The sequence below is a fragment of the Agrobacterium sp. Ap1 genome, assembly GCF_017313375.1.
Classification (GTDB): Bacteria; Pseudomonadota; Alphaproteobacteria; order Rhizobiales; family Rhizobiaceae; genus Neorhizobium; species Neorhizobium cellulosilyticum.
Map to the genome: position 1 here is coordinate 1 of NZ_JAFLMY010000027.1, position 54,171 is coordinate 54,171.

Consider the following 54,171-nt stretch of genomic DNA (forward strand, 5'->3'; position numbering starts at 1 on the left):
AACCCGCCGACCACGTTTCTCTTTCTTCTCATATTCAATTGTCAAATAACCGACGATCCAAAACCCGAAAGCCTAAATCGTCACAAAAAACAGAGCCAAACCGTAACCCGGCCCTAATCAGTATTTGCTGATTATTGGATGTTTCCAAAGCGACAATCAGCTTGCTTGCCGATGCCCCGCTTCAGTGGTGCGGCTTATAAGGGCGAGGCCGCGGCGCCGTCAATGGGGAAAAGTGCGAATGTTGAGAATAAATTTATAAGAGATTGATTTGAAAAGATAATGTCCGTTCCGCCGTGTGAGGGTGATAATTTCGGCCATTTGCAAGCGCCATTCCAGGCACTTGGTCTATGCGAATGCAGTCGAAACTTTTGTATGAAAGGAAGCCCGTTTTCAGTCTTCCCTAAGCCGCGTTGAATTCGCATGAATGTCGACCACGCGATGGCTGGAATGGCAGGGCTCGAACCTGCGACCGGGCGATTAACAGTCGCCTGCTCTACCAACTGAGCTACATTCCAATGCACTTTCCTGACGCAAATGCTCGTGCCTCAGTGTTGGGACGCGCTGTCTACATGCACATCGTTTGACAATCAAGCGTCGATTTTCCCCTCGGCGTGTAGGTGTGACCATATGGGTGGAGTTGGAGGTAACGTCTGAGTTCGGGGAGAAGCACACTAGCCTGAGGCTTCGCGACGACGCGATCCCTCTCAATTGCGCAGGCAGCCGGCCAACAGTTAAAAACTCAGCGGAAGGTTCATATGAGATGCTGTCCCTCATCACATGCTGCAGCGCACGATCCAGTCTGGACAAACCCCTAGGTCCATTCTATAGGGCCATCTGTCACCACTTAGATGGTGACGCGGGTGATTAGCTCAGTTGGTAGAGCAGCTGACTCTTAATCAGCGGGTCGTAGGTTCGAGCCCTACATCACCCACCAGTCTTATTCTTTTCATCGACGTTTCAATGTTTCACGTTCTGACCGCCACGGAAACTCCAGTTCCCTGCGAACCAACCTTTGGGATCAGAGCACGAAGAGCAAAGACCTTGCGAAAGCCCGGGGGGACACTTGGGTCTCGGGTCACTTGTTACGCTCTTGATGGGACTAGAACCTCCAGCCCTCTAAAACTACATGGACATTACACCTCGTAGGACGAAAGAATACGCTTCAAGGCCGTAACGGCGCCTGGCTGGCCGTCGTCCGAATAAACGCCCAACAACACAACATCCCGGATGCCGCGTCGGACTATATCCTCCAGCACCGCAAGAAATGCAGCATGGCTCTCGTTGAACACCCGCGTGGATGCTATCGTGTCTTCGAAGGTGCGAAGGGCAATGTCGCCACTACCCTCCTCTATCCATCCATAGCCGCCGTAGAGATCATGGAGATGAACATCGGCAACGACTCCAATCTGCATCAGGCGGCAACTCCATTCATGTCACCGCGGGCAGCATCGAACAGGTCGGGACGGTCGAGATTGATGTAATCGACGCCGGCGGAAGCGATCTCGCGGTGAACAGCAATGTCATCGCCCCCGTAATAGACCATGATGTCCAGACCGGCCTTGCGGCTTGCCTCGATGATGGCAGGGCGGCGCATTTGCTCGGGTGTGATCTCGATGATCAATGCATGATGCGCTGCACCGACCAGAGAGGGAGACTTGGCGATGTTGAGCGTCATAATCTTTATTAATTCCGGTGCAATGATTTGCAGGTCGCGGCGCATTTCCTCGGAGAAGGAGAAATAGAATGTGTCGCGCACCATGCCGAGATCGCGCACCAGTGCCACGACCTGGCCGGGTCGCAATATTTCAGTTCGATATAGACACCGGCGCCACCGCGCAGATGCTCGAGATAGACATCGAGCCGCGGAAGTTGGCACCCTTGAATTGGTCATCAAACCAGCTGCCTGCATCGAGCGTGTCGATTTCGCCTGATAGATATGGCCGACCGGACTTTTGGCGTTGGTGGTGCGGTCCAGCGCTTCGTCATAGATGACATAGAGGACACCATCGGCGCTTTCGCGCACGTCGAGTTCAATATAATCGGCCCCTTGCTCCAACGCGAGATTGGCCGCAGCAAAGGTGTTTTCAGGCGCAAACTTATTTGCGCCTCGATGCGATACGATTTTGCTCACTGAAGATTCCTCTCAGTTTGCGGGTTCGAGCACGCGGGCGCGACCTGCGGCATGGTGTAAAAAATCGGCATTGAGATCGGCGATGCGATTGCCGGACGCATCGAACACGAGCGTCAGTTCGGACTTGGCTGTAATGCCCACCTTGGTGTCCGGCGCATGCCGAACCGCTTCACCATATTCAAGCGCGTGGATAATGCCTGCTGGCGTGTCGATCGTGTAAAAGACTTCACTGCCCATCGGCTCGACAGTGACTATCTCTCCATGAAATAGCGCTATCTCAGCCGACGTTAGCGTGATGTCTTCCGGGCGAAGACCGAAGGTTACGGCGCCGGAGCATTGCGCGTTGAGATCAAACGAGGCATTGACGACCTGAAGGCGACGGCCATCAGCATTGCCCTTCAGGAGGTTCATCGGCGGTGTGCCGATAAAGCCTGGCACGAACAGGTTGTTGGAACGGCGATACAGATCGTCCGGCGTGCCGATTTGGGCATTCTCGCCATTGTTCATGCAGATGATCCGATCCGCCATGGTGATCGCCTCGATCTGGTCGTGGGTAACGATCAGCGTGGTGAAACCGAGGCGTCTGGATGCTTTTCAACTCCGCCCACATGGTGATGCGCAGCGTGGCATCGAGGTTAGAGAGCGGTTCATCGAGCAGAAGAATGTTCGGCTCCTTCACCAGCGCGCGGGCAAGAGCTACGCGCTGCTGCTGGCCGCCGGAAAGACGCCGGCAAGCATAAAAAAATTTCCCACAGTGGTTGCTGACAGTATGCGCGCTTTTAAGCCCGGCGGCAGTCTTCGCTTCAGGGGCCTACGCCATGAATTTGGCAGTCCCATCACTACTCCCGATCTGGTATTTCCAGGAAAGTTAAACCGACGGCAACGAGATACGCAAACCCAGAGCGGAAGCGAACGTGAGCGCGGCATGCGCGAGCACCTTGCTCACAGCATCAAGCTGCTGGTTGCTATGGGAAACTCTCAGAAACAGTATGCCATCCTGCAGAGATCTGCCCGAAATTAGGTGCGTCGCATGGGCCAAATATGGTGTGAAAGGTGTCTTCACCAAACAAACAAGAAAACATAGCGAGCCTCACCGAGATCCGTGCGCTACTGACTTTCCGATGGTAAGGACATGACCCCGTGTATAACGGCTCCGAATTCAAGCATAAGAAATTCTGCCCTACCGGCGCCAGATCGCAAACCGGCAGGAGGACCTCCGCAACCTCGACTATCGAACTCTTGCTCCCGCCCAAATTGCCACCCCTTGAGCCATACGGCAAACCCGTGCCGTATGGCGTTCCGTCAACGGGTACATCCTGCAGGCAAGAGTCAGGCCGGGAGCGCTCCGGATTTTTTCGCCACCCATGTCGCGACATAATCCATCAGGCCGGGCGAAAGGCAGTCATAGGGCTCTAGTCCCAGCTCCTTGAGCCGGGCCCTGACACCGTCCATACGCTCCGGATTGACTCCGGATTCGATGATCGATGATACGAAAGCAGCAAAACCCGGAGGTGCCCAACCGTTTTCCTGGAACCGCTCCGGATGGATGAAATCCAGTCCCTTGAATGCGTGGTCCCGCTCGACCGGACCATACATATGAACACCGCATTGTTTGCAGGCATGTCTCTGGATGAGCGCGCTGGGATCAACCACCGCGAGCTTGTCGCCGTTTTCAAGCACCGTCACCTTATTGTGAGGCACAACGGCGACGATCGAAAAGTCGGCGCCCTTCGGCTTCCAGCATTTGGTGCAACCGCACGCGTGGTTATGTGCCACCTGCCCTTCGATCTTCACCTTCACCGGTCTGTCGGTGCACTCGCACACCAATGTGCCGCCGGAAAAGCCGGCGCCGGCGGGTTTCACGCCGCCATCCACCGCGGGATGGATGCGAACTTGAACTGCACTGTCCATTGCAAGTCTCCTCCTCTGTTTAAAATCCTGTGCCGGTTACCGGCGTCTGCCCGAAGTCTCTTCGTCTTGTGGCAAAGAACCGCTCAATAGATGACCACGCCGCGGATGCTTTCGCCCTTATGCATCAGCTCGAAGCCCTTGTTGATGTCTTCGAGCGGCATTGTGTGAGTGATCATCGGGTCGATCTGAATCTTTCCCTCCATGTACCAGTCGACGATCTTCGGCACGTCGGTGCGGCCGCGTGCGCCGCCGAAGGCAGTACCCATCCAGTTGCGGCCGGTGACCAGCTGGAACGGGCGCGTCGAGATCTCCTGGCCGGCGCCGGCAACGCCGATGATCACCGACTTGCCCCAGCCGCGATGCGACGATTCCAGCGCCTGGCGCATCACCTTCGTGTTGCCGGTGCAGTCGAACGTGTAGTCGGCACCGCCGATCAGGTCGCCATGACGCTTGGTCATGTTGACCAGATAAGGAACGATATCCTCACCGACTTCCTTCGGATTGACGAAGTGGGTCATGCCGAACTTCTCGCCCCATTCCTTGCGGTCGGGGTTGATGTCGACGCCGATGATCATGTCGGCGCCGGCAAGGCGCAGGCCCTGCAATACGTTCAGGCCAATGCCGCCGAGGCCGAAGACGATCGCGGTGGAGCCGATCTCGACCTTTGCCGTGTTGATGACGGCACCAATGCCGGTGGTCACGCCGCAGCCGATATAGCAGACCTTGTCGAAACGTGCGTCGGGATTGATCTTGGCAAGCGCGATCTCCGGCAGAACGGTGAAGTTCGCGAAGGTCGAGCAGCCCATATAGTGGTGGATCTTGTCCTTGCCGATCGAGAAGCGCGAGGTGCCGTCCGGCATCACGCCCTGGCCCTGGGTGGAGCGGATCGAGGTGCAGAGATTGGTCTTGCGCGAGGTGCAGGAATAGCACTCGCGGCATTCCGGCGTGTAGAGCGGAATGACGTGATCGCCCTTCTTCAACGAAGTGACGCCGGGGCCGACATCGACGACGATGCCGGCGCCTTCATGGCCGAGAATGGCCGGAAACAGGCCTTCCGGGTCCGCGCCCGAGAGGGTGAAATCGTCGGTGTGGCAGATCCCGGTGGCCTTGATCTCGACCAGCACTTCGCCGGCCTTCGGGCCGTCGAGCTGAACCGTCATCACTTCCAGCGGTTTACCTGCCTGAACGGCAACAGCGGCGCGGACATCCATCTTTCCCTCACTCCCCTTTGACTGTCCCTGGAACAGGCCGTTTTTCCCGGCCTCAAGCCTGCTCATGGCTTCACTGGGTAATCCTCTGATCCCGTTCGTCGAGCAGCGGCACGCCATAATCCAGCAGCAGCTTGTCGATTTTTGCCTGGTTTTCCTTGATGAACGTATTGAGTGTGCGCTTCCAGCTCTGGTCGGAGGGGCGAACTCCCATGGTGATCCGGTAGATCATGCGCTGGCCGCCCTTTTCATGGATAAGCGGCACGAGTGTCATCTGGGCACCGGATCGAGAGGCATAATAACCGGCCATCGGCCCCCAAAGGACTGCGGCGTCGATTGCCCCTGACTGCATGTCACGCATCGCCAGCTCTGCCATGGAGGGCATGGCACGCGTATCGACCATCAGCGGATAGACCTTTGCCTTCCCCATCAGCTTAGCCTTGGCCATGTTAGCCGTCGGCGGCGTACCCTCGACAACCCCGATTCGCTTGTCTTTAAGCTTCGGGTCGGCGAGCGTTTCGACCCCCGACAGATCGCCGCCCTTCCGATAGACCAGCACATAGGACGAGCGGTAATAGGCATTGGTGTTCTGCACCAACTCATCACCCTGTGCGTATCCCATGATGACATCGCAACGGTTGGCCCCGAGCGTGTTGCGTACGAAACCATTGATCGAGGGAAACCACGTATACGCGACCGATTTTCGTCCCGTCCCCTCTGCAACAATCTGTGCCAACTTGTCCTCGAAACCCTCGCCGCTTTGATCGGAAAAGGGCATGTTGGACGGATCGGCACAGACGCGCAGAACATCCGGATCGACAAGTTCTCCCGCCGCGCCAAGACCAGCCCCTTGAGCAAGAACCTGATGTGTCATGACACTCATCACTGCTGCGAAAATCGCCATCATCCATCCGCCGTGAGCGAGATTCCGCACTACCGGAAAGATGCCGGGCAGGACACCATGCTTCATCTCAGCCTCCCATACAGGAGGTTTCGTAGTCTTTCGCCCCTTGTGGTTTATCGGCCTTTTTCGGCGGACGACCGCGGGGGGCTGCACCGACCGCACGCGCCCGCAGATAGACGTAGATGTCGTCGAGATAACAGTAGACATTCTTGTTATCGCCAAAAGCCGGCATGACGTTCTCCTTGCCGCCACCGACATTTTTGCGCCCTTCCGCCACGATCGACAGGAAACTCGCATAATCCAGCCGCTTTAAGCTGTCTGCCAAGGCCGGAGCATAACTGGACCCGACGCCGTCTGGCCCATGACAGACATGACAGTCGGAATGATATCGGCGGTAGCCGCTGAACGTATACCAATCGACCGTACCGTCCGCCTGAATCTTGAAGGTTGGATTTCCGTCCTTGTCGAGAAACTTGCCATCCTCCTCGGTCACCGCCGCCGCCTTTTCCTTGTCATCATCGGCGAAGGCCATTCCGGGTGTTAGAAACGACAATGTCACGATGCCAAATGCGATAGCTGCATTGCAAAAAGCCATTGATGAACCTCACATGTGAAACATTTCGGGAGCGATGAAAAAGCCCCGCCTTAAAGCTTCCAACCAAATGAAGAAGCCTGCCCGCACAGTCATTTCGGATAATCATTCGATGCCCAGAGGGAACCTTGAGGGCCGCGCCACGCGAGCGCGACCCTTCGACGGAGGATTATTTCCGTGGTCAGTTGTCCGGGAGGCCGAATACTGTCAGCTGGCCGCCAAGCGTGGTGTAGTCGGCAAGCGCCGCATAACCGCCGACAGCACCGAGACCCGCCGTTCCGACGACGGCAGCCTCATCCTGTCCGCCGCGCCCCTGATCCACTGCACCATGCCATGCCGCAGCGTTTTCAGGAGACAGAAGACCACCGGCAAGACCGATGCCGGCCCAGCCGCCAACGCCCGAAAGCACGGCGATATACTGTTTTCCGCCATGTTCGAACGTGTTGATATTGCCGATAATGCCGGAAGGCGTCTTGAACCTGTAAAGTTCCTTGCCCTTCAGATCGACAGCCTTGATATAGCCTTCCAGCGTGCCGTAGAAGACCACGTCTCCGGCGGTTGCCAGCGCCCCGGACCAGACGGAGAACTGTTCGGGTATAGACCAGACGATCTCACCCTTGGCGGCATCCCAGGCAATGAAATTGCCCATGCCGCCATGGCTTTCCGGCGCCGGATACATCGATACGGTCGCTCCGACATAAGGCTGGCCGGCCGTATAGCTCACCTTGTAAGGCTCGTAATCCATGCAGACATGGTTGGTCGGCACGTAGAACAGCCCTGTTTTCGGTGAATAGGTCGCCGGCTGCTGATCTTTCGACCCGAGTGCTGCGGGACAAATGCCGGTAGCGTTGACGTCCTCACCATTCTGCTGCGTCGAATATTTCGCGACCACCTGTGGCCGGCCATATTGCTCGCTCTTCGGATCCATCACGACTTCCGTCGCCCAGTTGACCTTCGGATCGTATTTCTTGGCCACCAGCAACTCGCCGCTCACCCGATCCAGCGTATAGCCGAAGCCGTTTCGGTCGAGATGCACCAGAACGTCATGTTTCTTGCCCTTGACCTCCATGCCGTCGACGAGAATGTTCTCGTTGACGCCGTCATAATCCCACTCGTCATGCGGGGTCATCTGATAGAGCCATTTGGCTTTGCCCGTATCGGCATCGCGCGCCATCAAGGTCATCGACCAGCGATTGTCGCCAGGCCTTTGAACCGGGTTCCAGGTCGAGGGATTGCCGGTGCCGTAATAGATGAGGTTGGACTTCGCATCGTAGGAGAACCAGCCCCAGGTCGTACCGCCGCCGGTCTTCCACTGATCGCCTTCCCAGGTATTGATGCCGGAATCCTTACCGACCGGCTTGCCCAGATGGGTCGTTTTTTCCGGGTCGATCAGCGTTTCGGCATCAGGCCCGGTCGAATAGGCTTTCCACGCGAGCGAACCGTCCTTCAGGTTATAGGCCGCAGTCCAGCCGCGAACGCCGAATTCGGCGCCGGAAATGCCGATCAGCACCTTGTCCTTGACCACAAGCGGCGCAGCCGTGCCGGATTCGCCCTTGCCGCCATCGATCTGATCGCCATTCTTCACCGACCACACGACCTTGCCGGTCTTGGCATCGAGCGCCACAACCGTCGTATCGGCCTGGTTCAGAATGATCTTGCCGTCACCATAGGCGACCCCGCGGTTGACGGTGTCGCAGCACATGATGCCGATGACGTTCGGGTCCTGCTTGGGTTCGTATTTCCAGAGGATCTTGCCGTCATTCTTCAGGTCCAGCGCATAGACGATATTCGGGAATGGCGTGTGAATATACATCACGTCGCCGATGACCAGCGGTCCACCCTCATGGCCTCTGAGGACGCCGGTGGAAAAGGTCCATTTCACCTGTAGGTTCTTGACGTTGCCCGCAGTGATCTCCTTGAGTTCCGAATAACGATGGTTGCCATAGTTGCCGGTCGGCATCGCCCAGTTTTTCGGGTCTTTGGCAAGCTTGGTCAGGTCGTCGTTGGCGAAAGCCGCCCCGGAAAACCCCGTGGCCAGAACGCCCGCGGTCGCCAGTGGTAGAAATAGATTTCGTGCAATGTTGGAATTGACAGGTATCCGCATGTGAAATCCTCCCGATGCTTATTATCCACGCACGGTTCGTCGTCGCGAACCGTCGCATGCTCCAGCGCAGCCAAGTGATTTTCTCAATGTGCGGGAAACGTTTCCGTCAGCGTGTCACGGCAAAAGGATGGGCCAAGGGCACCTTTACTGCCCACCCGATAGGCCTGCGGATCTTGCCTCTCCCAAAAACAAGACCTTGAAGCCGGAAACCGTTTAAAAGATAGGGTATTACATTAATCGCGGCAAGTGTATTATTTGCACTGACTTGATCTATAATTGAATTTGCTGCTCTGCGACATATTTTACTGCAAATGCTCAGGAGTATTACTTAGATAAAACAAATGATAATTTGAAGATGATTGCGGAATTATCTTTGAGCATTGGGAGTACAACGCCATGAACAAGGAAGGTTTTTGATGTTTATCAGAATTTTTCAGCTCTCAATCTTCTTCGTTGCACTCTGCTTCACCACAATCTCCCTGGCGCGGGACGATTACCCGACGGTTGCAATAGTCGATTATGTCCACGGTTGCATGAAAGCGAACGGCGAAACGCGAAACGCACTCCAAAGTTGTTCTTGCTCAATCGATGTCATCTCGTCGATCGTACCCTATGAGCGTTACGAGGCGGCCGAGACTTTTATGAGCCTGGGCCTGCAGACGGGCGAGCGAGGTGTACTTTTCCGACAGGGAGCTGTGGCGAAATCGGCCGTTTCCGAGCTGCGACGCGCTCAGGCGGAGGCGGACGTTCGCTGTTTCTGACCGTGTTGACAATTCGCTAGCGGCTGGAAAATCAGACCTTGCGACCCTTATCCGGAAAGGCGCATTTCCAGCGTACAATTCTTACCGCAGGGTGCTGTCCCGACCATTTCGCGATTTCCGCCGGCGCCAGGATCATGCATTGGAACAGCGAACCGCGGCTCTCGAAAAGCAGATGCTCATTGCGGCAATCGCTGAGATTGGCCAACAGACACACCGTCAGGACAAGATCGACTATGTTCATCGCAAGCCCCTCTCCTGCATCATGTGGACCGCGATTTTGTCGGCCTGCAGGGGCCGTCAGCAGGCTACAGAATACGCTTACCCGAAAAAGCCGTCAATCAGACATGCCGAACGTACGAAATCTCTAATGCAACCTTATTTTGCATACGACCTGATTTCGGGATGTTGACTTAGCGTTATGACTAACTACCCTTGCGTGTGCAGGCGTGGTGTCGAACCAAGTTACCCGTCACCGCTCATGCTTTTGGGAGGATCTCTATGCGTGCCATCTGTTATATTGGCGCCATCGGCCTTGTGTTGCCGATGGCGGGCTATGCCTTTGGCCAGGATGCGGCTGCGGGTGAAAAGGTATTTGCGAAATGCAAGGCCTGTCATGTCTCCGATACCGATCAGAACAAGATAGGCCCTTCTCTGAAAGGGCTGCTCGGACGAACGGCAGGATCCCATGAGGGCTTCAAATATTCGGCGGCCATGAGCGATGCCGGCAAGGGCGGCATGGTGTGGGATGAAGCGACACTCACCACCTATCTTCATGACCCTAAAGGCGTCGTCAAAGGCACCAAGATGGCGTTCGTCGGGCTGAAGGCGGACAAGGACGTGGCCGATGTCATCGCATATCTGAAGCAATTTTCGCCGTGACATCTGGTGTTGGCGGCCCGACCCGCTTCACTGAGCGAGCGAGGCCTCGGCAAGCGTTTTGACCAGCGCATACAGCCGCTGCTCTATCAACGTCGGCACCTCGCAGACATAAGTGAGCGACTGGACGCGTTCCTGGAAGATGCGCGTCTGGAACATCAACTGGTCGCTGCGCAGCGTCACCTGGTTCTGGTCCACATCCGGCTTTGCCCGCATGGCATCAAGCGCAGAGCCTTCCCGACGAAGGCTGGCCGCCAAATCACGCTGGCGTTGCGCATAACGGGCGATGCCGGAGATGACATGGCTGCGCTCGCCATTCATCTTGTCGAACAGCCCCTGTATCAGCATGGCAATATGTTGTGGCCGCTCGTCTGTCGGCAGCATGTTGCGATAGGCTTTGATCTTCTCCTGCGCTTCCGGCAGCGGAAGGCGCCGTGCAGCGAGATCATCCACCAGTTCCGACACCACCTCGTCCTTCGACCAGTCTGCGGCCTGTGGCGGCAGCTCTGGGCCGGTCCAGATCTGGCCGATTGACAGTTCGGGCACCTTGCGCTGGATGCAGGGCCAGTCCGGATCGTCTCCTTGAGCGGAGAAAGCCGGCGATGACAATGCTGCATACCCCAAGGTCACAGCAGCGATCGGAACACGTATGATCGGCAGCATCAGCCATTACCTCCTGTATCCCTTTTGCGGCTCAACAGTCCTTTGGCAGGATCATAGGCGAGGATGGCGCCGCCGAGAAAAAGCACCGTGAAACCGCAGACGACCGCGAGCGACGTCCAGTCGATCCGGCCGTAAAGCGCGAAGCGGATCAGTTCCACCGCATAGGTAAAAGGGTTCGCCTGGCAGATATGGAAGAGAGGTGGGCTGGATTCCTGAATTCGCCAGAGCGGATAGAGCGCCGAGGATGCAAAATACATCGGAAAGATCACGAAATTCATGATGCCCGCAAAGTTCTCCAGCTGGCGGATCATCGAGGATAGCAGCATGCCGAGCGAACACAGCATCATACCGGCCAGAACCAATGCCGGCAGAACCAGCAGGTAACCGATCACCGGCGGCTTGACGCTCCAGAACCAGGCGATGGCGAGAAACACATAGACCTGCAACACCGAGACGGCGACACCAGCGAGAAGTTTCGAGACCAGCAGAAACCAGCGCGGAAACGGGCTGACGAGCAGGGTGCGCATGTTGCCCATCTCGCGATCATAGACCATGGAAAGCGACGACTGCATGCCGGAAAACAACAGGATCATGCCGCAGAGCCCCGGCGTGATATAGACCTCATAGAGAACATAGGTTTTGTAAGGCGGGATGATCGATACCCCCAGAACCTGGCGAAAGCCGGCGGCAAAGACGAACAGCCACAGAAGCGGCCGCACCAGCGAGGAGACGAAACGTTCGCGCTGATTGAGGAAACGCAGGCCCTCGCGAAGCATGATGCCGGTGAGGCAGGCGGCGTATTGAGCGAAGCCAAAGCCGCGTGATGAGCCGCCGGAAAAGGTGTCGGTTTGGGCCGGAATGCTCATCGCACCACTCCGACCAACGGAGCCATCGCTTCAACCTCGCCGTTTGCGGCAAGGTCGCTCTTCCCCTCAATCGCCGCTGCGGTAACCACGCTCAACCCGGAACGCGAAGCTCCACTCGTCAAACCCGCGAAAGCACCGCCGATATCCCTCGCCCCCGACTGACGCACCACATCCGCAACCGCCCCCGCCACCAGCACGCGTCCCTTGTCGAGGATCACCACATCGTCGGCCCGATCAACCTCGTCGATCAGATGCGTTGCCCAAAATACGCTCAAACCGGTCTGCTTCACCAGCACCCGGATTGCCGCCAGGATGTCGGAGCGCGATCGGATATCCAGGCCAACCGTCGCCTCGTCAAGCAGGAGCAGGGATGGCCGATGCAACAGCGCACGCACGATTTCCACACGCCGCATCTGTCCGCCGGAAAGGTTGCGTGCTTTGTCATGCAGCCGGTCAGCCATGTCGACCTGCGCCAGAAGCTCCCTGATCCGCACCATTGCATCCCGCCTGCCGATGCCATGCAGCGCCGCGTGATAGGCGAGGTTCTGGCCGACGGAGAGGTCGAGATCGAGCGTGCGCGCCTGAAAGACGATGCCAAGCCGGCGCAGGGCTTCGCCCGGTTCGCGCCTGATATCCCGGCCAAATACGCGGATCGATCCGTGACGGGTGTCGTAAAGGTGGCTGACCAGCGAAAACAACGTTGTCTTGCCGGCACCATTCAGACCCAGCAGAACGGTAAAGCTACCTGCGGGAAGGGAGAAGGAGACGGCATCGAGCGCTTTCTTCTGCCCATAGGAATGGCTGACCATGGCAACCTCCAGCGCCATGGCTTGTGCTAGGCCGCCCTCGTCTTTGACACCGTGCATCATGTTTCCTCCCACGCTCGCTGCTGCGCCGGCCTGACGCCACACAAACTCATTTTCCTATTTGATAGTAATCGTCCCCTTCATTCCCTTGTCGGCGAGATCCGGCACTGACCATGTGTAACTGCCGGGACGAACAGCGGTGAATTGCACCTGCATCGTGCCTTCGCTGTCGAATTCGAGCCACGCCGGCGCGCCGTTCATATGGACCTCTAGATCGTTGATGACGATCTGGTTCATCCAGACATTGCGGAACAGGTCGGTGACGAATTTGTACTCAAGGCCCGCCGCAGAAGTGATCTTCCAGCGATAGCCCTGCCCCGCCACCAGCTCGAAATCCTTGCGGTTGACGGCAAAACTGTCCTTTGCCGAGCCGAGGATCAGTTCCGGAACATCCTTGCTCGCCCGCGTCACCTTTTCCGTCGAAGCCGCCTTGGCAGTCGTCTTGGCAGTCGTCTTGTCGTCGTCATCATCATCCTTGTCCTGCGCAAAGCCGACGCCCACAGACAGAAACACAGCCGCCAAGGCGACCAACCCCAATGTCCGATAATCCAGCATACTTTCCTCCTCCCGTTATCCCGATTTCCTAATTTGGCGAAACCACCACGCCCCACGGCATCGCTCCCACCGTCACCGATTGCACCGGTTCGTCGCTCGCCACGTCGATGAAAGTAATGTCGTTGGAAACGCCATTGGTGCTGATGATCGTCTTCTGGTCCGGTGTGAAAGCGAGCTGCCACACGCGCTGGCCGACCAGCACATATTTCTTCACCTTGTAGGTGGCCGTATCGACCACCGCGACGCGGTTGGCCGGTCCCAGCGCCACATAGGCTTTCTTGCCATCGGCGGTGATGCGCACGCCGACCGGCTGGATCGCTTCGGAGCGCAGGCCGGCGATCTCGAAAGTGATCTTCTGCTTCACTTCCCGGCTGGCATTGTCGATGACCGAAACCGTACCGCCGATCTCCGCACTCACCCACACTTCCGATCCGTCCGGTTTGAATTCGGCGAAACGCGGCCGCGCATCCACCAGCACGTTATGGGTGATCTCATGGCTGTCGGTATCGATGAAATGCGCCATGTTCGTCGTCTCCGACGTGTTGACCATGGTCTTGCCGTCGGGACTGATGCCCATGCCCTCCGGCTCCACGCCGACGGGGATTTCCGCCAGCACATTGCGGCTTTCGATGTCGATGACGGTGACCAGATTGTCGTCCTCGTTAGCGACATAAAGCGTTTTGCCATCCGGCGAGAGAACGAACAGTTCCGGGTCCGGCCCGGAGGGAAGCGTGTCGACGATCTGGAGCGTCTCGGTATCGATCACCTCGATCGTGTCGTCATCGCTGGCGCAGAGATAGATGAACCTGCCGTCGTGCGAGATGGTGATGCCGCGCGGCCGCTGCCCGACGGGAAGTGTTTTCACCACAGTCCCGGTTGCCGTGTCGACAACGGTCACCGTATTGTCCTTCTCGTTCGACACATAGGCCATGAAGGCTTCGGCCGGCTGTGCGCCCATCAGTCCGCCGCATAGCAGCGAAGCAAACGTAATGGCGACTGAAGTCGGTCTTTTCTGCATATCAGCCCCTCCCAAGGCTCCTCTGTTGTCACCTCATTTCAGCACGCACCTCGTCTCCGGCTTATCGACGCCCAATGTATCGAGTTCGGAGAACTGATGCAGAAATCCCTCCTGCGGTGAGGTCGACACCACCGATCGTCCATCGCCGAGGAAGATTGGCTGCCTCAACTGCCAATTCCAGCGCCGAAAGGTCAGCTTCTGCCCCTTGAAGGCTGCAATGGAGAATTCGTCGGAACGGATAAAACCGACGATCTCGGCCGGATCGGCACTGCGCGTACGCGTTGCCGCCTCGCCGACGATGCGTGCTGCCGTCCAAGCAGACATATCCTTCGATAGCATCCGCCGTCCCGTGGCCTTGAGAAAACGATTCTGGATTTGTGTGCCGCCCCATTGCTCGCTGGCCGGATGCCAGGCGGAAGGCATCAGCCCTGCGGTGCCGGCCACCGGTCGTGGCTGCCAGGTGCGAAACGGCACATAGGTGCCGAAAACCTCGCTTTCATCGGCGACCAGCAGAACATCATGCTCGGCCAGCCCCTGCGTAAACACCGGCATTTGCCGCTGGATCTGCACCACGCCGCTATCGGTTCGTCGCGCCGTACCGGTATCGGCAAATTCTTTTTCCGCGACAATCTCCGCGCCGAACCGCTCGGCCGCCCGGCGCAAAGCGTCGACAAACAGCCGGTCACCTTCATGCGAACCATAAATCAGCGCCCAGCGCCGCCATTGTTTCCAGATCAGGTATTGCGCCAGTCCGTCTGCCAGCATGCTGCGCGTCGGTGCCGTATGAAAGACGTTTGCGCGGCAATCCTCTTCCCGCAACCGGTCGTCCGTGGCGCCGACATTGAAGACGATTATTCCTTTGGCCTGGGCTGCATCCGCCAGCGCCAGAAGCTGCCCTGCGGAAAGATCTGCAAGAATTGTCGAGATCCCCTTGCCCACCATCGCGTCGAAAACGGCAAGCACGTCTGAATCCGGCTTCACCTCGACCACATCGAGCGAGAATTTCTGTCCCAGAAAACGACCTGTCGTGTTGTTGTCGGATATGGCGACGCTCGCGCCCGCCACCCCTTCGTCGCGCGGTGGTACATCGAGAACTGACAGCGCCAGTTGCGGCGCATAGGCGCGAATGTAGCCGAGCCTGACTTTGTATACCTCAGGTTCAGGCAGCACCTGACCTGCTGTTCCGGGTTTGGATGAAGCTTGTGCGCGAACCTCTGCGAGAGGCAAAACCGCAAGAAAAATTGAAATGAGTAAAAAGACGAAAACAGCCACCACACATCCTATATGCTCGCAAAAGAACACACATCTCCGATACTGTTCGGATCTGCCATGGATTATCGGTGCCTTGGTCAGATTAGCGCAGACGCATCGGATTACAACCTGTAAATGTGAAGCTGTCTCTAAACTTCGCATTCATCTACAGTTGTACATCGCAGGATTGCGCGTATGATGATCTTGGCCGAAGAGGCCCTTTATGAGGAGGAGAAACTTATGAAGAAGATCTGGAAGAAACCGACGATGTGCACCGTCCCCGTCGGAATGGAAATGTCACGATACTTTCCCGCACAACTTCCGTCGAAAAAATAAGCAGTTAAAGCAGCCTCATCCGGAGCCCGGATGGGGCGTCTTTCAGATATGATATTGAGCCGTGGCGAGATTTCGTCAGGGGAAGGGTTTCATGTACCTGAAGGTTGTGGGGTCCGCCGCCGGAGGTGGCTTCCCCCAGTGGAACTGTAATTTTCATTTGAGCCGCGATGCCCGAAAAGGCGTGGAAAACATCCGCCCCAGAACCCAATCGAGTCTTGCCGCTAGCGCCGACGAAGCGCGGTGGGTGCTGTTCAACGCGTCGCCGGATATCCGACAGCAGATTGCAGCGACGCCGGAACTGCAGCCGGCCGAAAACGCCCCACCGCGTTCCACCCCAATCTCCGCCGTGGTGCTGACGAATGCGGATGTCGATCATATTGCCGGTCTGCTCAACCTGCGGGAGCGGGAGCGGTTCGTCATCTATGCCACGGCACGCGTTCTTGCGGTGCTGGAGCAGAATGCGATCTTCAACGTGGTCGATCCGGCCTTGGTCGAGCGTCGTGAACTGAAGTTGCATGAAATCTCTCCCATTCTGGACTGGCAGAACAGGCCAACCGGCATTTCGGTGGAAGCATTCGCGGTGCCCGGCAAGATTGCCCTTTTTCTGGAAGATCAGGCCAAGGCCGAACAAGGTTTCGGGACCGAAGAGGGCGATACGATCGGCCTGAAGATCACGTCTGGAAACGCCGTGTCGGCCGTCTTTTACATTCCTAGCTGCGCCCGTATCGACGGCGACCTCAGACAGCGCCTGGATCAGGCCTCATGCCTTCTCTTCGATGGAACAGTTTACACCGATGACGAGATGCTGACCTCCGGGGTCGGCTCGAAAACCGGACAACGCATGGGCCACCTGCATATTTCCGGCGATGACGGCTCGATGCATGCTCTGTCCGATCTTGCGATCGGACGGCGGATCTATGTGCATATCAACAACACCAATCCCATCCTGGACAATCGTTCGCCCGAAGCGGCGGCAGTGCACAAAGGCGGCTGGGAAATTGGATACGACGGAATGGAGATCCGCCTGTGAACGAGTTCGCCGATGCCGCACACAATGGACTGACAGCGGATGAACTTGAGGGCATCCTGCGCGAAATCGGCCTTTCCCGTTATCACAACCGCCACCCGCTGCATCACATGATGACCTCGGGCCAGCTTTCGAAGGGGCAGTTACGGGCCTGGGCGCTAAACCGCTATTGTTATCAGGCTGTTATCCCCCGCAAGGACGCGATGATCCTGTCGCATGCGGAAGATCCCGCGTTTCGGGCCGAATGGCGAAAGCGGATAGAGGATCACGACGGCAGTGACGGCTGGAATGGCGGCATTGCCCGATGGCTCAAACTTGCAACTGGGCTCGGACTTGATCGGGATTTTGTGGCGAGCCAGCAGGGCGCACTGCCGGCCACCCGCTTCGCCGTCGGCGCATATCTGTCCTTCTGTACCGATAAAAGCCTACTGGAGGCGGTGGCGTCTTCCCTGACCGAGCTTTTTTCACCCGTCATCATCGGCGAGCGGGTTCCCGCCATGCTCGCGAAGTATGATTACGTCACCGAGGATATTCTCGAATATTTCAAGCCGAGGCCGGTGCAGGCTTCGCGTGATGCCGATTATGCGCTCGCCTATGTGCGACAACATGCTCATACGCCCGAAAAACAGCAGGCGGTGATCAATGCGCTCGTCTTCAAATGCGATCTACTCTGGGCCATGCTCGACGCATTGGAACAGGCTTACGGCGATCACGGCCACATTCCGCCGGGCGCCTTTGATCCGAAACAGCCATGATGAGACCGCAAAGGCAGCGCATCGTACTTTCTTCCGGGTCGACACCGACGCTGAAGCCGCATGTGCGGCTGCAATATGACACGGTACGGCAGGCTTGGGCTTTGCTGTCGCCGGAAAAGGTGTTCTGGCCGGATGAGGTGAGCCTCGATATTCTCAACCTCTGTGACGGCACGCATTCGGTGACCCAGATCCTGGAGGAACTGTCGATGCAATATGACGCATCCATCGAAGACATAACTTCCGACGTCCAAACCTTTCTGCAGGACTGGTCGGACCGTTCGCTGGTGACGTTATGACCGAAGCGGTTCTTCCCCCGATCGGCATGCTGGCCGAGTTGACGCATCGATGTCCGCTTCAATGCGCCTATTGTTCGAACCCGCTCGAACTTCTGAAGGCAAACCGTGAAATGGCAACGGAAGACTGGCTGTCCCTGTTCGACCAGGCTACCGATCTCGGCGTGCTCCAGATCCATCTGTCAGGAGGTGAACCGACCCTACGGCCGGATCTCGAAACTCTGGTCCGCCGCCTGAGCGATCGCGGCGTCTATACAAACCTGATCACCGCCGGCGTCGGTATTCGTGAAGGACGGATCGACGATCTGGCGAAAGCCGGGCTGGATCATGTCCAGATCAGTTTTCAAGGCGCTGTCGCCGCCACCACCGAAAAGATCGGCAATTATCGCGATGCGCATGTCAAGAAGATCGGGACAGCCGAACAGGTGCGTGCAGCTGGCCTGCCCTTGACGATCAATGCTCCTATCCACCGCCACAATATCGATGAGATCCCGGCCTTCATCGAACTGGCGCTCGAACTTGACGCCGAGAGGCTGGAGATCGCCAATGTTCAATATGCCGGCTGGGCGCTTCTCAACCGCAATACCCTGATGCCGGACCGTGCCGCCGTGGAACACCAGGTGAATGTCGTGCAGGAAGCGCAGGAACGGCTTCACGGCATTCTCGCTATCGATTTCGTCACACCCGATTATTTTGCGGTTTACCCCAAGCCCTGCATGGGCGGCTGGGCACACGACGCCTTCATGGTGGCGCCGGACGGCACTGTTCTTCCGTGTCATGCGGCTGGCACCATACCCGGTCTCGTTTTCGACCGTTTCGGCGAAAAAAGCCTGACCGACATCTGGCACGGTTCCCCGGCATTCGACGCCTTTCGAGGCACGGACTGGATGGCAGAGCCTTGCCGCACCTGCGACCGCAAGGAAATAGACTGGGGCGGCTGTCGCTGTCAGGCGATGGCGATTGCAGGAAACGCTGCCGCCACCGATCCCGCCTGCATCAAATCTCCATTGCACGCGCGCATGGCAGCCTTGATCGAGGAAGCAACGGCGCCCGGAGGGGATGCCTTCCACTATCGCCGGATAGGACGCGGTATGGCTGACCACGCACCCGACACCACCGAGGCAGTAGGCACCGAACTGAGATACTAGCCCTCTGCATGTAAATTGAGGTGCACAGGAATTTTGGGCCAGCGGAAGCTGAACTTTTGCGAGATTGTTAGGGCAGACGTGCCTGCGGAAAGGCAGGAGAGTACATAATATTTTTCGCTCCGGATGGCGCCGATCGGGCTTTCGCGAGGAGGATCGATCTTATTCCGGGAATATTGGTTGCGGAGGCAGGCTTCGACCTCTGCCATAAGACCGGGTTGCCTTTGTGTTCCCTCGGCTCTGGGGGTAAGGACGATTTCCCTGATGAGTGAGCGGAGAGCTTCCGCCGCCTGCCTGCCGCCGTCCGGGTCGCTGAGAATGTCGGACTGACGCTCAACGCGGCGGCAGTAGAAGTCGGCGAGATTAAGGTTAATATCCGGCATGTCCGCCGGCACTCGCCCAAGGCGGGCGACGATCTCCGCCTTCTATCGCTCAAGGTCGTCCATGCGGGCTTTCAAGGACGGCTGGTCACGCCGTCCTCGATGGCCGCAATGATGCCGGCGATGGCCTTCTCGACCTTGGCGAGCGACTTCCGATCGTTCTGCGCCTGCGCGCGGCGATCCCGGATCAGCCGGTTCATTTCCTCCGTGTATGCTTTGACGGCCTCCGGAAAACTCGCTGCGGGTCAGAGCGTAATTAAGCCATTAAGGAGATACGAACTTTTGACCATACCTTTCAGGCAGCAAACCGCTGTGTTGGATGAAATCATGCGGCGTGAATTCTTATCCATGGAAGTTATCTTACAAGCTCGCGCGACCATCACCCAGCCATGCGGAATTGATAAATCAAATGCGCGGTCATCCCAATGAATTTGGAATGAGCTCATGATTCAGCATTATCTGCTGTGAAGTATTCGCCATTCGCAACATCGTACGATTCCGAGATGAGACACTCTGTCCTACCGGACGATTTTTATAATCCTGCACCGGGCTTCAATGCTCTGCACACGCAACAATGTTTCCGAGAGATTACGTTTGTCTGTCGGAGATAATCCGCGATGCATTTTCTTGAAAAATATAAAAAGGGAACATGTAAAATGTGGTTCAAGACAACTCTGGTCGCCATATCTTTCGCAGTCGCCGCGCATACAGCTCAGGCGCAGACGGTCTATAAGGTCGGGTCGACACCGACGGGTACTCCCTTCACCTTCCTCGATGCTAAAACCAATACCATCCAGGGAGTGATGGTGGATGTCATCGAGGGGATCGCCAAGGACGGCGGATTCAAGATCGAGATCCAGCCGATGCAGTTCTCGGCGCTGATCGCCGCGCTGACCTCCGGCAAGATCGATATCATTTCGGCGGCCATGTATGGCTCGCCCGAGCGCGCCAAAGTCGTCGACTTCAGCCAGGATGTTTACGCCTATGGCGAAGGCCTGGTCGTATCTGACAAGGACACGACCGATTACACCAGCGTCCAGGATCTCAAGGGCAAGAAGCTCGGGGCTCAGGTCGGCACCCGCTACATCGATTACATGAAATCATCCGGCGCGCCGTCTGAGGTAAACGCGTATGAATCTCTGCCCGACATCCTACGCGATGTCACCAATGGTCGCCTGGACGGCGGCGTCGGCGACTATCCGATTCTCGCCTATAACATTGCTCAGGGACGTTTCCCGGGACTTCGCCTCGTTCAATCCTACAAGCCGGCTGTCGTCGGTCCGATCAATATCGCGGTCACCAAGGGCAATGCCGAGCTTCTGGAAAAGATCAATACCGGGCTTGCCAAGATGAAAGAGGACGGCCGCTTCGACGCGATAAAGAAGAAGTGGGGCCTCTAAGACTCGGCAACAAAGATCATGTCTCATTTCTTCGAGCAGGCGCCCGGCTATCTGCCGATCCTGATGCAGGGCGTCTATCTGACCGTGCTCGTGACCATTGGAGCATTTGTACTTGCGACCGTGCTCGGTCTGGTCTGGGCATCGATGCGGGTGAGCGGCATTGTGCCGCTTGCCTTTACCGCCAGTACGATCATCATCATCGTCCGCGGCATCCCCGGAATGGTGATCCTGTTCTACATCTACTTCGTCATGCCGGATCTCGGCCTGTCGCTGACGGCCGTTCAGTCAGCCATAATCGGCCTGGGCATAGCCTATTCGCCTTACATGGCGGAGGTCTTCCGCTCAGGCATAGAAGCCATCGACCGGGGCCAGACGGAAGCGGCGCTTTCGATCGGCATGGGCTGGGGCCTGCTGATGCGACGGATCATCCTGCCCCAGGCGATCCGTGTTGCATTACCACCCTACGGCAGCACGATGATCATGCTGCTCAAAGATTCCTCGCTCGCTTCAACGATCACCGTCGCGGAGCTGTCGCTGCAAGGAAAGTTGCTTGCGTCCTCGACCTTCGAGAACACGATCATCTTCACACTTGTCGCATTCATCTATCTTGCCATGAGCCTGCCGCTGACGGCTTTCAATTCATGGCTTGAACGACGTCTGGGGAAATCGCGATGAGCATCATCGAACTGAAGAACATCCGCAAGAGTTTCGGCACGATCGAAGTCATCCACGACATTTCCTTCTCGGTGAAAAAGGGCGAGGTCGTCTGCATCATCGGCCCTTCGGGATCCGGCAAATCGACCTTGCTTCGCTGCATCAACGGGCTTGAGACCTATCAGGGCGGCGAGATCAGGGTTCATGGCGATCGCGTCGATACCGCCAGCAAAAGTATCAAGCGCATCCGCACCCGGGTGGCCATGGTGTTTCAGCGCTTCAACCTCTTCCCTCATATGACGGCGCTCGAGAATGTCGCGGAAGGGCCGATCTACGTTAAGAACGAACCGCGCGAGAAAGCGCTTGAGCACGCTCGCGAATTGCTGACACGCGTCGGGCTTGCGGCGAAGGCAGACAGCTATCCGCCCCAACTGTCGGGTGGCCAGCAGCAGCGTGTCGCCATCGCCAGGGCGCTCGGAATGCAGCCGGACGCCATTCTGTTCGACGAACCGACATCCGCGCTCGATCCCGAACTCGTCGGTGAGGTTCTTGCCGTCATGCGATCATTGGCCGCGGAAGGCATGACCATGGTTGTCGTTACGCATGAGATGGGCTTTGCACGGGAAGTTGCCGATCGCGTGCTCTTTCTCGACGGTGGCGTCCTGGTCGAACAGGGTCCTCCCGAAGAAGTGCTGAGCCGTCCGCAAAACCCGCGCACGCAGGATTTCCTGCGACGCGTTCTAGAAGCGTAACGGCCATGACGAAGCTGAAAAGCCGCTTTTTCACCCATGATGCCGTTAATGAACCCTATTGGTGGGAGGATGCGAAACCGACAGCAACCCTGGAAGCGGATCTGCCTTCCCATAGCGAGGTGGTCATTATCGGGGGCGGCTTCACCGGCCTCAATGCGGCCCTTACGCTTGCCAGAGCAGGCCGACAGGTTACCGTATTGGACGCCGAAGCCCCCGGCTGGGGCGCCTCTTCACGAAACGGAGGCATGCTGGGACCGGGCTGGGCAACATTCGACACGGCCATGGCCTATGGTGCCGACAAGGCAAGGGCAATCGTCACCGAGAGCTTTCAGGCTCTGCAGCACGTAACGGATGTCGTCGGCCGGGAGAAAATCGATTGCGATCTGGCAGTCGTCGGATATTTCCGCGGCGCTGTTACACCGCGTGCTTACGATGCGATGGGCGCGCAGCTGGAGCGCATCCGCAAGGTCATGCCCTGTGATGCTTATCTCGTGCCACGTGCGGAACAACACGGCGAGATAGGCACAGACTTCTATCACGGAGGCCTCGCCATTCCCGGCTATGCCGGGTTACATCCGGCCCGATACGTTGCAGGCCTGGCACAGGCTGTCAAACGAGCGGGCGTGAAAATCGTTGCTGGCGTGCGCGTGACGGCACTCGAATGGCAATCGACAGGCTTCAGGGTGTCGGACGGCAAGAGGCAGATCGAAGCAAAGCAGGTTCTGCTCGCCACGAACGGTTATACCGGCCCGCTCTATCCTTTCCTGCAGCGCCGTATCATCCCGATCCGCAGTGCAATCATAGCAACCGAACCTCTGCCATCCGCCGTCATGAGCCAATTGATGCCGAAGCGGCGCATGCTTGCCGGAAGCCAGCGTGTCGTCACCTATTTCCGGCCATCGCCGGACGGGACGCGCATCCTCTTTGGCGGCCGGGTGCTCAAGGTTACCGGTGAGGACGTAGTGGAAACGAATGCCGCGCATCTGCGTAAACAGATGCTGCAGGTTTTTCCCGAACTGGCGGACGCAGGGATTTCCCACTATTGGCACGGCCAGACCGGTTTCACCTTCGACTAGCTGCCGCATCTCGGTCAACATGAAGGCGTTTATTATGCCTGTGGTTATAACGGGACCGGCATCGCGCGCGCCAGCTGGTTAGGCCACAAGATAGCCCAACGCATGCTGGGTATCGAAGATGAACCGAGTGCCTACGCAGATCTGCCCTTCCGCAGCCGTCATCTCTATTACGGCAAGCCTTGGTTTTTGCCCCTCGCCGTTCTCTATTACGAGATGCGTGACCGCTGGGACCAGCGGTAACGCAGGCCCGAATGCTTCCATCAGGCAGTTCCGCTAACGCGCATCTTCAGCCGAAGGATTGCGAAGCCAACCCATAAACAATTGGCCGGCCGCCGTCGCTTTCGCCATAACTCGCAGCCTCGGATGTCACCATCGTTTTGACCGTGTCGTAGACGGACATGCCGGACTGCTGGACAAAATTCGCAAAGTCGCCGGTCTCGAAACGAAGGTCGATCCGCAGGAAACTCCCGACATGCGCAACGATTTGCGGACGTGTCACGACGATGGCATCCGCATCGCAGGACGCGACGATCGGGCCGATCACATGCCCGCGCCCGAACCGGCGTCTCATCGAATAGGCAATCAACCGGTCGCCGTCATAAAGACCGTAGCAGATCGAGCTTTCAAGCAGACGGATGAGATGAACCCGTCGCTCCGCACCGAAGGCGGGCGTATCGAGCGCAATCACCGCTTCAATATCGGCGCGATCCAGGCGTCTGAGCGTCAGTCCGTCGGCGATTGCGGCGGTTTCTGGCGGCGCAACGGCCTCGCCCTGACATTGAAATATCGTCCGTTGCGGGCGAAAGCCGAACGAGACGTAAAGGCGGCGTGCCTCACGGGTCGAGTTGAGACGAATATGCCGGCCGGAACAATCCGCAAGCACACGTTCCATCAGCCATCTCGCAGCGCCGTTCGCCTGCAGTCGAGGGGCGGTAATCAGCATGCCGAAAGTGGCGAACTGATCTCCATGAGGAAACCACATGGTGGATGCGGATATTCGCCCGATCTCGTCAAGCGCGACGAAGCCGTGGCCGACATCGCGTGCGTGCTGCCAATCGGGCGCCCGATGCGGCCATCCGACGGAAATCGACAATGCCTGAAGTTGTGAAAGCTCAACATCCGCGATGTCAGCCGTACGCATCTCGAACGCATCGACATGCAATGTCTGTGGTATCTTCGTATTCATCCTTCACCCAGCCGCGACAGGACTTTCTTGCAGGCCCGGTAAAAAGCCCATCACTCCCAGTGATTATGTTAGCCCGCTCCCGGCGAAACATTTCACTGCGAAGATGAGTTTCGGCACAAGATTGCACCGTATCCCTTCGACTTTCAGCAGCCATCCCTTTTCCCGACGACTAACCTTGGTCTTCAAATCGGGGAGATGCCGCCATTACGGCACATAACAACTGGGCATGACGGCAAGATCGATGCGCACCTACGAGATTCTGGAAAAACTGGTTGGTTTCCCTTCAGTTGTCGGCACGCCCAACAACGATATCGTTGAATGGATCGCGGCTTATCTCTCCTCGTTCGGCATCAAGTCGCATATGCTTGCAGGCCCCGAGGGTGACCGCGCCAATCTTTTCGCCACGATCGGCCCGGCCGACAGGTCCGGCTATATTCTATCAGGTCACATGGATGTGGTGCCGGCCGGCGAGGCTGGATGGAACAGCGATCCTTTCGCATTGAGAGCCGATGGCGAAAAGCTGTATGGCCGCGGCACCAGCGACATGAAAGGTTTTCTGGCAGCTGTTCTGGCAGCCGTTCCCGCGCTGGTCGCTGCCCCCCTTGCACGCCCGATCCATCTTGCTTTCTCCTATGACGAGGAAGCCGGTTGCCGGGGTGTGCCGCATCTGCTTGCCCGGCTGCCGGACCTTTGCCTGGCCCCGCTCGGCGCCATCATCGGAGAACCGAGCGGCATGCAGGCGATCCTTGCGCACAAGGGAAAAGCTGCAGCCCGGCTCACGATCACGGGGCGAACGGGACATTCCTCGAGGCCCGATCTCGGCCTCAATGCTATTCATGCGATGACCGAAGTATTGCAGGCCTCCGTCGCTGCGACAGCGGAGCTGACAAACGGTCCGTTCGAAAGAGAATTCGAGCCGCCCTATTCCTCCATTTCCGTCGGAACGATCCGCGGTGGCCAGGCCGTCAACGTCATTCCGGACCACTGCTCGCTTGAGATAGAGGCACGAGCCATTTCGTCCGCGGAACCGCAGACACTGCTTGCTCCCGTGCGAACGGCAGCAGCAGCACTCACCGCCAGAGGTTTCGAAGTCGACTGGCAATTGCTCAGCGCCTACCCTGCCCTTCTGCTTGCCTCCTCGTCACCGCTCGCGGCCCTTCTAGAAGACCTAACCGGCATCGAGCCGCTCGCCGCGGTCAGCTATGGCACGGAGGCAGGTCTCTATCAGCAGGCAGGCATCGACGCGATCGTCTGCGGGCCGGGGGATATCGCCCGCGCCCATAAGCCGAACGAATTCATCCTGACGAGCGAACTGGCTGCTTGCCAGACGATGATCGAGATGCACGGCCAGATATGCTGCCGGCAAACTTGAGATGGGAACAGCATCATGACCTTCCTTTTCCACTCAGACGCCGTGCGCGGCCAGATTTTCCGGGACGCCTTTGCCCGGGACCTTCCTGACCTGCCCTATTCCATGGATCCTTCGACCGTCGATCCCGACGCCGTTCGTTACCTCATCACCTGGACTGTTCCGGAAAACCTTGCACGTTACCGCAACCTCGAAGTGCTGTTTTCCACTGGCGCCGGCATAGACCAGTTCAGCGCGGCCTCGGTGCCAGAGCATGTGAAGATCGTGCGGATGGTCGAAGAAGGCATCGTGCGGATGATGCAGGAATATGTGCTGCTCGGCGTGCTCGCGCTTCACCGCAACCTTCCCGCCTATCTGCTGCAGCAGAAGGCCGAAGCGTGGAAAGTATTGCCGCAACCACAGGCCGGCGAACGCCGTATCGGCGTCCTCGGCCTCGGCAATCTCGGCCAGGCCGTGCTCGATCGCCTGAAGCCCTTTGGCTTTCCTCTTGCCGGCTGGAACAGGTCGGAGCGCAGCATCGATGGAGTTCGCTGCTACAGCGGCGCGGATGGTCTGAAGGCCATGTTGTCCGAAACCGACATTCTCATCTGTCTGCTTCCCCTGACCGACGAGACACGCGGCTTCCTGAACTCCGATATCTTCAACGCGATGCCCAAGGGTGCAGGCCTCGTGCATGTCGGACGCGGCCCACAACTCGATCATGATGCATTGCTGTCCGCCCTTGATAACGGCCAGCTTTCGGCAGCCGTGATCGACGTGACAGACCCGGAGCCGCTCCCGGCCGGCCATCCATTCTGGCGGCATGAGAAAATCCTGCTCACGCCGCATATCGCCAGCATCACCCAACCCCATACGGCCGCGCGTGCCGTGATCGACAATATCAAGAGGCTTCGCGCCGGACTGGATCCGGTCGGCCTCGTCGACAGACAGCGCGGATATTGAAACCTCGACATCGAAAGGACAACCATGTCGCTCCTCAAGACCATCGAAACCAACCCGTCCTTCGCCCCGCGTGAAGGACGCCCCACGCCTGAAAGGTTGATTTCCGGCGACCCGCAGTTCAAGACATGGGCGCAGGATGAAGCACATGGCGAGCTTATCCACACCGGTGTCTGGGAAGCGACCCCCGGTCTCACCCACTCGATCAAGGGCGAGACCTTCGAGTTCTGCCACATCATTTCCGGCATCGTCGAAATCACCCCCGAGGATGGCGAGCCGGTCGTCTACAAGGCCGGCGATAGCTTTGTCATGAAGCCGGGTTTCGTCGGTGTCTGGAAGACCATCGAAACAGTTCGCAAGATCTATATCACGGTCACGCCCTGACACGAATGCAGGCGGCGCGGTTTGATGGTCAAGCCGCGCCGCATTCGGCCATGTGCCGAGACCCCATGGACAAGCATTGCGCAAACGACGGTATTGTCGTCACGTAACCGGAGGCATAGCGATGAGCCTGAGTTTCGATCCCGACAGCCTGACCTTGCCTGTGGGGCATTTTATCGGTGATCGGCTTATCTCGGCCGAGGGCATGATCCCGATGCAACGGCCATCTGACGGGAAAAACTATGCCGGCTGCCCGGTTGCCGACGCCGATGTCGTTGATCAGGCAGTCCAGACCGCGAAATCGGCGCTGAAAACCAGCAATTGGGGCGGCCTCCGCCCGCGCGAGCGACTGAACCTCCTGCATCGCTGGGCCGATCTCATCGAGCAGGAGGCGGAAAGGCTGGCCCGGCTGGAGGCCATATCCTCCACCCGCCCAGTCGGTCAGCTGGTCTCGGGCGATATCGCGGTCTCCGCCGAGCAGATCCGCTTCTTCGCCGAATTCGCCGACAAGGAAGGCGGCGAGCTGGTGCCGACCGACGATGGCAATCTCGGCATGATCATGACGGAACCCTATGGAGTGGTCGGTGCCATCACCCCATGGAATTTCCCGATCAACATGGCGGCGTGGAAACTCGGCCCGGCACTTGCCGCCGGCAATGCCGTTGTCCTGAAGCCGTCCGAGATGACACCCTTTTCGACGCTCTATCTTGCTGAACTCGCAGTTCGGGCCGGCATACCGGCGGGCCTGATCAACATCGTGCTCGGCGACGGAATGACCACCGGCAACGCCATTACCGGGCACCCCAACATTGCCAAGGTAAGTTTTACCGGCTCGACGCGCGCCGGCTCGGCGATAATGGAGAATATCGCCCGCACCGGCATAAAGCCGATGACCCTTGAGCTTGGCGGCAAGAGCCCGCAGATCGTCTTTGCAGATGCAGATATCGAGAAGGCGGCTGCGGCGGTGACGGCAAGCATCACCAGCAATGCCGGACAGGCCTGTGTTGCAGGATCCCGGCTGATCGTCGAAAAGAACGCCTCCGCTCGGCTTATCGAAGCCATCCTGAAACGGATGAAGACCATTGTTCCAGGCCCGACCTGGGATGCGGCAAGCCAGTATTCACCGATCATCTCCGACAGGCAGCGCCAGCGCATCGATGACATCGTCACCGCCTCGGTCGCAGCCGGCGCGGAACGGCTGACGGGCGGCAGTTCCATGGATTTACCCGGTTATTTCTACGCGCCAACGCTCCTGACCGGCATCGACCAGACGTCTCCGGCGGTGGTCGAGGAGATCTTCGGGCCTGTTTTGACCATACAGACATTCGAAGAGGAGGAAGAAGCCATGGCGCTTGCCGATCACCCGAGCTATGGGCTGGCCGCCGGCCTCTTCACCAGCGATCTTTCGCGCGCAATCCGGCTCACCCGCCGTCTGCAGGCCGGCACGATCTGGGTCAACCGCTACGGCCGTTCGCGCGACCATATTTTGCCGACAGGCGGCTACAAGCAGTCAGGTATCGGCAAGGATCTCGGCCGGGAAGCATTCCAGGCCAATCGAAAAAGCAAGAGCGTCCTGATCAGCCTCTGAGGATGAAGAACATGAAGACACACACGATAGCCCTGATCCCCGGCGACGGCATTGGCCGCGACATGACTGCAGCCGCCTGGTCGGTGCTGCAAAAGGCCGCCGGCAAGCACGGTTTTGGCCTGAAGGGCACCGAGTTCCCCTGGTCCTGCGCCTTTTACAAGGAGACCGGTGCGATGATGCCGGCCAACGGCATCGAGATCCTGCGCGGCTTCGACGCCATCCTGCTCGGTGCTGTCGGTTGGCCCGCAGAGGTTCCGGATTCGGTTTCGCTGCACGGGCTGCTTCTGCCGATCCGCAAGAGCTTTGTGCAATATGCCAATATCCGCCCGCATCGCCTGCTGCCGGGCGTGGAAGGCCCGCTCAAAGCGACGCAATTCGATATCCTTTGCATCCGCGAGAATACCGAGGGCGAATATTCGGGTGCTGGCGGACGCATCCACCAGGGCAGTTCCGACGAAGTCGCCGTCGAGACATCGATCTTCACCCGTAGAGGCGTGGAACGTATCCTTCGTTTTGCCTTCGAACAAGCACGCAGCCGTCGCGGCAAGCTTGCATCCGTCACCAAATCGAACGCCCAGAAATATTCGATGGTGTTCTGGGACGACGTGACGAAAGAACTTTCCGCCGAATATCCGGATGTCGAGGTCACCAGCTATCATATCGACGCCATGGCAGCACGCATGGTGATGGCGCCTGAAAGCCTCGACGTCGTGGTTGCCTCCAACCTGTTCGGCGATATCCTGACCGATCTTGGCGCTGCCATCCAGGGCGGACTTGGCTTTGCCGCTTCCGCCAATATCAATCCCGAGCGCAACGCCCCGTCAATGTTCGAGCCGGTACACGGCTCCGCTCCCGATATCGCCCATCTCGGCATCGCCAATCCGATCGCCACGGTCTGGTCCGGCGCCATGATGCTCGACCATTTGGGAGAAAAGGAAGCCGCCACCACGATCATGAAGGCGGTCGAGGCTACCACCGCAAGCGGCATCGGTAGCGTCCCCGGCAAGGACGGGACGGACGCCATCACCAGCGCGCTGCATGCCGCGATCTAACATTACCGAGGACCGGACCAATGCAGAATTTGAACCTCTCGTCCCTGTTTCGGCAGGAAGGCCTGATCGGCGGAACATGGGTCTCTGCCCGATCAGGCAAGACGGTCGACGTCACCGACCCGGCCAGCCAGACGGTCGTCGGCACTGTTCCGGATATGGGCGGTAACGAAACGCGTGCGGCGATCGAAGCGGCCAACAAGGCCTATCCGGCATGGAAGAAGAAAACCCATGCCGAGCGTGCAGCGCTGCTCGAAGCCTGGTATGGCCTGATGATCGAGCATATCGAGGATCTGGCACTGATCCTCACCACCGAACAGGGCAAACCTCTCGATGAGGCGCGCGGCGAAATCCGCTACGGCGCATCCTTCGTCAAATGGTTCGCGGAAGAAGCCCGCCGCATCGGCGGCCAGACCATCCCGTCGCCGACACCGGATCGCCGCATCATCGTCTTGAAGGAAGCCGTCGGTGTCTGCGGCATCATCACGCCGTGGAATTTCCCGAATGCGATGATTACCCGCAAGATTGCCCCGGCGCTCGCCGCCGGCTGCACGGTCGTCGTAAAACCATCCGAATTCACCCCCTACTCGGCGCTGGCGCTGGGCGTGCTCGCCGAAATGGCGGGAATTCCGGCCGGCGTGGTCAATATCGTTACCGGCATGCCGAAGGAAATCGGCAACGAGATCATGGCCAATCAGACGGTGCGCAAGATCTCCTTTACCGGCTCCACTCCTGTCGGCTCGCTCCTGATGCGCGGCGCCGCCGACAGCGTCAAACGCCTGTCTTTGGAACTCGGCGGCAACGCGCCTTTCATCGTGTTCGACGATGCCGATCTCGATCTTGCCGTCGAAGGCGCGATCATCTCGAAATTCCGCAATGGCGGGCAGACCTGCGTCTGTGCCAACAGGATCCTGGTACAGTCCGGCGTCTACGAACGCTTCGCCGAAAAACTCACGGCACGGGTCAATGCCATGAAGGTCGGCCCCGGCACGGAGAAAGGCGTTTCGATCGGCCCGATGATCAACCAGGCGGCCATCGCCAAGATCAATCGCCATGTCGAGGACGCGCTCGCCAAGGGCGCAACGATCATCTCCGACAAACCTGAACTGCCGGCAAGCGGGCAGTATACCGCTCCGATCGTATTGACCGGCGCAACGACGGACATGCAGCTTGCAAACGAAGAGACCTTCGGTCCCGTTGCTCCCCTCTTCCGCTTCGAGACGGAAGACGAGGCGATCGCCATTGCCAATGGCACGCCCTTCGGTCTCGCCGCCTATTTCTACACCGAAAGTCTCCGGCGGGCATGGCGGGTCGGCGAGGCGCTCGAATTCGGCATGGTCGGATTGAATACCGGCGCGATATCGACGGAGGTCGCCCCATTCGGCGGCGTCAAGCAATCCGGCCTCGGTCGTGAGGGATCACAGCTCGGTATCGATGAATATCTGGAAGTGAAGACCTTCCATATCGGCGGGCTCGCCTGAGCCCGACCTCAAGGTGTCACGAAAAAGAGTGGAGTTGCACGCAACCCCACTCTTTTTTGTTTTTACGACTGATGACGGAACCAGCGTTGGCCTACTGGATCTTGTCGAGCATCTTGAAATACAGGCCGACAAACGGCAGGAACCAGGGCTTGCCAAAGTGACCGGGCACGGCCGGCCAATCGAGATCCTTCACCGGGTTTCTGTCCGGTCTGCCAAGGATCGCGTCAGCCATCGCCATGCCGAGATGAGTGGAAAGCTGGGCGCCATGGCCCGAATAGCCCATCGCGTACCACAGGCCGTCATGGTAACCGGCACGCGGATAACGGTCCTTGGTGACATCGACGAGACCGCCCCAGCAATAGTCGATTTCGACCTTTGCCAGCTGCGGAAAGATCTTGCCCAGGCTTTCGCGCAGGATTTCCCCGCTCTTGGCGTCCGAACGCTGATCGGATGTGGCGGAAAATCGCGCCCTGCCACCGAAGATCAGCCGGTTATCCGGCGACAAGCGCCAGTAATTGCCGATGTTCATCGTGTTCACGCAGGTGCGGTTACCGGGCATGGTGGCAGCCACTTCCGCATCGGTGAGCGGCCGTGTCGCGATGATGAAACTGCCGACCGCCATGATGCGGCGGCGGAAATAGCCGAAGTTTGGCGTCGTATAGGCACCTGTCGCCACAAGCACGTTGTCGGCCGTCACGACACCCTTTGCGGTTTTGAGGATATGACGCCCACGGGCCTGCGAATGCTCCGTCACCAAGGCATTTTCGACGATCGTTGCACCGCGTCGCGCCGCGGCCTCGGCAAGGCCCACGGCATAACGTCCCATATGCATCATGGCGCTTTTCTTTGACAGCATTGCGCCATGGAAGGGAGAGCCGACTTCGCCTTTCAGATCAGCGGGAGACAGAAGTGCCGTGTCCGGATCGACTTCCGCATGCACCGCCTCGAAGTTCTTCGCCAGGCCTGTGAAATGCTGCGGCTTGGAAGCGAGTTTCAGCTTCCCGGCACGACGAAAATTGCAGTCTATGCCTTCCTCGGCAATGATTGCCTCAAGCGTGTCGATGGAATCGTCGAGCGCCTTGTAAAGTGCAATCGCCCGCTCCTTGCCCAGTTCCTGCTTGGCGGCAAGGTAACTATGCGCCAGACCGTTGTTCAGATGGCCGCCATTGCGCCCCGAGGCACCAAAACCGACGGTATCTCGCTCGAGTACGACGACCTTGGCGCCTGCCATCGCAAGCTGCCGCGCAGCGCCAAGCCCCGTAAATCCTCCGCCGATGACGGCAACGTCGTAATGACCCTCGACGGATCCCTGAACGGCTCCCGCGAAGCGGGATGCCGTATCATGCCAATAAGAGACGTATTTCATCAGCCTCGGCCCTTCCTAGAGCCCGACAACGCCGGCCAGGCCGGAGATATCGGCGATTTCCGTATAGCCGTAATAGGGGTTGGCCGGCTCATGGCGACGATTGACCCAGACCTTGTTCTTGATGCCGAGATCATGGGCCGACATCAGATCGTAGCGGAAGGAAGAGGAGCAATGAAGAATATCTTCCGGGCCGCAGCCGAGCATGTCGAACATATATTCGAAGGCCTGGAAGCGCGGCTTGTAGGCATTGGCCTGTTCGGCCGTATAAACGGCATGGAATGGAGCACCGAGCTTGGCGACGTTGGAAGGGATCTGGTCGTTCATGGCGTTGGAGAGAATGACCAGCGGAATTTCCTTGGCAACCTTGGCAAGCCCTGCTGGCACATCCGCATGCGGCCCCCAGGTCGGGACGCGCTCATAGACCATCTTGGCATCCTCGTCCGTGAAGGTCACGCCGTTGCGCTTGCAGGACCGTTCCAGCGAATTATAGACAACCTCGGCATAGGGCTTCCAGGCGCCCATGATCTCATCAAACCGATAGCCTGCAAAATTCTTGATGAACTCCAGCATGGCCGGCTCATCGAGACGGTCGCCATAAAGGTCGCGCGCCGCTTCCGCCATCTGGAAGTTGATCAGGGTACCATGGCAATCGAAGGTGATGTATTTCGGGCGGAAGGTGGTCATGCGCTTCATCCTTGCATGGGGCCTTTGGGAAGGCCTGGCTGGCCTTTCGGGTGATGATCGATAATAGAGCTGCTTCCCGCGCGTATGCCGACTGATTTCCCCTCTTTCGAAGCAGAAAGTTCCGTATCCTACCTTCGCTTTGGCATTTGCTTGCAGAAACAAGGCCTGAGGCCCGGCCAAAACCACCCTGAAACGCAGCGGCAAGATCAAGGCGCGGCATAAGATGCGGCAACGAGCCGCCGCTTTGGCGGAAGATATCGTTACAGCCACCGCCTTCGGATAATCGTCCGGCCTATTGCCCCCGAAACTCAGATGCAGAAAAGGGAGCATCGTCCATGCAGATGGGTGACATCGAGATCAAGGCCTTTGCCGCCGAACACCTTGCGTCGGCCGTTCGTCTCTCGCAGGAGGCCGGCTGGCCGCACCGTTCGGAAGACTGGCTGGTCGCTCAGCAATTGAGCGAGGGCGTGGTTGCTGTAGAAGAGAACGGCAACGTGGTCGGCACAGCTCTCGTCACACCCTATGGTTCGGATTGTGCGACGATCAATATGGTCATCGTCGATTCCGCCATGCGTGGCCACGGCCTCGGTCGCCGGCTGATGGATGCGGCCTTGGCTATCGGTGGCGCACGGCCTCTTCGCCTGATCGCCACCAGCGACGGGCTTCCTCTTTATGAAAAGCTCGGGTTTCGGCAGACCGGCACGATCCTCCAGCACCAAGGGATTGTCGCCTCGGCACGATCTTCGGCCAATACGCAGGCCGTAACCGCTGGTGACCTGCCCGCGATAACGGCACTCGACAGACAGGCCTTTGGCGCAGACCGCACATCGCTCATGCGCAAGCTCTTCGAGATCGGCGAGTTTGCCGTCATCCGCAATGACAGTGAAATCACCGGCTTTGCCTGCATCCGTGTTTTCGGTCGCGGCGAGGTCATCGGACCGGTGGTCGCCGGCAATCTTAAGGACGCGCAATCACTGGTGTCTCATTTCCTGGCTCAGCGGATCGGCAGTTTCGTTCGGGTCGATACCATCGCTGCTGCCGGCCTCGCTCCCTGGCTTTCGGAGCACGCTCTTTCCCATGTCGGCGGCGGCATCGCCATGTCGCGGCCTCTTTCCATTCAATCCGCCGCCTCTACGGCGACAACCTTTGCCCTTGCCAATCAGGCCCTTGGCTGATCCGGAGAACATCATGCTCAGTAATTCGCTCATCGAACTCGATCGCGCCCATCTGGTCCATCCGGTCGCATCCTATCGCGGCCATGAACAGCAGGGCGTGCGGGTGCTTGCATCAGCCAAGGGCGCTACCGTCACGGATGCCCGCGGTCATCAGCTGATCGACGGTTTTGCCGGGCTCTGGTGCGTCAATGCCGGTTACGGACATGACTCGATCGTCGAAGCCGCGGCACGCCAGATGCGTGAACTGCCCTATGCGACAGCCTATTTCGGACTGGGTTCAGAAGCCCCCATCCGCCTCGCAGCGGAACTGGCCGATCGCGCGCCCGGCGATCTTAAGCATATCTATTTCACGCTTGGCGGTTCTGATGCCGTCGACAGCACAATCCGCTTCATCCGCTACTACTGGATTGCCAGGGGTCAGCCGCAGCGTGACCAGTTCATCTCCATCGAACAGGGTTATCACGGCTCCTCGACAGTCGGCGCAGGCCTTACCGCGCTTACCAATTTCCACACGGGCTTCGGCATTCCCTTCGAATGGCAGCACAAGATCCCGTCGCCCTATCCCTACCGCAATCCTGTCGGCCAGGATCCTCAGGCGATCATCGATGCCTCGCTTGCCCAGTTGAAGGACAAGATCGAGACGATCGGTCCGGATCGGGTTGCGGCATTCTATGCCGAACCTATCCAGGGCTCCGGCGGCGTCATCGTGCCGCCCAAGGGATGGCTGAAGGCAATGCGCAATCTCTGCAAGGAATACGGCATCCTGTTCGTCGCAGATGAAGTCATAACCGGCTTCGGTCGCACCGGGCCACTCTTCGCCTGCACCGAAGACGAAATCGTTCCCGATTTCATGACGACCGCCAAGGGCCTGACATCCGGATATGTTCCCATGGGTGCCGTGTTCATGGCGGACCACGTCTATCAGGTGATCGCCGATGGTGCGGGTGCCTCGGCAGTCGGCCACGGCTACACATATTCGGCTCATCCGGTCAGTGCGGCAGTCGGTCTCGAAGTCTTGAAACTCTACGAAGAAGGCGGCCTGCTGGAAAACGGCGTCAAAGCTGGCGCACGGCTGATGGCCGGCCTCGAAGGCCTCAGAGATCATCCTCTGGTCGGGGATGTTCGCGGACGCGGCATGCTGGCCGCCGTCGAACTCGTGACCGACAAGGTCGCCAAGACCCCGCTTCCCGTAGAGGCGGCTCCGGCACGGCGGGTCTTCGATCGCGCCTGGGATAATGGCCTTGTGATCCGCGCCTTCGCCAATGGCGTTCTCGGTTATGCTCCACCGCTCTGCTGCACGGATGACGAGATCGATGCGATCATCGAGCGTACGGCAAATACCCTTGATCAGACGCTGGAAGATCCCGATGTCCGCCGAGCCATGAAGGATTGAGGCTGGATCACGTACCGGGCCTTGTACCGCCAACGGGCAAATTTCAGAATTATGTGCCGCACTACCCCGCCAATTCGGAGAAAATGGCGGGGCCGAACTGTCAAACTTCAATCTAACAAAGGCCCAAAACCCCATAAAACCTGCAAAGGGCGGGGGAAAACAACAGGGCACGGAACAGCATAATCTTTGGCACTCGGCTGCACAGCGCGCCAATTGCCCATAAAACGGGATGCTAACGTGACGAAATCTCTGAAAACATTCATATATCTGTCCTTCGACGTCGTTGGCACGCTGATCGATTTTGAAGGCGGATTGACCTCCTGCCTCAAGGAAATAGGTACCGAAAACGGTGTAGAGGTCGATGGCGAAGAAGCACTGGCGCTCTACCGCGCAGCCCGCTATTCGGACGCGACAGACCTTTTCCCGGATGATCTTGTTCGCGTTTATCTCCTGATCGCGCCGAAACTCGGCCTGCCTGCCGAACAGGCCCATGGCGAACGCCTGCGCGACTCTGCAAAGACCTGGAAGGCCTTCCCGGACAGCGTAAAGGCCCTGGCCGACTTGAAGCAGCATTATCGCCTGATCGCGATGACCAATGCGCGTCGCTGGGCATTCGAGTTTTTCTCCAAGGAGCTCGGCAATCCATTCCATGCCGCCTTCACTGCCGATGATACCGGCACCGAGAAACCCGACCCGGCCTTCTTCCATCAGGTCTTCGACTTCGTCTCCTCAGAGGGCGCTAGCAAGGACGACATCCTCCACGTCGCCCAGAGCCAATATCATGACATCGGCATCTCCCGTCAGCTCGGCATGACCAATTGCTGGATCCAGCGCCGGCATGCCCAGAAAGGTTATGGCGGCACTATCGAGCCTGCCGAATTCACCAAGCCTGACTACCACTTCACTTCGATGGCCGAACTGGCCGAAGCCGTGAGGATTGCCAACGAGAACTGACCATCAACGATCTTCGTAACATCGGGCCAAGCCGGCTGAAGACCGGCCGCCCGCCAACGGTGAAAAGGGGAATGACATGCATAACAAGATCACCAATTGGACCGCGTCCGACGACGCAATGGTCGAGAATGCCATTCGCCGAGGAGCCACACGGCGCGAACTGCTCAGCATGATGCTTGCAGGCGGCGTCGCAATGTCCGCCGGAGGCATGATCCTCGGCCGGGCGTCCGATGCCCTCGCTGCCACCCCGAAAAGCGGCGGCAACCTCAAGGCGGCCGGCTGGTCGTCCTCTACAGCCGACACGCTCGACCCGGCGAAAGCCTCTCTTTCCACCGATTACGTCCGCTGCTGCGCGCTTTACAACCGCCTTACCTTCCTCGATCAGGCGGGCCTCGTGCAGATGGAACTGGCCGAGAAGGTCGAAAGCGCAGATGCCAAGACCTGGACCGTCAAGCTACGCTCGGGCGTTACCTTCCATGACGGCAAGTCGCTGACCTCCGCCGACGTTGTCTTCTCGCTGAAGCGTCACCTCGATCCGGCCGTAGGCTCCAAGGTCAACGCGATCGCCAAGCAGATCACCGACGTCAAGGCGGTTGACCCGACAACGGTCGAGATCGCGCTCGCCAACCCCAATGCCGACCTTCCGACCATCCTGTCGATGCACCATTTCATGATCGTGCAGGACGGCACGACTGATTTCTCCAAGGGCATCGGCACCGGCGCCTTCAAGCTCGAGACTTTCGAACCGGGCGTGAAGTCGATTCTCGCCAAGAACCCGAACTACTTCAAGTCGGGCGGCGCTCATGTGGACTCGTTCGAATTCTTCGCTATCTCGGACGACAACGCCCGCGTGAATGCGCTTCTTTCCGGCGACATCCATCTTGCTGCCTCGATCAAGCCGCGCTCCATGCGTCTGGTCGAAAGCCAGCCCGGCTTCGTCCTCTCCAAGACCACATCCGGCAACTATACCGACCTCAATATCCGCCTTGACATGACACCGGGCGACAAGGCCGACTTCGTTAAGGGCATGAAGTACATCACCAACCGCGAACAGATCCAGAAGTCGGTTCTGCGTGGCTTGGCCGACGTCGCCAACGACCAGCCGGTTTCCCCTGCCAGCATCTATCACAATGCGGAACTCAAGCCGAAGGCCTTCGATCCGGACAAGGCGAAATTCCACTTCGAAAAAGCCGGCGTGCTCGGCCAGAAGATCCCGATCATCACCTCCGACGCTGCCACCTCGGCCGTCGAAATGGCGACGATCGTACAGCAGTCGGCGGCCGAAATCGGCATGAACCTCGATGTCCAGCGTGTGCCGAATGACGGCTATTGGTCCAACTACTGGCTGAAGGCACCAATCCATTTCGGCAACATCAACCCGCGCCCGACGCCTGATATCCTGTTCTCGCTCCTCTACGCGTCCAATGCGCCGTGGAACGAAAGCCAGTACAAGTCCGAGAAGTTCGACAGCATGCTGGTCGAAGCACGCGGCCTTCTTGATGAAGCCAAGCGCAAGGAAATCTACGGCCAGATGCAGGTCATGGTCGCAGAAGAAGCCGGCACTATCATTCCGGTCTACATCTCGAATGTCGATGCGATCACCGAAAAGCTGAAGGGCCTTCAGGCCAACCCGCTTGGCGGCATGATGGGCTACGCGTTTGCCGAATACGTCTGGATCGACGCCTGAGGCTCATGCATGATGGCAGGAGACATCCGTCTCCTGCCATTCGTGCCGCATGTTCCGGCATATCCCGCTCCAGACGGGAGCCTGCCGGCAATTGGAACTTCTCAAAACCAGGGAGCCGATCTTGAGGACATTCGTACTCAATCTCATAGTGCACCGGCTTCTCATCGCAGGTCTGACGCTGCTGATCGTCTCGTTCGCGGTGTTTTTCGCAACGGCCATGCTGCCCGGCGATACCGCCAGCATCCTGCTCGGGCAGGCGGCCACGCCCGAAGCCGTGGCCGGTCTTCGCGCCGCCATGCATCTCGACGAACCTGCCGTGTTCCGTTTCTTCCGCTGGCTCGCCGGTTTGGCCCAAGGCGATCTCGGCACGTCTTACGTCAACAATGTCGCGGTGGCGGATCTGATCGGCGGACGTTTCGTCAACACGATGCGCCTTGCCGGCATCACGACGCTGATCGCCGTACCCGTTGCCCTGACGCTCGGCATCACCTCGGCCATGTTCCGCGGTTCCATCTATGACCGCATCGTCACCATCCTGACGATCGGTGTGATCTCCGTGCCCGAATTCATGATCGCCACGTCTGCGGTCCTCGTCTTTTCCGTCTATCTGAAGTGGCTGCCCGCACTTTCCTTTGCCAACGAGGTGACCTCCTTCTGGCAGGTGCTGAAAGTCTATGCCATGCCGGTCATCACCCTTGCTTTCGTCGTCTCGGCACAGATGATCCGCATGACCCGCGCAGCCGTCATCGACACGATCAACACGCCCTATGTGGAAGCAGCCCTTCTGAAAGGCGCTTCGCGTCCGCGCGCCGTGCTCTACCATGCGCTGCCCAACGCGGTCGGCCCCATCGCCAACGCGATCGCGCTGTCGCTTTCCTATCTCGTCGGCGGCGTCATCATCGTCGAAACCATCTTCAACTATCCGGGTGTTGCCAAGCTTATGGTCGATGGCGTCTCGACGCGCGACCTGCCACTCATCCAATCCTGCGCTATCATCTTCTGCATCGGCTATCTCGCCCTGATCACGCTTGCAGATATCGTTGCCATTCTTGCCAACCCGAGGCTGCGCTGACATGACCCTATCCACGCCCTTGTCGAGCAAATTCAGCTACAGCTTCAGCTGGATCGGAATGGTCGGGCTTGCGATCATCGTCTTCTGGGCAGTTATCGCGCTAGCGGCCCCGTACATCATTCCCTACCCGATCGGAGAAATCGTCGACGAGGATTATTTCGGCCCAATGAGCAGCAAGCTGCTTCTCGGTTCTGATTATCTCGGCCGTGACATGCTCTCAAGGTTGATGATGGGTGCGCGTTATACCGTCGGCATCTCGCTCGCAGCGGTCTGCATCGCCTGTTTCACCGGGACGGCGCTTGGTATGGCCGCAGCCGTCATCGGCGGCTGGTTCGATACGATCCTCAGCCGCTTTCTCGACGCGCTCAACTCCATTCCCAGCAAGCTTTCCGGCCTGGTCGTTGCTGCCGCGATCGGTTCCTCGATCAATGTCCTGATTGTCATGCTGGCGGTGATCTACACCCCCGGCGCCTATCGCTTCGCCCGCGCGCTTGCCGTCAACGTCAACACGATGGACTACATCACTGTCGCGCGTACCCGTGGCGAAAGCATCCTTTACATCATCTTTTCCGAGATCCTGCCAAACATCATCGGGCCGTTGCTGGCGGATTTCGGCATTCGTTTCGTCTTCATCACGCTGCTTCTGTCCGGCCTCTCCTTCCTCGGCCTCGGTGTACAGCCGCCCTATGCCGATTGGGGCGCTTTGGTTCACGAAAACATCAGCGGCCTGCCTTTCGGCGCACCGGCTGTCATCGTGCCCTCACTTGCGATTGCCAGCCTCACGATCAGCGTCAACCTGCTGATCGACAATCTGCCCAAGAAGATCCGCGACCGGAGTGCGTGAATGGAAAAACTGGTAGAAATTCGCGGACTGAAGGTCGAAGCGACAACCGATTCCGGCCGACGTCTGGACATCATCAAGGGCGTCGATCTCGATATAGCACCGGGGGAGATCGTCGCGCTGATCGGCGAAAGCGGCTCCGGCAAGACCACCATTGCCCTCACCCTCATGGGCTATACCCGCACCGGCTGCCGCATATCCGGCGGCAGCATCAGTGTCGCCGGCAAGGACATGGTGACGCTGAGCGAGCGGCAGCGGGCGTTGATCCGGGGTCGGGAAATATCCTACGTGCCGCAATCGGCCGCCGCGGCCTTCAATCCGACGAAGCGCATCATAGATCAGGTCGTCGAGGTCACCCATATCCATATGCTCCTGCCACCGGCCGAGGCCAAGCAGAAGGCTATCTCTCTGTTCAAGGCACTTTCCCTGCCCAATCCAGATCAGATCGGCGAGCGTTACCCCCACCAAGTTTCCGGTGGTCAGCTGCAGCGCCTCGCCGCCGCGATGGCGCTGATCAGCGATCCGAAACTCGTGATTTTCGACGAGCCTACGACGGCATTGGATGTGACGACCCAGATCGAGGTTCTGCGCGCCTTCAAGTCCGTCATGAAGAAGAGCGGAATTGCCGGTGTCTACGTGTCCCACGATCTGGCTGTCGTCGCCCAAATTGCCGACCGCATTCTCGTGCTGCGCAATGGCGAAGTACAGGAAGTCGGTTCCACCGAAACCATTCTCAACGATGCCAAGCATCCTTACACGCGCGAACTTCTGTCGGCATTCGAACCCAAGCCGCGTGGCGATCACCTGGACCTCGCTACCGAAGCAAAACCGCTGCTTGAGATCAATGCCCTGACTGCAGGCTACGGACCGGTTCAGGAAGACGGCCTGCCACTGGTGCGCGCCGTTCAGGAAGCCAGCATCACGGTACAAAAGGGACGCAATCTTGGCATCATCGGTGAATCGGGCTGCGGCAAATCCACGCTTGCCCGTTCGATCGCCGGCATCCTGCCAGCTTCATCCGGCAAGCTGACCCTCGACGGGCGCCAACTGGCACCCTCGGCACGACAGAGAAGCCGCGGGCAGCTTCGCGAATTGCAGATCGTCTTCCAGCACGCCGATACGTCTCTCAATCCGGCAAAATCGATCGAAGACATTCTCGGCCGCCCCCTCACCTTCTATCACGGCATGAAGGGCAGCCAGCGCAGCGCCCGCATCGATCAATTGCTCGACATGGTGCATCTGCCGAAAGCATTGCGCAGCAGAACGCCGGCAGAACTTTCCGGCGGCCAGAAACAGCGCGTCAATTTCGCACGCGCGCTCGCCGCCGAGCCGAAGATCATCCTCTGCGACGAGATCACCTCAGCACTCGATACGGTCGTTGCCGCTGCAGTCATTGAGCTTCTGAAGGAATTGCAGCGCGAGCTTGCACTTTCCTACATCTTCATCAGTCATGACCTGTCGGTGGTGGAAGCCATCTGCGACGAGATCGTCGTCATGTACCACGGGAAAAAGGTCGAGCAGATCACACCGGCCATCTCCAAGGTTCCGCAGCATCCCTATTCGCAACTGCTGTTTTCTTCGGTGCCCAAGCTAGACCCCAATTGGCTCGATAGCCTCGAGCGCGATCCCGAACTGGTGAAGGCTTACGGACATGCCTGAACGCCGGGATCACCGGCATTGCGAATGCCGGTGATCCCTCTGACAAGAAATGGAATGCGCTAAACGAGGAACAGGCTGGTGAGCGGCATGTGCGCCTTCACGATCGGCGATTTCAGCACCACGAAGCTGAAATATTTGTCGATGCCGATATCCATGTCCGTCAGGCGTTCCATGATCGTCTGGTATTCGCCGATACCAGCGGTGACGAATTTCAGCAGATAGTCATAGCCGCCGGAAACGAGATGGCATTCGATGACCTGATCGACTTTCTCGACCGCCGCAAGGAAACGGGCAAAGTCGATCTGCCGATGGTTCTTGAGCGTGATCTCGGTGAATACGGTCAGGGTCTGGCCAAGTTTGCCGATATTGATCTGGGCCGAGTATCCGTCGATATAGCCCTCCTGCTGCAATTTCTTCACCCGCATCAGGCATGGGCTGGGGGAAAGATTGACCAGTTCGGCAAGCTCGACATTGGTGATGCGGCCATTCTTCTGGAGTTCGTAGAGAATCTTGATGTCGATACGGTCGAGCTTCATCTGCGATCTCTCCTTGCGACCAGCACTCGGCAGCATTTTATTCTGCCGTTTTCTGGAAACCAGCTTAACACTATGAAGACGCTTGTCTATTCCATTGTGCCGCAAGCGCTACGGCAGGAAAATCTGCTTATCCCGGATCATGCAGCATTTAATGCCGTCCGCGCCATCTGTCCGGTAACCGATGGATGGTTCGTCTCGCTATGCTTGCGGCGACAAGGAGAAGAAATGCCATGCCAGCGCCGCTCACGCTCGTCCCGACGTCCCACGATCTCCCGCAGTCTGCCGACGCTGTCGTTATCGGCGCCGGCATTGTCGGTGTCTTTACCGCTTACTATCTGGCGACGCGCGGCCTGAAGGTTGCGCTGGTTGAAAAGGGCTTTGTCGGCGCCGAACAATCGAGCCGCAACTGGGGCTGGTGCCGCCAGCAGAACCGCGATGCCCGCGAACTCCCAATGGCAACGAAAAGCCTCGATCTGTGGGAGCGTTTTGCCGCAGAAACTGGAGAAGATACGGGCTTCCGACGCTGCGGTCTCCTTTATCTGAGCGACAACGAGGAAGAGATCGCCGGCTGGGCCAAATGGCGGGATTTCGCCAGGACCGTAGGCGTCACAACGCATATGCTGGACAATGCTGCAGCCGGAGAACGCGGCAAGGCGACCGGCCGCTCATGGAAGGGCGGCGTATTTTCGCCAACGGACGGCACGGCCGATCCCGCCAATGCCGCACCCGCGGTCGCCCGTGCGATCATCAGGCTGGGCAGTTCCGTACACCAGAACTGTGCAGCCCGTGGTGTAGAGATGGAAGGCGGCAGGCTTTCGGCCGTCGTCACCGAACACGGAACGATCAGGACGAAGGTGGCGATCCTGTCCGGCGGCGCATGGACTTCGTCCTTCTGCCGCCAGCTCGGCATCCGCTTCCCGCAGGCTTCAATCCGCTCAACCATCCTCTCCGTCGGCCCGGGCCAGGGCGATCTTCCGGATGCGCTCCATACGGCGCGAGTATCGGTCACCCGACGCGGCGACGGCGGACACACGCTGGCAATCAGCGGACGCGGCCGTGTCGACCCGACGGCGCAGAACATGCGTTTCGCAGCCCAGTTTCTCCCCATGTTCATGCGGCGCTGGCGCAGCCTCTCTCCCGGTGGATTGGAAGGCATTCGCAGCGGCCATGAAAGCCTGAAGACGTGGCGCCTCGATCGGCCGACGCCGATGGAAGAGATGCGCATCCTCGATCCCGTAGTCGATCGCCACACGGTCAAGCTGACGCATGAGCGGGCCACCGAACTTCTGCCCGACTTCAAGGGGCGTCCGGTCACGGCAGCATGGGCTGGATATATCGATTCCACGCCGGATGGCGTACCCGCCATCGGCGAGACTGCAGTCGTAACCGGCCTCGTACTTGCTGCGGGCTTCAGCGGCCACGGCTTCGGCATTGGTCCGGGCGCCGGCCACCTGATCGCCGATATCATTACCGGCGCGCAGCCCATCGTCGATCCTGTCCCTTACCGTCTCGAGCGCTTCGAGCGGTCTTCATGGGGCAAGGTCGCCGACTTCTGACCGATTGCCCTTTGATGTAAGCTGAGACTGGCAACCAACGGACACGGAAAAACGCATGCAGGCACGCCAACTGGAAGTTTTCTGCATGCTGATGCGCTGCGGGACTGTGACCGGCGCCGCCGCCATGCTCAACATATCGCAGCCCGCTCTCAGCCAGATCCTGCTTCATGCGGAAGACCAGCTGGGCTTCAAGCTGTTCAATCGAGTTCGCGGCAAGCTGGTCCCGACCCGCGAAGCCGAGGAGCTTTATCCCGAATGTGAGAGAATTTTCTCGGAACTCGGCGCATTGAAGCGGCATACGACCGACATGCGCTTCGGCCGCACTGGCATCATCCGGGTTGCGGCCTCCGCACCACCGGCCATGTCGATCGTGCCGAAGGCGCTCGCATCGTTTCGCGAAGCCCATCCGGATGTCGTGATCCGCTCACTCATCGCACCGCTGGTCAATGTCGTCGACATGATCCGCAACGGCGATGCCGCACTCGGGCTTGTGATGAACAATATGGCGAGACCAGGCATCGAGGTCGAGACGCTCGGCCATACCGAGCTGATCTGCATCCTGCCCGAAGGACACCGGCTGGCGGATCGCGAACATATCAATTTCGCCGACTTGCAGGAAGAAACGCTGATCTCCTACAGGGCCGGCACCTATCCCGGCCGCATACTTTTGAGTGCGGCGGCGGCCGAAAAGCATATGTTCAATCCGGCAATCGAGATCGACATCTCGCTGACTGCCCTGCCCTTTGTCCGTGACGGTTATGGTGTCGCCGTGGTCGATGGATTGCTTCCATGGGATCAGTTTCCCGGCCTTATCCGCAAACCGCTGTCTCACAAGGCGATGGTACCGATCGCGCTGCTCACCAGCCGAGACCGCCCGCTCACGGGAAGCCACCTGGCGATGCGCGATAATATTCGCGACGCCTGCGCCTCGGTCTTGGCCAAGGCGGAAGATCTCAATCGTTAGAGCCTTTCAGGCATCCCGGACCCATGCTCCGATCGGAGCAGGCCTGACCGGCGCCTGTTCCCGCAGACGCCCGGCGTCGCTGACGGAAATCCCGGCCTTTGCTGCAATCAGTTCGGCACCGGCCAATTGGCAATAACGCCCCTGGCAGCGGCCCATGCAGACCCGCGCGAGCGACTTCACCCGATTGGCTTCCGCACCGCCGTAATCGACACCGTCGCGCAACTGACCGGCAGTGATCCCCTCACAGCGGCAAACCACCGTCTCGTCGGGCGTCCTGCGAACCATGTCAGCCGGCCAGGGAAAGGCACGCGCCATGCCACGGGCAAAACGCTCATACCGTCTGAGCCGCCGCAGATCCGCAGAACTGTCGGGCGCAGCCAGGCCCATATCGGAGAGACAGGCATGCGCGGCCAGGCGACCGGCGACTTCCGCCCCGTCGGCTCCGAGAATGCGCAAGCCGTCACCGGCAAGATAGAGCCGTTCTGCAGCCCTTCCCATGCGGTCGGTGCGCGGAAGCCATTGCGCCCAGCCGGCATCATAATCGAACTGGCAACCGGCAAGCCCGGCAAGCTGTGTTTCTGCCCGCAAATGCCATCCGATACCGACCATGTCGCAATCGCTTTTCCGCATTGCGCCACGCGCATCCTGCCAGCGGATGCTCACCGGGCCGCATTCGTCGGAATCGATACCGAGTATCTTCACGCCAGCATGATAAAGCCGTCCCAGCTTGGCGCGCATCATCATCCCGCGCAGGATAAGCCCCGGTCTTGCCAGCATGCCGGGAAGTCCCGTCATCTGCGTCACGAATGACGAAGTGTCGAGAACGGCCGCAATCTCGGCCCCGGTCTTCAGCAATTGCGTTGCGACCAGTGTCAGCAGCGGCCCCGAGCCGGCAAGCACGATCTTCTGCCCGAGCGCGACACCCTGAGCCTTGAGAGCGATCTGGGTTGCGCCGAGACTGTAGACAGCGGGTGACTGCCACCCTGGCACGGGTGCGAGGCGATCGGTGGCGCCTGTCGCAAGGATCAGCCGGTCATAGCTGAATTCGCGCCGCCCCGAAGGGGTCAACGCATGCAGGCTTCGGTTGGCGCAGGCAAGGACGGAACTCTGCGGATGGTAATCTACCTGCCCCTCGGCCACCATCTGGTCGAACCGACCATGCAATGCGACCGCCTTGTCGGCTTCGGTTCCGTAGAGTTGCCGCGCAGATCGGGTAAAACCATCCGGCGGCCGGCGATAGATCTGGCCGCCGGCCCTCATTCCCTCGTCAATGACTACGGGCTTTATACCCGCCGATACCAGCATCTCGGCGGCACGAATGCCTGCCGGCCCCGCGCCGACGATGACGACCTTTTCAGCATCCGAACTCATGACGGCCATCCGGCAGGTGCTTCGGTCAGCAGTTGCATGCCGTCCATGACCGGCGTCGAACAGGCACGAAGCCTTCCCCCATCTGCCTGCCAGATCCAGCAATCCTGACAGGCGCCCATCAGGCAGAAACCTGCCCGCCTCTCCGGCCCGAATTCCGATTGCCGCAGGTGATGGGAAGAAGACAACACCGCTGTCAGCACCGTATCACCCGCAAGAGCCTCGCAGGGCGAGCCATCCAGATGAAAATGCACCCGCGGTCTTGCCGTTTCCGACAAACGGACAATTCGCCCGGTTCGCGGGTGCGGCTTCATTCAGCAGCCTCCTTGGCCTCGATCGCAGGCTCCGGCATTTCCCTGAAGCGCGCCCGGACATCCGCCAGGGCCTCGGATACGCCTTCCAGTCCGACACGGCCCTTCATCCGGCGGAAGATTTCCGTCTTGGTGAAGAAGCGCCAATGGATCGGCAGACCGGCAAGAATGTCGGTGAGGAGATCATAGGCGGCCGGCGTCCATTGCGCCTCATAACCCTCGCGCTCGGGACCGTAGTGGAAGTGGCCGGCAGATGCGGAGCGTGATGCCCTGAGGCTTTCGGTCGCTTCCTCATCCGCACCACCATCACGAATGACGACCCCATAGTCGCGCTCTGCGGCCTCTGCAGAGACATATCCGCGCTCGACATCGCGAACCACGCGCCAGACCTCACGTTCCAGCGGATTGCCGCGTCCGCCACCGCCTGCCGAACGGATTTCCAGCACGTCGCCGGGCTGCAGGATGGCGGTATCGATATTGCCGAGCCGGCGATAGTCATCCCGACCGGGGTTGAGCACCATGTCGGACAGGCCCGCAGCCTTGCCGCCGAGCAGACCCCAGGGCCGGAAGAAGCTGCGGTCGCGGTTGCGCGCGGTAATCCGGCTGCCCGGGCTGGACACCCGGAACGCCATCTCGGTCGCAAGACCGCCGCGCCAGCGGCCCGCACCGCCACTGTCCTTCGCCAACCCGTATTTGACGAATTCGATCGGCACTTCGGTCTCGGTAATCTCGATCGGCGTGTTCTTGAGGTAAGCGGCATCAGCCCCGGAGCCGTTGGTGCCATCGCGATGCGGCATGCCACCACCTCCGCCAACGACCGGATTGACGGCCGCGATGACAGTACGACCTCGCTCGTCGGTGGTCATAACGTTGACGATGCAGTTGTTGCCAGCAGGTGCTGCCGGAAGCCTTTCAGGCACAGCCTGGCAGAAGGCGCCGAAGATCACCGAACGCAGGCGGGCGCAGGTAAGCGACCGCATGCCGACAGCAGCCGGCGAAATCGGGTTGAGCACGCTGCCCTGCGGCGCAATGCAGGTAAACGGGCGTGTCAGGCCGGTATTCAGCAGGATCTTCGGATTGATCGTGTAGAGCACATAATAGACGCCGACGAGCAGCATCGTATGCCGCGGATCGCCGCCCGAGGGAACATTGAGCGAAGACCCGAGCTGCGGATCGGAACCGGTGAAATCGAGGATCGCCTCGTCGCCCTTGATCGTCAGCGTCAGTTTCAGCCGGCATGGATTGGCTTCGACAGAATCCTCGTCCGCGTAATCAACGAAGACATAGGTACCGTCCGGCATGGAGCGCAGAATGTCACGCGCCTGCGCTTCGGCATGATCGAGCAGCACTTCCGCGCCTTCGAGAAAGGCCTCTTTCCCGAATTTCTCGACCATTGCGAGGATCTTGCGCTCGCCGGTATTGAGCGCACCCACCAGCGCCTTGATATCCCCGATGTTGAGATCGGGCTTGCGAACATTGGTGGTCATGATCTTCAGAATGTCCTCGTCGAAGACACCTTCATTGACCAGCTTCATCGGGGGAAAGCGGATGCCTTCCTGATGGATTTCGGTCAGGGCGCGCGAAAGAGACGCCGGCACGGCGCCGCCCATGTCGGTATTGTGGATGTGGCCGCCGGTCCAGGCGATGATCTCACCCTCGTAGAACACCGGCTTCCAGAGATGCGTGTCGGGTGCGTGGGTTGCGACGAAGCAGGAATAGGGATCGTTGGTGAAGGCAACATCGCCGGGCTTGTAGTCGGCGACCATGTCGATTGCCCGCGTATAGGTCAGCCCTGGATACCATGTGGCACCGAGCCCCATCGGCACGCCGAACGTGTCGCCATTGCGGTTTATCAGCATCACCGTGAAATCCTCCGTCTCCTTGACGAAGGCGGAATGTGCGGTCCGCTGCAGCGTATAGGCCATGTTCTCGGCAGCCGCGCGGGTGTGATTGGCAAAGACCTGAAGGTTCAATGGGTCAAACATGGCGGGTTACTCCGAGAAGGTCAGATGCAGGTTCAGGTGGCGGTCGACATCGACCGTGGCGCCGGCCGGAATGGCAAAGGTCGTATCTTCCTGCGCGACCACCGCCGGGCCTGAGAACCGGCCGCCCGGATGCAGAAGATCTCGCCGGTAAAGGCCGATCCATTCGAACTCCTTGCCGGTGAAGACGGGGATCTCCCGCTCCGGCACCGCGGCAACACCGCCATGTTCGGCCTCGACCGGAAGCTCCAGAGCCGGACCGGCACCGATCGCCGAAAGGCGCAGGTTGACGATCTCGATCTCTCCGTCCGGATCGTCGAAATCGTAGAGCTTCGCATGCATGGCATGGAAGGCGTCTTTGATGGGGCTGAGCTTGCCCTCGGCGATCCATGCTGCCTGAACCGGCACCTCGATCTCGAAGCTCTGGCCGACATAGCGCATGTCGGCGGAAACATACAGCGTCGCCGGCCCCTGATGTCCCTGCTTCGAAAGCCACGCCAGCCCCTCGGCCGACAGCGAATCCAGCGCCTTGCGCAACAGCGGTGTCGCCTCGGCGGAAATATGCGTGAAGACAGTGCGGATGAAGTCGCCGCGAAGATCGGCCACCAGGCCGCCCAGCGCCGAGACGACGCCCGGACGCGGTGGCCCGATGACCTTCGCCATCTTGAACTCCCGCGCCAGGAAAGCGCCGAGCATCGGCCCGCCGCCGCCGAACGGCATCAAGGTGAATTCCCGCAAATCGACGCCTGCACGCGAGGCAAGCTTCTCGACCTCCACGAACATTTCGGAAATGGCGATATCGAGAATGGCCTGCGCTGCTTCCTCGGCCGTACGGCCGATCTGGTCGGCGAGCTTGGAGACTGCCGCGCGAGCCAGGCCGACATTGATCTGCAACTGGCCGTAAGCCATCTGGCTATGGCCGAGCCAGCCGCAGACCGCCATCGCATCCGTCACGGTCGCCTGAGTGCCACCACGCCCATAGCACGCCGGTCCCGGCGTCGATCCGGCCGATTCCGGTCCGACACGCAAGACGGCCTGCGCATCGACGCTTGCAATAGAACCGCCCCCGATGCCGATGGAACTGACCGAGACCGATGGAATATGCAGCGGAAACTCGCCAATCAGTTCGCCCGTACCGAATTGCGGCTCGCCTTCGATGATCAGCGCGAAATCGGCCGAAGTACCGCCGATATCGAGCGTCAGGATATGCTTTTCACCGGCGCGGCGAGCAAGCCAGGCGGCGCCGATGACGCCGGATGCGGTACCGGAAAGTAGCATCTGCACGCAGGAGCGCTTGCCCTCCGCCGCATTCATGACCCCGCCATTCGACTTGGTCAGCAGCGCCGGAGCCGTTACTCCACGGGAAACCAGTTTGTCCTCCAGCGCCGTCAGATATCCGGAAACACGCGGATGGACGTAGCCGTTGAGGATGGCTGTGGTGGTGCGCTCGTATTCGCGAATGACCGGCCAGACTTCCGAGGATGTGAAGACGAACAGATCGGGAGCCGACTGTGCAATCTGGGCCTTGACCGCCGCTTCCTGGGCATCGTTGCGCCAGGAATGGAGGAAGGAGATGATGATGCCCGATGCACCCTTTGCCTTGGCGGTTGTAACGGCTTCGACGACGGCCTGCATGTCCGGCGCCTGCGCTTCGCTGCCGTCGGCTCTCAGTCGCGCCGGAATGCCGAAGACCATGTCACGCGAAATGAGCTGGTCGGGACGCGAGCAGAAGAGCGAATAGACGTCCGGCATTCTCAGGCGCGCCAGTTCGATCACGTCCTCGAAGCCGGCATTGGTCATCAGCGCCAGCGACACGCCGCGCCTCTGGATGACGGTGTTGATGCCGACCGTCGTACCATGCACGAAGCGGCTGATCGAAGTCGGATCGAGCCCTTCGCGCTCAGCGAGAAGCGAAAGCCCGGTCATCAGTTCCGCGCCCGGATCGTCCGGCGTGGTCAGAACCTTCAAGGAGGCGACCCTGCCTGAGCGCGTTTCAAGAGCGCAGAAGTCGATGAAGGTTCCGCCGATATCGACGCCGACCTTCCAATCCTGTTCCTTGAGATGGTCTTTGCCGGGCGCTGGCGCATTGTCCATATTGGATCCCTTTCCGTCTGGTTATGCAAAGCTGGCACGATGGAACCACGTCGGTCCAAGACGGAAAGGGCGATATCCCATAAGCAGAACTTATGCCCTCGAACGGACCAACCCATAGGTCCGACTTATGGGAGTGCCCAAAGCTCGACTTTGACTTGACCATGCCGGATCGGTCACTCTTCATGCGATTTTCAGGATGACGAGGAAGCCGGATGGATGTGATTGTTGTCGGTGGTGGCCTGATGGGCGCAGCCTCGACCTTTTTCCTGGCGCGCCGCGGACTGCGTGTCACGCTTATCGAGCGAAACCGTGTCGGCAGTGGTGCGACCGTCGCATCCTTCGGGAATATCCGCAGAAGCGGCAGATATCTGCCCCAACTCCCCCTCGCCCACCGGTCGCTGGCCCTTTGGAAAGAAGCGGAAAAGCTGCTTGGGCGCGATGTCGAGTTTCGCGCCACCGGCCATCTTCGTCTCATCTTTACAGAGAAGGGGCTGAATGAGATGCGGAGCTTCTCCGAGGCGGCGCGGCCCTGGGGGTTGGATCTGGAGGAACTCGGCCCGAAAGAGGTGCAGAACCGTTTTCCGGGCCTCGGCCCGACCGCAATCGGCGCCTCCTTTTCCCCGCAGGACGGCAGCGGCAATCCTCGCCTTATTGCGCCCGCCTTTGCCGATGCCGCGCGCCGGCTCGGCGCGGAAATCGTCGAGGAAACCACTGTCGAGAGCATAGGGAAAACGCCACACGGTTTCGAAGTTCGAACCTCGAAAGGTCTTTATTCGTCGCCGATACTCCTCAATACGGCCGGCGCCTGGGGCGCACGGATTGCCGAGCAATTTTCCGAACCGGTACCGATCGTCGCCAAAGGTCCGCAAATGGGCGTCACCGAACCGCTTCCACATCGGGTTCTGCCGGTCGTCGGCGTCTGGGGCCATGAACATGGCGGCGGTTATCTTCGCCAGGTCGAACGCGGCAATATCGTGTTTGGGGGCGGAGCGGAACGCACCGATGTCTCGCTGGACAGCGGCCATGCCAAGGCCGATCCCGCCCGCCTGCCGGGACAGCTAAGGGCACTTCTGCCCTTGCTGCCAGCGCTTGCGAACGTCTCGGTGATCCGCACCTGGTCGGGCTGTGAAGGTTATGTCGCCGATGGCCTGCCCGTCATGGGACAATCCGCGACGACTGAAGGCCTTTACCACGCCTTCGGCTTTTGTGGACACGGGTTCCAGCTTGGACCCGGAGTGGGTGACGTCATGGCGGAGTTTATCGCGACGGGCCAAACGCAAATACCCCTGAAAGATTTCCGGATTGGGCGGTTTTCGCCGGTGGGACAGGCAAGTTCTTGAGCAGATAAAGATCACCGATCTCGGCATCGAAATGGTGACTTTTGAAAGTGCATGTGGCTGAAATTTCGAGAACACTCTGGCCGTATCCGAGCGCTCTTGAGCTGGTTGATCAATTATCAACCGCATGGCTCTTCATGCGGAAGAAACTAGGCTTTGATCCCTTGATTCAGAGGATAATAAAAACTCTCCGGCCAGTCCAAGACGCAGCTGGCAATCCAAGGTCTCTCTGGTTATCAGCTATCCCGCCACAGAACCCTCACCGCCATCGTCGCTGCGGAGGTTCGCTTCTCGACGGAAAGCTTGTTGAAGATTTGCTCCAGGTGCTTGTTGACGGTGCGCGGCGACATTTCCAGGATGTCAGCAATCTCCTTGTTCGCCTTGCCGTGCGCAATCCAGAGCAGCACCTCCGCTTCCCGCAACGTCAATGCAAAGGCTTTTGCGAGTGGCTCCTCATCCGTTCCACGGTGCCGGTCGACAAGCCGCAACAGCAATTCGTCATTCCCGTCATCGGACAATATGCGGAATTCCAGATCCTGTCCGTTGCGTGAATAACGAAGCGCCTGGCCAAGCGCGGCGGATGGCAACTGCTCGGCGGCAAGGCCAACCAGTTCCACGATCTCCCACGGCAGGTAGGCGCCCTGGTCGGACCGGATCCCGGCGCGTTGCATCAGGTCGGCGGCCTGTTGTGTCGACCAGTGGATTCGTCCGTTCCTGTCGCAGGCGACGATCCAGCGCCCGGTGGAATCCAGCGCACGCCGCGCAGAACGAGCCCTTCGCGCATTGCCCAGATGGACGCGCATGTGCGAACGCGACGACAGGCCGGACATATGGACGCAAGCGACCAGATCAAACTATCTCGAAATATCTTGCGGGTCAGGGGCCGTCCAATTATGGGATGTGAACACTCGACCCGTTAGATTTCTGTCTAGCCCAGTCAGGTTGGACAACAGGTCCCGAACCCAGCAGGGAGTTAGGCGGTCCAGTCTTCCACGCGTAAGCCTGCCACGCGATCAAACTCACGGCGGTTGTTTGTGACGACGATCAATCCGCGCGACCGAGCGTTTCCAGCTATGAATTGATCATATGGACCAAAGGGCGTTCCGTTTCGTGCAAGTTCAGCACGCAACTGGCCAGTATGGGTGGCTGCTAGCTCGTCATAAGACATAACTTTCAGGCGAGCTGCTAATCCCTCAACCACGGCCAAGTTTCGTTCTGGGCTAGCCGACTTCTCTGCGCCATAAATCAGCTCCAAACGCAGGCTGATCGCGCTCGCTCATGAAGTCGGCGGTTGTGCCAGCGCTTTCAAACCAGCTGTCCCAACCCTCACCTGCGGGGGCTATGATTCGAGTACGCCCGACCGCGACGATATCGACACTCTTCACATCATCCGAAAGAGCGACTGCCTTTGGAAGCCGGATGGCCTGGCTACGATTACTTTGAAATACCGCGCCCTGCTCCATGACATACTCCTCTGGCATCTACAGATTGGATATCCCGAAAGCAATGTGCGACAAAGGATATGTCAATGGGATATACGACGCTACACGATAAGCAACCGTTAAGCGTTTGAAAGGAGACGATTGGCGACCCGGTCTTAACCGGCTCATGTATGGATGCCCCCGTTCATGCAAGTTTTTCTTTGAGCGGTTTGAACGTGTGATTGGATGCGGTC

53 protein-coding genes, 2 tRNA genes and 2 pseudogenes are annotated in these 54,171 nt (G+C 59.0%); 28 read left to right on the top strand and 29 right to left on the bottom strand.

Features of this window, described 5'->3' with window-relative positions; genetic code table 11:
• Positions 1 to 439 precede the first annotated feature (439 nt).
• Positions 440 to 515 (bottom strand) — tRNA-Asn (locus tag JZX87_RS27135).
• Between the two features lie 343 nt (positions 516 to 858).
• Between JZX87_RS27135 and JZX87_RS27140 the strand changes: the two genes are divergently transcribed.
• Positions 859 to 934 (top strand) — tRNA-Lys (locus tag JZX87_RS27140).
• 199 nt (positions 935 to 1,133) lie between these two features.
• Here JZX87_RS27140 and JZX87_RS31185 read toward each other — a convergent pair.
• From JZX87_RS31185 to JZX87_RS27180, 8 genes and pseudogenes are all read right to left on the bottom strand, one after another.
• Complete coding sequence (locus JZX87_RS31185; RefSeq protein WP_286195101.1) at positions 1,134 to 1,412, bottom strand: hypothetical protein; 279 nt, start codon at positions 1,410 to 1,412, stop codon at positions 1,134 to 1,136.
• Positions 1,412 to 2,131: pseudogene (ugpQ, locus tag JZX87_RS27150) on the bottom strand (glycerophosphodiester phosphodiesterase). The gene JZX87_RS31185 and the pseudogene ugpQ overlap by 1 nt, the downstream one beginning before the upstream one ends.
• Positions 2,132 to 2,143: 12 nt before the next feature.
• Positions 2,144 to 2,858 (bottom strand): annotated as a pseudogene (locus JZX87_RS27155) (ABC transporter ATP-binding protein); the annotation flags it as partial.
• Between the two features lie 602 nt (positions 2,859 to 3,460).
• Positions 3,461 to 4,042, bottom strand: a complete 582-nt coding sequence (gene gfa / locus JZX87_RS27160; protein ID WP_206828968.1) for an S-(hydroxymethyl)glutathione synthase — start codon at positions 4,040 to 4,042, stop codon at positions 3,461 to 3,463.
• Positions 4,043 to 4,125: 83 nt separating this feature from the next.
• On the bottom strand, positions 4,126 to 5,253 hold the full coding sequence (locus tag JZX87_RS27165) for an S-(hydroxymethyl)glutathione dehydrogenase/class III alcohol dehydrogenase (RefSeq protein ID WP_206829005.1): 1,128 nt from the start codon (positions 5,251 to 5,253) through the stop codon (positions 4,126 to 4,128).
• Between the two features lie 70 nt (positions 5,254 to 5,323).
• Positions 5,324 to 6,157, bottom strand: coding sequence for a substrate-binding domain-containing protein (locus JZX87_RS27170; RefSeq protein ID WP_206829006.1), 834 nt, complete (start codon positions 6,155 to 6,157; stop codon positions 5,324 to 5,326).
• 64 nt (positions 6,158 to 6,221) lie between these two features.
• Positions 6,222 to 6,749 carry a c-type cytochrome, methanol metabolism-related gene (locus tag JZX87_RS27175; RefSeq protein WP_206828969.1) on the bottom strand — a complete coding sequence of 176 codons (528 nt, stop codon included), beginning with the start codon at positions 6,747 to 6,749 and terminating at the stop codon, positions 6,222 to 6,224.
• 178 nt (positions 6,750 to 6,927) lie between these two features.
• Complete coding sequence (locus JZX87_RS27180) at positions 6,928 to 8,850, bottom strand: methanol/ethanol family PQQ-dependent dehydrogenase (protein ID WP_206828970.1); 1,923 nt, start codon at positions 8,848 to 8,850, stop codon at positions 6,928 to 6,930.
• 416 nt (positions 8,851 to 9,266) lie between these two features.
• Here JZX87_RS27180 and JZX87_RS27185 point away from each other — a divergent pair, with 416 nt between their 5' ends.
• Positions 9,267 to 9,611 carry a hypothetical protein gene (locus tag JZX87_RS27185; protein WP_286195103.1) on the top strand — a complete coding sequence of 115 codons (345 nt, stop codon included), beginning with the start codon at positions 9,267 to 9,269 and terminating at the stop codon, positions 9,609 to 9,611.
• 31 nt (positions 9,612 to 9,642) lie between these two features.
• Here the strand turns inward: JZX87_RS27185 and JZX87_RS27190 are convergent, their stop codons facing one another.
• Positions 9,643 to 9,852 (bottom strand): hypothetical protein, encoded by a 210-nt coding sequence (locus JZX87_RS27190; protein ID WP_206828971.1) that lies wholly within the window; start codon positions 9,850 to 9,852, stop codon positions 9,643 to 9,645.
• A 257-nt stretch (positions 9,853 to 10,109) separates the two neighbouring features.
• Here JZX87_RS27190 and JZX87_RS27195 point away from each other — a divergent pair, with 257 nt between their 5' ends.
• Entirely contained in the window at positions 10,110 to 10,490 is a 381-nt protein-coding gene (locus tag JZX87_RS27195) for a c-type cytochrome (protein WP_183827948.1), read from the top strand.
• A 27-nt stretch (positions 10,491 to 10,517) separates the two neighbouring features.
• Here the strand turns inward: JZX87_RS27195 and JZX87_RS27200 are convergent, their stop codons facing one another.
• From JZX87_RS27200 to JZX87_RS27225, 6 genes are read right to left on the bottom strand one after another with little or no spacing between them, the layout of a single operon-like run.
• A complete protein-coding gene (locus JZX87_RS27200) occupies positions 10,518 to 11,150 on the bottom strand; it encodes a hypothetical protein (protein ID WP_206828972.1) in 633 nt (210 codons plus the stop codon).
• Positions 11,150 to 12,016, bottom strand: a complete 867-nt coding sequence (locus JZX87_RS27205; RefSeq protein WP_206828973.1) for a lanthanide ABC transporter permease protein PedC — start codon at positions 12,014 to 12,016, stop codon at positions 11,150 to 11,152. Before JZX87_RS27205 ends, JZX87_RS27200 begins: the two co-directional genes overlap by 1 nt.
• Entirely contained in the window at positions 12,013 to 12,882 is an 870-nt protein-coding gene (locus JZX87_RS27210) for a lanthanide ABC transporter ATP-binding protein PedB/LutE (RefSeq protein ID WP_206829008.1), read from the bottom strand. The genes JZX87_RS27205 and JZX87_RS27210 overlap by 4 nt, the downstream gene beginning before the upstream one ends.
• 57 nt (positions 12,883 to 12,939) lie before the next feature.
• Positions 12,940 to 13,437, bottom strand: coding sequence for a cupredoxin domain-containing protein (locus tag JZX87_RS27215; RefSeq protein WP_206828974.1), 498 nt, complete (start codon positions 13,435 to 13,437; stop codon positions 12,940 to 12,942).
• 28 nt (positions 13,438 to 13,465) lie between these two features.
• Positions 13,466 to 14,455 (bottom strand): YVTN family beta-propeller repeat protein, encoded by a 990-nt coding sequence (locus tag JZX87_RS27220; protein WP_206828975.1) that lies wholly within the window; start codon positions 14,453 to 14,455, stop codon positions 13,466 to 13,468.
• A 33-nt stretch (positions 14,456 to 14,488) separates the two neighbouring features.
• Positions 14,489 to 15,625 carry a lanthanide ABC transporter ABC transporter substrate-binding protein PedA1 gene (locus JZX87_RS27225; protein ID WP_404946550.1) on the bottom strand — a complete coding sequence of 379 codons (1,137 nt, stop codon included), beginning with the start codon at positions 15,623 to 15,625 and terminating at the stop codon, positions 14,489 to 14,491.
• A gap of 508 nt (positions 15,626 to 16,133) precedes the next feature.
• On the opposite strand from JZX87_RS27225, the gene pqqB reads away from it, so the two are divergent.
• From pqqB to pqqE, 4 genes are read left to right on the top strand one after another with little or no spacing between them, the layout of a single operon-like run.
• A complete protein-coding gene (pqqB, locus tag JZX87_RS27230) occupies positions 16,134 to 17,072 on the top strand; it encodes a pyrroloquinoline quinone biosynthesis protein PqqB (RefSeq protein ID WP_206828977.1) in 939 nt (312 codons plus the stop codon).
• On the top strand, positions 17,069 to 17,824 hold the full coding sequence (gene pqqC, locus JZX87_RS27235) for a pyrroloquinoline-quinone synthase PqqC (protein ID WP_206828978.1): 756 nt from the start codon (positions 17,069 to 17,071) through the stop codon (positions 17,822 to 17,824). Before pqqB ends, pqqC begins: the two co-directional genes overlap by 4 nt.
• Complete coding sequence (pqqD, locus tag JZX87_RS27240) at positions 17,821 to 18,120, top strand: pyrroloquinoline quinone biosynthesis peptide chaperone PqqD (RefSeq protein WP_286195106.1); 300 nt, start codon at positions 17,821 to 17,823, stop codon at positions 18,118 to 18,120. Before pqqC ends, pqqD begins: the two co-directional genes overlap by 4 nt.
• Positions 18,117 to 19,265: a pyrroloquinoline quinone biosynthesis protein PqqE gene (gene pqqE / locus JZX87_RS27245; RefSeq protein WP_206828979.1), complete on the top strand. Its 1,149-nt coding sequence runs from the start codon at positions 18,117 to 18,119 to the stop codon at positions 19,263 to 19,265. Before pqqD ends, pqqE begins: the two co-directional genes overlap by 4 nt.
• Here pqqE and JZX87_RS27250 read toward each other — a convergent pair.
• Both JZX87_RS27250 and JZX87_RS31555 read right to left on the bottom strand, forming a co-directional pair.
• Positions 19,262 to 19,645 carry a hypothetical protein gene (locus JZX87_RS27250; RefSeq protein WP_206828980.1) on the bottom strand — a complete coding sequence of 128 codons (384 nt, stop codon included), beginning with the start codon at positions 19,643 to 19,645 and terminating at the stop codon, positions 19,262 to 19,264. The genes pqqE and JZX87_RS27250 overlap by 4 nt on opposite strands.
• A gap of 71 nt (positions 19,646 to 19,716) precedes the next feature.
• Positions 19,717 to 19,842, bottom strand: coding sequence for a hypothetical protein (locus tag JZX87_RS31555; RefSeq protein ID WP_286195109.1), 126 nt, complete (start codon positions 19,840 to 19,842; stop codon positions 19,717 to 19,719).
• A 456-nt stretch (positions 19,843 to 20,298) separates the two neighbouring features.
• On the opposite strand from JZX87_RS31555, the gene JZX87_RS27255 reads away from it, so the two are divergent.
• The 5 genes from JZX87_RS27255 to JZX87_RS31560 all read left to right on the top strand — a co-directional run bounded on the left by JZX87_RS27255 (position 20,299) and on the right by JZX87_RS31560 (position 23,764).
• Entirely contained in the window at positions 20,299 to 21,042 is a 744-nt protein-coding gene (locus tag JZX87_RS27255; protein WP_206828981.1) for an ABC transporter substrate-binding protein, read from the top strand.
• An 18-nt stretch (positions 21,043 to 21,060) separates the two neighbouring features.
• A complete protein-coding gene (locus JZX87_RS27260) occupies positions 21,061 to 21,717 on the top strand; it encodes an amino acid ABC transporter permease (RefSeq protein ID WP_206828982.1) in 657 nt (218 codons plus the stop codon).
• Between the two features lie 2 nt (positions 21,718 to 21,719).
• A complete protein-coding gene (locus tag JZX87_RS27265) occupies positions 21,720 to 22,448 on the top strand; it encodes an amino acid ABC transporter ATP-binding protein (protein WP_206829010.1) in 729 nt (242 codons plus the stop codon).
• Between the two features lie 5 nt (positions 22,449 to 22,453).
• Positions 22,454 to 23,524 (top strand): NAD(P)/FAD-dependent oxidoreductase, encoded by a 1,071-nt coding sequence (locus JZX87_RS27270; RefSeq protein WP_286195113.1) that lies wholly within the window; start codon positions 22,454 to 22,456, stop codon positions 23,522 to 23,524.
• 102 nt (positions 23,525 to 23,626) lie between these two features.
• On the top strand, positions 23,627 to 23,764 hold the full coding sequence (locus JZX87_RS31560; protein ID WP_286195114.1) for a hypothetical protein: 138 nt from the start codon (positions 23,627 to 23,629) through the stop codon (positions 23,762 to 23,764).
• A 46-nt stretch (positions 23,765 to 23,810) separates the two neighbouring features.
• Here the strand turns inward: JZX87_RS31560 and JZX87_RS27275 are convergent, their stop codons facing one another.
• The gene (locus JZX87_RS27275; protein ID WP_206828983.1) at positions 23,811 to 24,710 is read right to left on the bottom strand and encodes a GNAT family N-acetyltransferase; all 900 of its coding nucleotides are present in this window, start codon (positions 24,708 to 24,710) and stop codon (positions 23,811 to 23,813) included.
• Between the two features lie 241 nt (positions 24,711 to 24,951).
• Between JZX87_RS27275 and argE the strand changes: the two genes are divergently transcribed.
• From argE to JZX87_RS27305, 6 genes are all read left to right on the top strand, one after another.
• Positions 24,952 to 26,082 carry an acetylornithine deacetylase gene (gene argE / locus JZX87_RS27280; RefSeq protein WP_206828984.1) on the top strand — a complete coding sequence of 377 codons (1,131 nt, stop codon included), beginning with the start codon at positions 24,952 to 24,954 and terminating at the stop codon, positions 26,080 to 26,082.
• Positions 26,083 to 26,097: 15 nt separating this feature from the next.
• Complete coding sequence (locus JZX87_RS27285; protein WP_206828985.1) at positions 26,098 to 27,021, top strand: 2-hydroxyacid dehydrogenase; 924 nt, start codon at positions 26,098 to 26,100, stop codon at positions 27,019 to 27,021.
• A gap of 24 nt (positions 27,022 to 27,045) precedes the next feature.
• Positions 27,046 to 27,402 carry a cupin domain-containing protein gene (locus tag JZX87_RS27290; protein WP_206828986.1) on the top strand — a complete coding sequence of 119 codons (357 nt, stop codon included), beginning with the start codon at positions 27,046 to 27,048 and terminating at the stop codon, positions 27,400 to 27,402.
• A gap of 121 nt (positions 27,403 to 27,523) precedes the next feature.
• Entirely contained in the window at positions 27,524 to 28,987 is a 1,464-nt protein-coding gene (locus JZX87_RS27295) for an aldehyde dehydrogenase family protein (protein WP_206828987.1), read from the top strand.
• Positions 28,988 to 28,998: 11 nt separating this feature from the next.
• Complete coding sequence (locus tag JZX87_RS27300) at positions 28,999 to 30,039, top strand: tartrate dehydrogenase (protein ID WP_206828988.1); 1,041 nt, start codon at positions 28,999 to 29,001, stop codon at positions 30,037 to 30,039.
• A 20-nt stretch (positions 30,040 to 30,059) separates the two neighbouring features.
• The gene (locus tag JZX87_RS27305) at positions 30,060 to 31,517 is read left to right on the top strand and encodes an NAD-dependent succinate-semialdehyde dehydrogenase (protein WP_206828989.1); all 1,458 of its coding nucleotides are present in this window, start codon (positions 30,060 to 30,062) and stop codon (positions 31,515 to 31,517) included.
• A gap of 91 nt (positions 31,518 to 31,608) precedes the next feature.
• Here the strand turns inward: JZX87_RS27305 and JZX87_RS27310 are convergent, their stop codons facing one another.
• Positions 31,609 to 32,883 (bottom strand): NAD(P)/FAD-dependent oxidoreductase, encoded by a 1,275-nt coding sequence (locus JZX87_RS27310; protein WP_206828990.1) that lies wholly within the window; start codon positions 32,881 to 32,883, stop codon positions 31,609 to 31,611.
• 15 nt (positions 32,884 to 32,898) lie between these two features.
• Entirely contained in the window at positions 32,899 to 33,567 is a 669-nt protein-coding gene (locus JZX87_RS27315; RefSeq protein ID WP_183993200.1) for a haloacid dehalogenase type II, read from the bottom strand.
• A 335-nt stretch (positions 33,568 to 33,902) separates the two neighbouring features.
• Here JZX87_RS27315 and JZX87_RS27320 point away from each other — a divergent pair, with 335 nt between their 5' ends.
• From JZX87_RS27320 to JZX87_RS27350, 7 genes are all read left to right on the top strand, one after another.
• Entirely contained in the window at positions 33,903 to 34,742 is an 840-nt protein-coding gene (locus JZX87_RS27320) for a GNAT family N-acetyltransferase (protein WP_206828991.1), read from the top strand.
• A 13-nt stretch (positions 34,743 to 34,755) separates the two neighbouring features.
• A complete protein-coding gene (locus JZX87_RS27325; protein ID WP_206828992.1) occupies positions 34,756 to 36,135 on the top strand; it encodes an aspartate aminotransferase family protein in 1,380 nt (459 codons plus the stop codon).
• A 237-nt stretch (positions 36,136 to 36,372) separates the two neighbouring features.
• Positions 36,373 to 37,089 (top strand): HAD-IA family hydrolase, encoded by a 717-nt coding sequence (locus JZX87_RS27330; protein WP_353654270.1) that lies wholly within the window; start codon positions 36,373 to 36,375, stop codon positions 37,087 to 37,089.
• A 76-nt stretch (positions 37,090 to 37,165) separates the two neighbouring features.
• A complete protein-coding gene (locus JZX87_RS27335; protein ID WP_206828993.1) occupies positions 37,166 to 38,776 on the top strand; it encodes an ABC transporter substrate-binding protein in 1,611 nt (536 codons plus the stop codon).
• A 121-nt stretch (positions 38,777 to 38,897) separates the two neighbouring features.
• Entirely contained in the window at positions 38,898 to 39,848 is a 951-nt protein-coding gene (locus JZX87_RS27340; RefSeq protein ID WP_206828994.1) for an ABC transporter permease, read from the top strand.
• Positions 39,849 to 39,906: 58 nt separating this feature from the next.
• Complete coding sequence (locus JZX87_RS27345; protein ID WP_404946561.1) at positions 39,907 to 40,692, top strand: ABC transporter permease; 786 nt, start codon at positions 39,907 to 39,909, stop codon at positions 40,690 to 40,692.
• Positions 40,693 to 42,348 (top strand): ABC transporter ATP-binding protein, encoded by a 1,656-nt coding sequence (locus JZX87_RS27350; protein WP_206828996.1) that lies wholly within the window; start codon positions 40,693 to 40,695, stop codon positions 42,346 to 42,348.
• Between the two features lie 59 nt (positions 42,349 to 42,407).
• Here JZX87_RS27350 and JZX87_RS27355 read toward each other — a convergent pair whose 3' ends face one another.
• Complete coding sequence (locus tag JZX87_RS27355) at positions 42,408 to 42,884, bottom strand: Lrp/AsnC family transcriptional regulator (protein WP_112509010.1); 477 nt, start codon at positions 42,882 to 42,884, stop codon at positions 42,408 to 42,410.
• Positions 42,885 to 43,114: 230 nt separating this feature from the next.
• Between JZX87_RS27355 and JZX87_RS27360 the strand changes: the two genes are divergently transcribed.
• Together JZX87_RS27360 and JZX87_RS27365 are read left to right on the top strand one after the other, a co-directional pair.
• Entirely contained in the window at positions 43,115 to 44,440 is a 1,326-nt protein-coding gene (locus JZX87_RS27360) for an NAD(P)/FAD-dependent oxidoreductase (RefSeq protein WP_206828997.1), read from the top strand.
• A 55-nt stretch (positions 44,441 to 44,495) separates the two neighbouring features.
• Entirely contained in the window at positions 44,496 to 45,404 is a 909-nt protein-coding gene (locus JZX87_RS27365) for a LysR family transcriptional regulator (protein ID WP_183828032.1), read from the top strand.
• Positions 45,405 to 45,410: 6 nt separating this feature from the next.
• Here the strand turns inward: JZX87_RS27365 and JZX87_RS27370 are convergent, their stop codons facing one another.
• Genes JZX87_RS27370 through JZX87_RS27385 form a run of 4 tightly spaced genes read right to left on the bottom strand, consistent with a single transcriptional unit; the run spans position 45,411 to position 51,159 of the window.
• Complete coding sequence (locus tag JZX87_RS27370; protein ID WP_206828998.1) at positions 45,411 to 46,775, bottom strand: FAD/NAD(P)-dependent oxidoreductase; 1,365 nt, start codon at positions 46,773 to 46,775, stop codon at positions 45,411 to 45,413.
• Complete coding sequence (locus JZX87_RS27375) at positions 46,772 to 47,086, bottom strand: (2Fe-2S)-binding protein (RefSeq protein ID WP_206828999.1); 315 nt, start codon at positions 47,084 to 47,086, stop codon at positions 46,772 to 46,774. The genes JZX87_RS27370 and JZX87_RS27375 overlap by 4 nt, the downstream gene beginning before the upstream one ends.
• On the bottom strand, positions 47,083 to 49,068 hold the full coding sequence (locus JZX87_RS27380; RefSeq protein ID WP_206829000.1) for a hydantoinase B/oxoprolinase family protein: 1,986 nt from the start codon (positions 49,066 to 49,068) through the stop codon (positions 47,083 to 47,085). Before JZX87_RS27380 ends, JZX87_RS27375 begins: the two co-directional genes overlap by 4 nt.
• Positions 49,069 to 49,074: 6 nt before the next feature.
• Entirely contained in the window at positions 49,075 to 51,159 is a 2,085-nt protein-coding gene (locus JZX87_RS27385) for a hydantoinase/oxoprolinase family protein (RefSeq protein WP_206829001.1), read from the bottom strand.
• Positions 51,160 to 51,371: 212 nt separating this feature from the next.
• Between JZX87_RS27385 and JZX87_RS27390 the strand changes: the two genes are divergently transcribed.
• Complete coding sequence (locus tag JZX87_RS27390; protein ID WP_206829002.1) at positions 51,372 to 52,499, top strand: NAD(P)/FAD-dependent oxidoreductase; 1,128 nt, start codon at positions 51,372 to 51,374, stop codon at positions 52,497 to 52,499.
• A gap of 233 nt (positions 52,500 to 52,732) precedes the next feature.
• Here the strand turns inward: JZX87_RS27390 and JZX87_RS27395 are convergent, their stop codons facing one another.
• The 3 genes from JZX87_RS27395 to vapB form a co-directional block, all read right to left on the bottom strand.
• Positions 52,733 to 53,299, bottom strand: a complete 567-nt coding sequence (locus tag JZX87_RS27395) for a helix-turn-helix transcriptional regulator (protein WP_206829003.1) — start codon at positions 53,297 to 53,299, stop codon at positions 52,733 to 52,735.
• Between the two features lie 170 nt (positions 53,300 to 53,469).
• Positions 53,470 to 53,751 carry a tRNA(fMet)-specific endonuclease VapC gene (vapC, locus tag JZX87_RS27400; RefSeq protein ID WP_502711343.1) on the bottom strand — a complete coding sequence of 94 codons (282 nt, stop codon included), beginning with the start codon at positions 53,749 to 53,751 and terminating at the stop codon, positions 53,470 to 53,472.
• The gene (vapB, locus tag JZX87_RS27405; protein WP_206829004.1) at positions 53,717 to 53,959 is read right to left on the bottom strand and encodes a type II toxin-antitoxin system VapB family antitoxin; all 243 of its coding nucleotides are present in this window, start codon (positions 53,957 to 53,959) and stop codon (positions 53,717 to 53,719) included. The genes vapC and vapB overlap by 35 nt, the downstream gene beginning before the upstream one ends.
• Positions 53,960 to 54,171 lie beyond the last annotated feature (212 nt).

Bases quoted from the DNA above. Each gene is read 5' to 3' on its own strand.
- JZX87_RS31185 (WP_286195101.1), bottom strand. From the start codon at position 1,412: ATGCAGATTGGAGTCGTTGCCGATGTTCATCTCCATGATCTCTACGGC.
- gfa (WP_206828968.1), bottom strand. From the start codon at position 4,042: ATGGACAGTGCAGTTCAAGTTCGCATCCATCCCGCGGTGGATGGCGGC.
- JZX87_RS27165 (WP_206829005.1), bottom strand. From the start codon at position 5,253: ATGGATGTCCGCGCCGCTGTTGCCGTTCAGGCAGGTAAACCGCTGGAA.
- JZX87_RS27170 (WP_206829006.1), bottom strand. From the start codon at position 6,157: ATGATGGCGATTTTCGCAGCAGTGATGAGTGTCATGACACATCAGGTT.
- JZX87_RS27175 (WP_206828969.1), bottom strand. From the start codon at position 6,749: ATGGCTTTTTGCAATGCAGCTATCGCATTTGGCATCGTGACATTGTCG.
- JZX87_RS27180 (WP_206828970.1), bottom strand. From the start codon at position 8,850: ATGCGGATACCTGTCAATTCCAACATTGCACGAAATCTATTTCTACCA.
- JZX87_RS27185 (WP_286195103.1), top strand. From the start codon at position 9,267: ATGTTTATCAGAATTTTTCAGCTCTCAATCTTCTTCGTTGCACTCTGC.
- JZX87_RS27190 (WP_206828971.1), bottom strand. From the start codon at position 9,852: ATGAACATAGTCGATCTTGTCCTGACGGTGTGTCTGTTGGCCAATCTC.
- JZX87_RS27195 (WP_183827948.1), top strand. From the start codon at position 10,110: ATGCGTGCCATCTGTTATATTGGCGCCATCGGCCTTGTGTTGCCGATG.
- JZX87_RS27200 (WP_206828972.1), bottom strand. From the start codon at position 11,150: ATGCTGCCGATCATACGTGTTCCGATCGCTGCTGTGACCTTGGGGTAT.
- JZX87_RS27205 (WP_206828973.1), bottom strand. From the start codon at position 12,016: ATGAGCATTCCGGCCCAAACCGACACCTTTTCCGGCGGCTCATCACGC.
- JZX87_RS27210 (WP_206829008.1), bottom strand. From the start codon at position 12,882: ATGCACGGTGTCAAAGACGAGGGCGGCCTAGCACAAGCCATGGCGCTG.
- JZX87_RS27215 (WP_206828974.1), bottom strand. From the start codon at position 13,437: ATGCTGGATTATCGGACATTGGGGTTGGTCGCCTTGGCGGCTGTGTTT.
- JZX87_RS27220 (WP_206828975.1), bottom strand. From the start codon at position 14,455: ATGCAGAAAAGACCGACTTCAGTCGCCATTACGTTTGCTTCGCTGCTA.
- pqqB (WP_206828977.1), top strand. From the start codon at position 16,134: ATGTACCTGAAGGTTGTGGGGTCCGCCGCCGGAGGTGGCTTCCCCCAG.
- pqqD (WP_286195106.1), top strand. From the start codon at position 17,821: ATGATGAGACCGCAAAGGCAGCGCATCGTACTTTCTTCCGGGTCGACA.
- pqqE (WP_206828979.1), top strand. From the start codon at position 18,117: ATGACCGAAGCGGTTCTTCCCCCGATCGGCATGCTGGCCGAGTTGACG.
- JZX87_RS27250 (WP_206828980.1), bottom strand. From the start codon at position 19,645: ATGCCGGATATTAACCTTAATCTCGCCGACTTCTACTGCCGCCGCGTT.
- JZX87_RS31555 (WP_286195109.1), bottom strand. From the start codon at position 19,842: ATGAACCGGCTGATCCGGGATCGCCGCGCGCAGGCGCAGAACGATCGG.
- JZX87_RS27255 (WP_206828981.1), top strand. From the start codon at position 20,299: ATGTGGTTCAAGACAACTCTGGTCGCCATATCTTTCGCAGTCGCCGCG.
- JZX87_RS27260 (WP_206828982.1), top strand. From the start codon at position 21,061: ATGTCTCATTTCTTCGAGCAGGCGCCCGGCTATCTGCCGATCCTGATG.
- JZX87_RS27270 (WP_286195113.1), top strand. From the start codon at position 22,454: ATGACGAAGCTGAAAAGCCGCTTTTTCACCCATGATGCCGTTAATGAA.
- JZX87_RS31560 (WP_286195114.1), top strand. From the start codon at position 23,627: ATGCTGGGTATCGAAGATGAACCGAGTGCCTACGCAGATCTGCCCTTC.
- JZX87_RS27275 (WP_206828983.1), bottom strand. From the start codon at position 24,710: ATGAATACGAAGATACCACAGACATTGCATGTCGATGCGTTCGAGATG.
- argE (WP_206828984.1), top strand. From the start codon at position 24,952: ATGCGCACCTACGAGATTCTGGAAAAACTGGTTGGTTTCCCTTCAGTT.
- JZX87_RS27285 (WP_206828985.1), top strand. From the start codon at position 26,098: ATGACCTTCCTTTTCCACTCAGACGCCGTGCGCGGCCAGATTTTCCGG.
- JZX87_RS27290 (WP_206828986.1), top strand. From the start codon at position 27,046: ATGTCGCTCCTCAAGACCATCGAAACCAACCCGTCCTTCGCCCCGCGT.
- JZX87_RS27295 (WP_206828987.1), top strand. From the start codon at position 27,524: ATGAGCCTGAGTTTCGATCCCGACAGCCTGACCTTGCCTGTGGGGCAT.
- JZX87_RS27300 (WP_206828988.1), top strand. From the start codon at position 28,999: ATGAAGACACACACGATAGCCCTGATCCCCGGCGACGGCATTGGCCGC.
- JZX87_RS27305 (WP_206828989.1), top strand. From the start codon at position 30,060: ATGCAGAATTTGAACCTCTCGTCCCTGTTTCGGCAGGAAGGCCTGATC.
- JZX87_RS27310 (WP_206828990.1), bottom strand. From the start codon at position 32,883: ATGAAATACGTCTCTTATTGGCATGATACGGCATCCCGCTTCGCGGGA.
- JZX87_RS27315 (WP_183993200.1), bottom strand. From the start codon at position 33,567: ATGACCACCTTCCGCCCGAAATACATCACCTTCGATTGCCATGGTACC.
- JZX87_RS27320 (WP_206828991.1), top strand. From the start codon at position 33,903: ATGCAGATGGGTGACATCGAGATCAAGGCCTTTGCCGCCGAACACCTT.
- JZX87_RS27325 (WP_206828992.1), top strand. From the start codon at position 34,756: ATGCTCAGTAATTCGCTCATCGAACTCGATCGCGCCCATCTGGTCCAT.
- JZX87_RS27335 (WP_206828993.1), top strand. From the start codon at position 37,166: ATGCATAACAAGATCACCAATTGGACCGCGTCCGACGACGCAATGGTC.
- JZX87_RS27345 (WP_404946561.1), top strand. From the start codon at position 39,907: ATGGTCGGGCTTGCGATCATCGTCTTCTGGGCAGTTATCGCGCTAGCG.
- JZX87_RS27350 (WP_206828996.1), top strand. From the start codon at position 40,693: ATGGAAAAACTGGTAGAAATTCGCGGACTGAAGGTCGAAGCGACAACC.
- JZX87_RS27355 (WP_112509010.1), bottom strand. From the start codon at position 42,884: ATGAAGCTCGACCGTATCGACATCAAGATTCTCTACGAACTCCAGAAG.
- JZX87_RS27360 (WP_206828997.1), top strand. From the start codon at position 43,115: ATGCCAGCGCCGCTCACGCTCGTCCCGACGTCCCACGATCTCCCGCAG.
- JZX87_RS27365 (WP_183828032.1), top strand. From the start codon at position 44,496: ATGCAGGCACGCCAACTGGAAGTTTTCTGCATGCTGATGCGCTGCGGG.
- JZX87_RS27370 (WP_206828998.1), bottom strand. From the start codon at position 46,775: ATGAGTTCGGATGCTGAAAAGGTCGTCATCGTCGGCGCGGGGCCGGCA.
- JZX87_RS27375 (WP_206828999.1), bottom strand. From the start codon at position 47,086: ATGAAGCCGCACCCGCGAACCGGGCGAATTGTCCGTTTGTCGGAAACG.
- JZX87_RS27380 (WP_206829000.1), bottom strand. From the start codon at position 49,068: ATGTTTGACCCATTGAACCTTCAGGTCTTTGCCAATCACACCCGCGCG.
- JZX87_RS27385 (WP_206829001.1), bottom strand. From the start codon at position 51,159: ATGGACAATGCGCCAGCGCCCGGCAAAGACCATCTCAAGGAACAGGAT.
- JZX87_RS27390 (WP_206829002.1), top strand. From the start codon at position 51,372: ATGGATGTGATTGTTGTCGGTGGTGGCCTGATGGGCGCAGCCTCGACC.
- JZX87_RS27395 (WP_206829003.1), bottom strand. From the start codon at position 53,299: ATGCGCGTCCATCTGGGCAATGCGCGAAGGGCTCGTTCTGCGCGGCGT.
- vapB (WP_206829004.1), bottom strand. From the start codon at position 53,959: ATGGAGCAGGGCGCGGTATTTCAAAGTAATCGTAGCCAGGCCATCCGG.